Below are 56,583 nucleotides of genomic sequence, written 5' to 3'. Positions count from 1 at the left end.
GTAGGCCTCGTCCACCTCGGCGACCGTGGCAACCGGCATGGCGGCGATCCGGTCACCGCTGTAGGGATTGACGTCGATGATCTCCCAGGTACCGCTGCCGGGTCGCCACCGGCCGTCGATGAACTGCAGTGCCAGATCGGAGAAGTAGGACATGTGATCCCTTCCGCAATGCCCGCCAGGAGGCGCACGATATCTGATGATATGTCATACTATGGTTGTGTCAGGGCGCTTGGAGAAGTGACATCAGGAAGTCCCGGCTCCCTTCGGGCGACAGGCAGTCGGAGCACATCCGCGCGAACGCCTGGCCGTACTGCTCCAACTCCTCGCTCTTGTCCAGATAGAGGGCGCCGGTGAGCTGCTCCAGATAGACGACCTCGCCGAGTTCGGACTGGCTGAACCGCAGCATGGTGAAGCTGCCGCCCTCGGCCACCGGGCCGCCGTGGTCCGCCGGCATGACCTGGAGCACCACGTGGGAGCGCTCGGACAGGTCCAGCAGCCTGCGGAGCTGGTCCTGCAGCACCTCCACGCCGCCGAACGGCCGGCGTAGGACCGCTTCGTCGATCACCGCGTGGAGCCGGGGCGCCCGCTCTGCGACGAGCCGCTTCTGCCGTTCCATCCGGAAGCCGACGCGGCGCTCGACCTCGTCCTCGGCCCCGGAGTCGCGACCCAGGGCGATCACCGCCCGGGCGTACTCCTCGGTCTGGAGCAGCGGGTGCACGAACTGGACGTCGTAGCTGCGGATCATCGCGGCCGCCTCCTCCAGGCCCACGTAGGTCTGGAACCAGGCCGGCAGCACGTCGCTGTAGCTGTGCCACCAGCCGGCCACGTTGGCCTCCCTGGCCATGGCCAACAGCGTGGCGCGCTCGGTCTCGTCGGTGACGCCGTAGAGGGAGAGCAGGTCCGCGACGTCCCGCTCCTTGAAGCCCACCCGCCCGAGTTCCAGGCGGCTGATCTTCGATTCCGAGGCACGGATGTGGTAGCCGGCCTGGTCCCGCGTGAAACCCCGGGTCTCTCGCAGACGACGCAGCTGCGCGCCAAGGAGCAGGCGGCGCACCAGGGAACCGCTTCCCGGCTGAACCATGGTCATTCGTGTGAACCCATACCCCTGCACCAGGCGGTCAGCCTCTGCCGGGCGCCGCTGCCGAGAGGCCATCCTGTCATATGGACAGAAGGCTTGAGCATGACACTCCTTACTCGAACCTTCCGCCGGACGTGCGACTTTCAGCCACGGACCGGCGCGGCGGCAGTCCCAGAGCGGGCGGCCCGCAACGGCTCGGGCGATGATGGCCGAATGCGACTCGACCACGTCTCCTACGCGGTGGCACGGGACGGCTTCGTCTCCACCGTGCAAAGGCTCGGCTCCGCGCTGGGCGCGGCCTTCACCGACGGCGGGGTGCACCCGAGATTCGGCACCCGCAACTTCGTGCTGCCGCTGGCCGGAGGCACCTACGTCGAGGTCGTGACGACGCTCGACCACCCGGCCGCCGACCGCGCACCGTTCGGCCGCGCCGTCGCGCGGAGGGCGGAGGAGGGCGGTGGCTGGCTCGGCTGGGTGGTGGCCGTGGACGACATCGCTCCGGTCGAGGCTCGGCTGGGCCGGCCGGCCGCCGAGGGCCACCGGGTGCGGCCCGACGGGTTTGATCTCCGCTGGAAGCAGATCGGCCTTCTGGAGCTGATCGATGATCCTCAACTCCCCTATTTCCTGCAGTGGTTGGTCCCACCCGAGGAGATCCCCTCGGCCGATCCGCGCACCGGCAGCCGGATTGCGGGGTTGACGATCTCGGGAGACTCCCGGGTAATCTCGGACTTTCTCGGCGGCCCCGCCGACCACCCACTCGACCAGACGGACGTGGCATGGATCGAGGACGAGGAGCCCGGACTCGTCTCCGTGGACTTCGCAACCGCGCGTGGTCCGGTCACGCTTTAGTCCCCCGCTGATCCCCAGGAGGGAAGCCATGGACATCCACCCAGGTGAAGGCGACGCGCTCGAACACATCGCCGGAATCTGCTTCAAGACCGGCCCGCCCCGGCACACCGGCGTGGAGCTGGAGTGGCTGGTGTGCGACCCCGCGGACCCGACGGCGCCAGTGCCGATCGCGCAGGTCCAGCGGGTGCTGGAGGACCTGGGCGCCGGCGACGGCCTCCCGTACCGGAGCAGGATCACGCTGGAGCCCGGGGGCCAGATCGAGCTGAGTTCTCGCCCCGCCACCTCCCCGGCGCAGTGCACCGAGAACACCGCCGCCGACCTGGCAGTCCTGCGGGCGGCCCTGGATCGGGCAGGGCTGGCAGTGGCGGGCTACGGCCTGGAGCCGTACCGCAACCCCACCCGGGTGCTCGACCTCCCCCGCTATCGCGCCATGGAGGCGTTCTTTGACCGCGGCGGCGGCTGGGGCCGGATGATGATGCGGGCCACCGCCTCCGTCCAGGTCAACGTGGACGCCGGCGACGACGGGGACGGCCCGTCCGGGTTCCGCTCCCGGTGGGTGCTGGCGCACCGACTGGGGCCCGTCCTGATCGCAGCCTTCGCGAACTCACCCCTGTGGCACGGCCGCCCCACCGGCTGGGTGTCGACCCGGCAGGCCGTCTGGGCGAACATGGACCCGGGCCGCACCCGCCCGCCCGTTCCCAACGGGGATCCGCGCGCCGACTGGGCCCGCTACGCCCTCGACGCCGACCTGCTGTGCCTGCGCCGCCCGGCCCCCGAGGCCTGGAGTGCCCCGCCGGACCTCTCCTTCCGTTCCTGGCTGCGCGGCGTACTCGCCGAGCGGCCGCCCACCCTGGACGACGCCGACTACCACCTGACCACGCTGTTCCCGCCGGTGCGGCCGCGCGGCTGGCTGGAACTGCGCATGATCGACGCCCAGCACGGCGACGACTGGGTGGTACCCACCCTGCTGGTCAGCAGCCTGATGGACGACCCGGTCGCGGCCCTCGCAGCGCACCGGGCGACGGAGCCGCTCACCGAAGGCGGTGAGGTTCCGCCGTGGGCGGTGTGGTTGCATGCCGCCCGGTCCGGCCTGGCCGACCCCCGGCTGCGGGAGGCCGCGGAGGCCTGCTTCACGGCCGGCCGCGCCGCCCTCGCCCGCGCCTGCGCGCCCGCCGACCTGCAACGCGCGGTGGCCGAGTTCGCCCACCGCTACCCGGAACGGGGCCGCTGCCCCGCCGACGACCGACTGGACGCCTTGATAGGAGCATCGTGATGGGTGACCGCGCCATGCCCGCCGGCACCGAAGCCGGCACCGAAGCCGGCACCGAAGCCGGCACCGACGTCGTGCGCATATCCGAGACCGCCACGGACACCGTGGCCGCGACCGTCAGGGAGCGCGCAAGGGCGGCGCTGGAGACCGCCCGGGCCAGGACCCTGGCGCTGACCGACTGCCTCGACGACGCCGAACTGACGGCCCAGCACTCGCCGTTGATGTCCCCTCTGGTCTGGGACCTGGCCCACATCGGCAACCAGGAGGAGATCTGGCTGGTCCGCGAGGCCGGTGGCAGACCCGCACTGCGCCCCGACCTGGACCCGATCTACGACGCCTTCCAGCACCCGCGCGCCGAGCGCCTCGCGCTGCCGCTGCTGGCCCCGGACCCGGCCCGCAGCTTCGTGGCCGAGGTCCGCGAGCAGGCCCTGGACGTGCTGGCCACCGCCCCCGTGAGCGGTAGCGCACTGTTCGACGGCGGCTTCGTCTTCGGCATGCTCGCCCAGCACGAGCAGCAGCACGACGAAACCATGCTCGCGACCCACCAACTGCGCCAGGGCGCACCAGTACTGCACGCCCCCGCGCCGCCGGCCCCGGCGGACGGAACCGCTCCGGCCGGGCTCCCGGCCGAAGTCCTGGTCCCCGCAGGCCCGTTCACCATGGGCACCTCCACCGACCCCTGGGCGCTGGACAACGAGCGCCCCGCCCACACCGTCGACCTGCCCGCCTACTGGCTGGACTCGGCCCCGGTCACCAACGCCGCCTACACGGAGTTCATCGACGACGGCGGCTACACGCAACCGCGCTGGTGGTCCACGGACGGCTGGAAGCACCGGCAGCACGCCGACCTCGAGGCCCCGCTGTTCTGGCACCGCGACGGCGGCAGCTGGCTCCGGCGGCGCTTCGGCCGCACCGAGCCCGTGCCGCCGCACGAGCCGGTGCTGCACGTGAGCTGGTACGAGGCCGACGCCTACGCCCGCTGGTCGGGCCGGCGCCTGCCCACCGAGGCGGAGTGGGAGAAGGCCGCGCGGCACGACCCCTCCACCGGACGCAGCCTGCGCCACCCCTGGGGCGAGGAGGACCCCGGACCCCGGCACGCCAACCTCGGTCAGCGCCACCTGCAGCCCGCCGAGGCCGGGTCCTACCCCGACGGAGCCGCGCCCTGCGGCGCACGGCAACTCCTCGGCGACGTCTGGGAGTGGACTGCCACCGACTTCACCGGATACCCCGGCTTCACCGCCTTCCCCTACCGCGAGTACTCCGAGGTCTTCTTCGGCGGCGACTACAAGGTGCTGCGCGGCGGCTCGTTCGGCACCGACCCGGTCGCCTGCCGCTCGACCTTCCGTAACTGGGACTACCCGATCCGGCGCCAGATCTTCGCGGGCTTCCGCACCGCGTGTGACCCGGAGGATGTCTGATGTGCCGTCACCTCGCCTATCTGGGGCCGGTCGTCCCGCTGGCCGAGCTGCTCACGACGCCGCCGCACAGCCTCGTCCGGCAGTCCTGGGCGCCGCGGAGGCAGACGCACGGCACGGTCAACGCCGACGGGTTCGGCATCGGCTGGTACCTGCCCGCCTCCGACGAGGAGCCCGCCCGCTACCGGCGTGCCGTGCCGATCTGGGCCGACCCCGACCTGGCCGACCTCGCCCGCACCATCCGCAGCGGGGCCGTCCTCGCCGCCGTCCGCAACGCCACCCCCGGCACCGGCCAGGAGGCCGCAGCCGCCGCGCCCTACCGCACCGGGCAGTGGCTGTTCAGCCACAACGGCGCGATCGACGACTGGCAGCGCCTCACCGAAGACACCGGCACCGCGCTCCCCGCGCGCATCATGCTCGGACTGGAGGCACACTGTGATTCAGCCCTGCTCTGGGCCCTGGTCCACGACCGGCTCAGCGCGGGCGAACCGCCCGGCAGCGCACTGGCCGGCGTCACCCGCCTGGTCGCGGCCGTACGCCCGCAGGTCCGGCTGAACCTGCTGCTCACCGACGGGAAGTCGATCACAGCCACCCGCTGGGGCGACTCGCTGTGGTACCGAGCCACCGGAGACCGGGTGCTGGTCGCATCCGAACCCTCCGACGAGGGCGGAGACGGTGGGGACTGGGTCGAGGTGCCGGAGCACTCGCTGCTGCTGGCCACCCGATCGCAGGTCCGCACCGAGCCGCTGTCCCCCGAGAACCCCCGTCCCGCCGCCGAGAGGAGCCGTCCCCATGACCTCGGTCTTCACGCTTGAACACCGGCTGCCCGCCGACTACTTCACCGACGCGCTGCGCGCCGACGCCTTCAAGGGCCTGACCGGTCATCCCAAGGCGCTGCCACCCGTCTGGTTCTACGACGCCACCGGCAGCGACCTCTTCGAGCAGATCACCCGGTTGGAGGAGTACTACCCCACCCGTACCGAGCGCGAGATCCTGACCGCCCGCGCGCCGGAGATCGCCGCGGCCGTCGGCGCCCGCACCCTGGTCGAACTCGGCTCCGGGTCCTCCGAGAAGACCCGCATCCTGCTCGACGCCCTGCGCGCGACCGGCAGCCTGCGCGGGTACGTGCCGGTCGACGTCAGCGAGAGCGCGCTGCGGCAGGCCGCACGAGCGGTCACCGGCAGCTACCCCGAACTCGACGTGCACGCCCTGGTCGCCGACTTCCACCAGCACCTGGGCCTTGAGGCGACGCAGGGTCCCCGGCTGCTGGCCTTCCTCGGCGGGACCATCGGCAATCTGCTCCCGGAGGAGCGCGCCACCTTCTTCGAACGGGTGAGCGATGAGTTGGAGCCGGGCGACGCCCTGCTGCTCGGTACCGACCTGGTCAAGGACCCGGCGACGCTGGTCGCCGCCTACGACGACTCCGCCGGGGTCACCGCGGCGTTCAACAAGAACGTCCTGTCCGTGCTCAACCACGGGCTGAACGCGGACTTCGACCCCGACGACTTCCGGCATGTCGCCCTCTGGGACCCGGAGCAGGAGTGGATCGAGATGCGGCTGCGCGCCACCCGCCCGCTGCACGTCAAGATCCGCGACCTGGACCTGGTGATCACCTTCGAGGACGGCGAGGAACTGCGGACCGAGATCTCGGCGAAATTCCGGCCGGACCGGGTCCGCGCGGAGCTCCAGCGGGCAGGACTCACCCTCGAGCACTGGTGGAGCGACTCAGCCGGGCGGTTCGCCTTGAGCCTCGCCGTTCCGGCCCCGCGGTGAGGGGAGCGCTTACGACCTGGGGGTCGTCAGACCCCGAGCCTGCGGAACACCGGGCGGGGCAGGTGCCTCAGCCCTGACATGACGACCCGGAGCGCCCCTGGCACCCACACCGTCTCGCTGCCCCGGCGCAGCCCCGCCATGATGGCGTCGGCGACGGCGTCGGGAGTGGTGGCCATGGGCGCCTCGGTCAGTCCCTCGGTCATCCGCCCCCGGACGAACCCGGGGCGGACGACCATGACCTGCACCCCGCTGCCCTGCAGGGAGTCGCCGAGTCCCTGGGCGAAGGCGTCGAGCCCAGCCTTGCTGGAGCCGTAGATGAAGTTGGCGCTCCTGGCCCGTTCGCCGGCTACGGACGACAGCACGACCAGCGATCCGTGGCCCTGGCGCCGTAGCGCCTGCGCGCACACCAGCCCCGAGGTGACCGCGCCGACGTAGTTGACCCGGGCGACGGCCGCGGCCGCGATCGGGTCCTGCTCGTCGCGCCGCTGGTCACCGAGCACGCCGAAGGCGAGCAGGACGACGTCGATGTCGCCGTCGGCGAACACCTTGCCGAGGACCGTTTCGTGGGTCTCGACGGCCTCGGCGTCGAAGTCGTGCACGCTGACCTGAGCGCCGAGCGCGGTGAGTTCCTCGGCCGCGGCGCTGAGCGCCGGGGAGGGGCGCCCGGCGAGGTGGACCCGGCGAGTGCGGGCACGGACCAGGCGCCGGGCGGTCGCCAGGCCGATTTCCGAGGATCCGCCGAGCAGGAGCAGGGACTGGGGCTGGCCCAGGGCGTTCTTCACGGGTCACATGCCTTTCTGTGGACTTAGACCGGCCGGCAAATGGGGGGTGGGTGAAGAAGGGGGTCCCCCCGGCCGAAGGTTGGGGGAGGGTCGAGGGAGGGGGCACCCCCGGACGAAGTTTGGGGGAGAGTCTGGGCGGGGCGAAGGAAGGAGCCATTGCGGAGCACTGGCGACGGACGACAACCCGGCCAGGCGAGAGCCTCCCCCACCCTTCGGGCGGGAGGTGCCCCCTTGCCCGCGACGCCGCCCCCAATTTGCCGGCCGGTCTCAGGAGGCAGCCTCCTAGAGGCTCAGCCGGCGGGCGAGATCGGAGGCGAAGCGCCCCTGGGGGTCGATACGGGCGCGCAGCCTGCGGAAGTCGTTGACCGCGGGGTACATCCCGGCCAGGCTCGCCGCGCCCAGCCGGGAGTCCTTGGCCAGGTAGATCCGTCCACCGGCCCGCAGAACCTCCTCGTCGAGCCCGTCCAGGAGCTGTCCGAGGCCGGGCAGCGCGGCCGGGATGTCCAGGGCGAGGGTCCAGCCGGGCGCGGGGAAGGACAGCCAGCCGGGATCGCCGTCACCGAAGCGCTTGAGGACGGCGAGGAAGGCGGGGCACCGGTGCCGGCTGATCGCCTCGACGATGCGCCGGAGCGCCGGCTCCTCCCCGTAGGGGACGACGAACTGGTACTGCAGGAAGCCGCGGCGCCCGTAGATCCGGTTCCAGTCGGGAAGCCCGTCGAGCGGGTGGAAGAACGTGGAGAGCCGCTGCAGCTCGCCTCGCCGTTCGCGGGGCGCTTTTCGGTACCAGAGCTCGTTGAACGCGCCGACCGTCGTCGCGCTGAGCAGACCGCCGGGCAGGCCCCGGGGCACCGACGGCAGGCGGGAGGTGCGGAAGCCGAGGGGGTCGCGGCGCTGCCGGCCGTCGAGCTGGTCCGGGCTCGCATGGTCGCCCCGGGAGAGCACGGCGCGCCCGGTGGACGCTCCGCGCGCGAGCAGGTCGATCCAGGCCACCGAGTAGCGGTAGCGGTGGTCGGTGGCCTCCAGACGGTCCATCAGGTCGTCGAGGTCGACGGCTCGTTCGGTGTCCACGCTCATCAGTGCGGTCTGCACCGGCAGCAGCTGGATCTCGGCACTGAGGACGACCCCGGTGAGGCCCATGCCTCCGGCCGTCGCCCAGAACAGCTCGGGGTCGGTCTCGGGGGTGAGGGTGTGGGTCTCGCCGTCGGCGGTGAGCAGGTCCAGGGAGCGGACGTGACGGGTGAAACTGCCGCTGACGTGGTGGTTCTTGCCGTGGATGTCCGCCGCGATCGCCCCGCCGACGGTGACGTAGCGGGTGCCGGGGGTGACCGGGACGAACCAGCCCAGGGGCAGCAGCAGCCGCATCAGCCGATCGAGGCTGACGCCCGCCTCGCAGCTGACCAGCCCGCGCCTGGCGTCGATGGAGTGGACGGCGGTGAGCGCGGTCATGTCGAGGACGGTGCCGCCCGCGTTCTGGGCGGCGTCTCCGTAGGAGCGCCCGAGGCCGCGCGCGACGACCCCGCGAGCGCCCGCGCTGTGCACCACGTCCGCCAGCTCGGCGGTGGTCGCGGGGACGCTGACCCGGGCGACGGTGGGCGCGGTGCGACCCCAGCCCGTGAGGGCCGTCGTGCGATAGCGGCCGGCGTCTTCTCGCATGTGAGAGAACGTACCGCCTCGGCGGGCGATGGGGCCTCACATACATGCCTTCTCGGCGTATTTGCTGATTTCGGTCGATTGGTTCCCGTACGCGTCAGCGGGCGTACACGGCCACGAAGTCCTTGCTGGACTGCTCGTAGTAGCGGGTGGGTGCGCGGACGAAGTTGACCAGGTTGTGCGGGACCGGGTCGCTCGGCTGCCGGGTCCCGTCGTAGGAGATGAACGACGGCCAGCTGATGTTGATGTCCAGCATCATCGCGGTCACCGCTCCCGCCCGCTGCAGGGTGGTGGCGAGCGTCGACACGGACATGAGCCGCCCGCCGACGTAGATGATGTCGCCGTTGCGGTCGATGCCGACCCCGGAGCGTGCCACGAAGGGGAAGCCTCCGTCGGTCAGCCCCCAGACGCCCGTACCGCCGTAGTACACGGCGTCGGTCACCCGGCCCTGATCGACCAGCGGCACCAGGCACTGGCGTACCCCGACCACGTCCGCGGCCATGCCCACGTCGCGGTTCCACACGCCGATGGTGATCGAGCCGTCCCGGTGGAACACTTCGGAGGCGGCACCGCTGCGCAGCGAGCCGACCGTGTTCCCGTCGAGGTAGAAGCCGCCGTGGGAGTCTCCGTTGGACACCTTGAAGCCGCCGTTGAAGGTGGCCACCAGGCCGGTACGCCGGCCTGGCGCGATGCTGGGCGGCACCGGCCAGCTGCCGCCCGGCTCCAGGACGCCCGGATGCAGCTCGAACCGGAGCGCCGAGTGCCGCATCCACGCCACGCCGACGGGGAACCCGAGGTCCGTGGCGTCGGGACGCATGGTCGTGCTCTGGACGACCGGCTGGCCCTTGACCGTCACCAGTGTGGAGAAGACGCCCTCCCCGGGCTGCGCCGGGCTGACCAGCGGGGGCACCGGGGCATGCATCGGCAGCACCGGGACCGACGGCGGCTCGGGTCGCGTCTTGTCCCGCCCGGTGTCCGGCCGCCCGGCGCGGGAGGAGACGTCGCCCATGACGCACTGGGCAGCCTGCCCGGGCTGCGGACGTTCGATCAGGTCGGCGACGGTGTCCAGCTCGTGGCAGCGGCCCCAGTGGGCCAGCTTGACGATCGTCCCTTCGTCTCCCGGCGCGGCCAGCGCGTCGTTGACGCAGTAGCCCGCGAGGCCGAGCGCGGTCACCGCGACGAGGAGCGTCGACCAGCGGGCGAGCCCCTTGGTTCTTGGGTTTCTCGATGCCACGGGATCCCTCCCGGCCGAGTCGGGGATGGTCACGGCTGGATGGCCAGCCCGATGACGAACAGCACCAGCCACAGCAGTTCCAGGCACAGCATGGGTACGTCCCGGATCAGCAGGTCCTCGATCTGCCCGGTGGTTCCGGTCGCGGTCAGCCGGTCGAACCGGACCAGGGCCGCGACCAGCGGCACCGTGGTGGCGAGGTGCCAGTCCGCGGTCCAGGCGTCGGCCTCGGTCCAGGCCCAGGTGAAGTAGGCCGCGATCATCGCGAGCGCGACCAGCCGCTGGGCGGTGCGCAGCCCGCGCGGCGTGTAGCGGCGCAGCGAGGGACGGTGGCCTGCGGCGGGCGCGCCGAGCGAGGTGAGCTCGGTGAAGCGCTTGGCGACCACCACCAGCAGCGCGCCCAGGCTGCACACCAGGACGAACCATCCGGACGGCGGCACATGCACCGCCGCCGCACCGCCGAGCGCCCGCAGCACGAAGCCGGAGGCGACCACCGCCAGTTCGACGACCGGCACGTGCTTCAGCTTGGCGGAGTAGAGGAACGAGGTGGCCAGGTAGGCGGTGACGGCGAGGATGAGCCCGTACCCAGGCGTCACCAGGCCGACCGCCCAGGCCAGGCAGACGCAGACGCAGGCGAGCGCCAGCGCGTGCGTCTCGCTCAGATCGCCGCAGGCCACGGGCCGCAGGCACTTGCGCGGATGCTGCCGGTCGCGTTCGGCGTCCAGGGCGTCGTTGACGAAGTACACCGCGCAGGAGGCGAGGGTGAACACCACGAAGGCCAGGGTCGCGCCGCCCAGCGCGGTACTGCCGCGGCTCAGTGCGGAGCCGGTCAGCGGGGCGGCGAACACCAGCAGGTTCTTGGGCCACTGGCGGGGCCGGGCGGTGCGGACGGCGGCGACCGGCCAGCGCACCCAGGTCGGTCGGCGCGCGGGAACCAGCGGGGTGACGACGGTCGGAGGCGCGGGCTGAGCCGGCTGTTGGATGGTCATCGCGCGTACACGGCCGTGAAGTCGCGGCTGGTCGACTCGTAGTAGCGAGCGGCCGGCCGCTCCTGGTCCGGAAGCAGCTTGACCGGCGTCGGGTCGGCCGGGTCGGGCGTGGGCCGGTAGTAGACGAAGGACATCCAGGCAGGGTTGATGTCCAGCTGCATCGCCTGGACGCAGCCGGCTCGCTGCAGCAGGTCGGCCAGGGTCCGTACGGACAGGGCCGGACCGTAGACGTAGACGATCCGCCCGTCGCGGGTGACTCCGGCGCCCGAGCGCCAGACGAAGTACTTGCCGGCGATGGTGAGGCCCCAGCCGCTCTCGACGTTGGTGTCGACATCGCCCGGGACCTGGCCGTTGTCCACGATGAGCCTGAGGTTCTGGCGCACGCCGACGACGTCGGGGGTGAGCTTGACGTCGCGGCCCCAGGAGCCGACGGTCAGGTGGCCGTCGCGGTAGAAGACCAGCGACGCCGCATCGGGAGTCAGCGTTCCCTTGGTGATGCCGTTGAGGTAGAAGCCCCCGCGCGCTTCGTTGATCTTGAAGCCGCCGTTGAAGGTCGCCAGCAGTCCGGTCCGGGATCCCGCCGGAATCGAGGGCGGGACGCCCCAGTTGGCCGGCCCCGGGTCGAGCTCGCCCGGGTGGAGCGAGAAGCGGAGCACCCGGGGGTCCATCGAGACCACTCCGGCGACGTACGAGGTGTGCTCCGCGTCGGGGCGCACGTACGCGCCCATCACGGCGGGGGTTCCGCGCACAGTGCCGAGAACCTGCCAGTTGCCCTCACCGGGCAGCGCGGGCCCGGCCGGCGAGACCAGCCTGGGCAGGACGATCGCTGCCAGTGCGGGGGTGCCCGGGTCTCCCTGCGTTCCGACGCCAGTGGGCTTCAACGCCATGTCGGGCCGGCCGCCCACCTTGGGTGGGTGCGCCTTGTACTGGGCGCTCTCCAGGAAGGTCACCACCGGGCCGAGATGGTGGTCCCGCCCCCATTCGGCCACCCGAGCGGCCACGCTGTCGTCGCCGGGCGCGGTCAGCGCCCCGCCGAGCGACCAGGCCAGCCAGCCCGCGAATATCGCTGTCAGCGAGAGCATCGCCTTCGTGGTGCGCAGGGACAGCAGGCGGCGTATCCGGCCTCGCCGGGGCGCTTCGGGGCCCGGATCAGGGGTGTCGGCGTTAGGCCCGTCGGTGTTCGGCGTGTCGGTGTTCGGCGTGTCGGCCTTCGGCATATCGGGATCCGAGAGGGCGAGGTTCTCGGCTGTGGGTTCGGGCGTCGGCGACATTCGTGCACACACCTTCTTCCTGCAGCGCGACCCGGAAACGGGCAGGGAAAAGGGACGGTCGCGTCGGTTCGGTGGCCGCGGGATTCCTTGGGTCGGGCTGCTCGGTTCACGCTAGGCAGTCATCGAGCGCTCCGCCCGTCCGACTAGGCAGTTCGAGGGACGGCCCCGGATCTTCCCGAGCGTGGGAGTCTGCGTGCAGGCCAGGGCCGTGCTACAAGAGCCGGCCGGTCCCGGTCGAGCCATCCGGTCATCGCCCGCCGGACAATCTCCGCTGAGCCGAACAGCGGATCCGACAGTGCGTCAGAAAGCATTCCGCCACCGCCGGTGTTCCCATGGAACGGCGTGGCCTGATCGAGCCTCAGTTTGCGACTGGGCATCAGGCTCCGTCATTCACCTCGCCATTCAGGGGCCACCGATGGGAGTAGACCGATGCCGAAGGGCCCGCGTACGACCAGGACGGTGCTGCGCGGCGTCGGCGCAGCCCTCACCTGCGCGGTCGTGCCGTTCTGCATCGACACGGTGCCGCATCTCCCGTCCGCGTCCGCGTCCCCCTCCCATTCCGCGGCGTCAACCAGGCAGGTGCGGGCCGTCGCGACGCGACCGGCGGCGGCACACACTCCGACGACGCGAGCCGGCAGCGCGGAGCAGGTGCCGCCGCCTTCCTTCCCCGCCGCCTTCCGGGTCGGGGCCGTGTTCTCTCCCGCCGGCTCCTGGCACCACTACTGCACCGCGAGCGTGGTCGACAGCCCGCACCGCAACCTGCTGATCACCGCCGCTCATTGCGTTCACTACGGCAGCGGGAGCGGCTATCGCAGCGGCATCGCCTTCTCCCCCGGCGACGGGTCCGGCCACGGCCCGGCCGGCACCTGGCGGGTGAGCGCCGAACTGGTCGACCCCGCCTGGTCCTCCGCGTCCGACCCGGACGTGGACGTGGCCTTCGTGGTGGTGTCGCCGCTGGCGGGGCGCAACATCGAGGACGTGGTCGGCGGCAATCCGCTGGGAATCGGCCGCCGGCCGGGGCACATCGGTCTGATCGGCTACCCGGACGACTCGGACAGCTCCCACGCGTGCACGGGCACGGTCCGGCAGCGCAGCGCGTCCCAGAACCGCGTCTACTGCCCCGGCTTCACCTCCGGTACCAGCGGGAGCCCCTGGCTGGCCGGCCCGCACGCCGCCTCGGGCAGCGGCACGATCGTCGGGGTGATCGGCGGCTATCACCGCGGCGGCTCCACCCCCGACGTCTCCTACAGCAGCGCCTTCGACGACCGCGTCGCCGCGCTGTACCGACGAGCCGTGACCCTGTGACACCAAGACGAGGCCGGAGGCCCCATGCGTACACGCCCGGTGCAGTTCCCCGCCGCCCTGCTCGCGATCGGCGCCGCGCTCTGCGGCGGCGTGTGGATGATGACTGACGGCTCACGAACCTCGGCCCCGCCCCAGCCGTCGGCTGCCGACGCGTTCCACAGCACCGCCAGGCCAGGGACACCCTCCCCCTCGGCCTCGCCCACCGGCATCATCCCGCTGACGTACTCCGTTCCGGTCCGGCTCCGCATCCCCACCATCGGCGTCGACGCCCCGGTGACCGGGGAGAAGGTCGGCGCGAGCGGCCAGCTGAACGTCCCCCCGGCCGACAACCGCAACCTGGTCGGCTGGTACCAGGACGGCCCGGCGCCCGGCACGGCCGGCAACGCGATCGTGCTCGGCCATGTCGACACCAAGAAGGGCCCGGCGGTCTTCTACGGCCTGGGCACCCTGCACAAGGGCTACACCGTCAACATCGTGCGGGCGGACCGCAGCACCGCAGTGTTCACCATTGACGCCATCGAGGTGTACGCGAAGAACAACTTCCCCTCCGACCGCGTCTACGGCCCCACCGCCCGCCCCGAGCTGCGCCTGATCACCTGCGGCGGCGGCTACACCAAGGCGACCGGCTATCTCGGCAACGTGGTCGTCTACGCCCACCTCACCGGCAGGGGCTGAGCCCCGCCAGACGTCAAACTCGGCTTACGACCTGGGGGTCGTCAGGCGGCACCTACGCGCTCCTGCGTGAGGTGCGCGTACACCACCACATTGCCCAGGTAGCCCCGGCCCTTGCTGAAGCCGCCGCCACAGGTGATCACGCGCAGCTGCGGCCCGGTGGTCGGCCCGTACACCTTCTGGTCGGGGAAGGTGCTCTTGTCGTAGACCTCGATGGCGTCGATTCCGAAGACCGCCACCGTCCCGTCCCGCCGGTCGATCTCGATCGTGTTGCCCTTGTGCAGCGCCCCGAGGTCGTAGAAGACGGCGCGGCCTCGCGCGTTGTCCACGTGGCCGTCGATCAGGGCGTTCCCGACCGCTCCCGGCGTCGGACCGCCCCGGTACCAGCCGGCGAGGTTCCTGTCGTTCTCCGGCGGAACCTGGAGATGGCCCGTGGAGTCGAGGCCCAGCTGCGCCAGAGGGGCGTTCACGCCGATCGTCGGGATCCTGATCCGGAGCGGCACGGAAGGGGCCAGCGGAGGCGGAGGAGGGGGCGCCGGGCTGCGTTCGGCGGAGGGCGACCACGGGTCCCCCTCGGTGTACGGCGCGCCCTGGAACGCGTCGGCGCCGCTCGGCTGCGGCGGCATGACGGTGTGGGTGCCGTCGACGAGCAGCCAGCTGCCGACGGCCAGCGCGGCGATCACGGACAGAGCGGTCAGCCCGCTCGCTTTCGGCCGGTTCTCGGTCATGGCCCTCTTGTTCGCTTCATGGGTCTGTCCGCACAGCCAAGCCCGAACCAGGAACAGACGCATCGTCAAAGGCCACCGAGAGAAGTACAGCTGGCCGAGGAACAACGCCGGTGCCGGCGAGAAGACGCAGGCCAGGACGGTGCTCCGGAGGATTGGCCGCCAGCTCGGCGTGCTGCGCCGAACGAGTGAGAGCGGCGGCCTTCTCAGCTTCTCGGGAGGCCGCTGATCAGGCTCTTGAGGCGGCCCGACACTCCCGGACGCTGGGCGCGCCTGACCGCCCTGGCGTACTTGGGAGAGTCCGGGGAGTAGAACCAGCGGAACCACGGCGAGCCGGGGCGGGCCAGCCGCAGCCCGCCGACCAGCGAGAGGAAGGGGACCAGCAGACCGCCGATGCCCAGCACCAGACGCCCCTTCAGCACCGCCGTCAGCGCCAGTCCGAGCTGAAGCGCCAGGACACCGGCGAAGTACAGCGCGCTTTCGCCCTGGCGCCGGGCGAACGGGTTGGTCGCCACCAGGCCCAGCACGCCGAGGCAGGCGACCCCGACCACCGCGTCCACCGACTTGCGGCCTTCCTGCTCCCAGTAGACATCCGTGAGGTGCAGCCACAGGGCGAACTCGTCCAGGGTGAGCGCGGCGCCGACTCCGAACAGCGCGGCCAGCAGATCGCGCGGGGTGCCGTGCGGTTCGAGCACGAACTCCAGCGGGGCGGCGACCAGTATCACGAAGATCCCCGGCACCAGGTGGTGGATGTGGACGCCGTCCATCTCCACATTCCCGAAAGGCCCTCGTCCGGAGCGGATCAGCCGAACGACCAGCCGCGTCACCATGAACGTGACCACGAAGGCGAGCAGCATGAACACCAGTGCCGAGCGCCCGCTCCCGACGGAGAGGTACAGGTGCACCGGGCCTCCCTCGGGGCGTCGACGGATCGTGGCGCCTTTAGAAATTACCTCTTTCCCTGCTGAATTCGTCCTTTCGGCCAGGGCGAGTCGAGCCGAACAGCGAGCCGTTCGGCCGGGCTTCGGGAACGTCGGGGAGGGGATTGGCTATCCTGGTGCCCTCGACGGCGGAGGGGCTCGCCGTACAACCGCGACCGCTTGTCCGGTCGCCAACGGTCCCTACCTGGCGGTCGTCGCACCCGGCGACCCGGACTCTCAGGTGGGAGACAGATGACCCGGTCACCGCAACGGCAGTGGGACGTCCTCGCCGTCATCGCCCTCGGCGGCGGCCTGGGCAGCGTCGCCCGCTACGGGCTCGCGCAGGCCTGGCCCACTCCGGCCGGGGGCTTCCCCTGGGCCACGTTCAGCACCAATATCCTCGGCAGCCTCGCCCTGGGCGCGCTGATGGTCTACGTGCTGGAGGTCTGGCCGCCCTCCCGCTACCGCCGCCCCTTCATCGGCGTCGGTGTCATCGGCGGCTTCACCACGTTCTCGACCTATATGGCGGAGACCCGCAGTCTGATCGCGGCCGGGCGGCTCTCGGTGGCCGATGCCTATGCCCTGACCAGCCTGATCGCGGGCCTGGCCGCGGTGTGGACCGGGATCGTGCTCGCGCGCCGCGCCGCCGGGCTGCCGGTACGGCGCGGACCGCGCCGCCGCTCCCGGCCGTTCCCGGCCGCCCCGCCGGTCCCACCGGCCCCACCCGGGGCGCCCACCCCGTCCGCCGCGCCTGCCGCCCCCTCCGTCGAAGCCGAAGGACGTCCGCGATGAGCCCGAGCCTGCACCGGCACCGACCCGAGGAAGCGGCGCCAGCGCGTGAACCCCGCGAGCCGCTGCAGGGCCGGGCCCTTCGCCTGACCGCCTACCTCGGCGACGGCGACCAGTACCGGCACCGGCCGCTGTACACCGAGATCGTCCACCGCGCGCACCGGGCCGGTCTGGCCGGGGCGAGCGTCTTCCGCGGCATGGAGGGCTTCGGGGCAGGCTCCCGGATCCACACCAGCCGGTTGCTCGACCTGGCCGAGAACCTGCCGGTGGCGGTGGTCCTGATCGACACCCCCGAGCGCGTCCGCGCCTTCCTTCCCGAGCTGCGGGAGCTGGTCGGCGACGCGCTGGTCACCCTGGACGAGGTCGAGATCCTGCAACCGGAACCGGAGCCCAGCTGATGCCCGTGCTGCTGGTGTTCCTCGGCGGCATGGTCGGCGCCCCCCTGCGCTATCTCGCCGACCGCACCGTGCAGGCCCGGCACGACGGTGTCTTCCCGTGGGGCACCTTCGCGGTCAACGTCGCCGGCTCGTTCGTGCTGGGCGCACTCGGCGCGGCCACCGCGCACCACCACCTGCCGGCGGATGTGGGTCTGCTCCTCGGCACCGGCCTGTGCGGGGGGCTGACCACCTTCTCGACCTTCACCTTCGAGACGATCCGCCTGTTGGAGGACGGCTCGCTGGCCGAAGCCGGGCTCAACGCCGTCGGCAGTCTCGCCGTCGGCCTGACCGCGGCGGCGCTGGGCTACGGGCTGCTCACCTGGCTGTGACGTCCAGAGAGAATTCGAGCGGTGACTCCCGGGGACGGCGGGCGGCGTGAGGCCATATCGGTCCCCTGTGTTATGTCCTACTATGAAGAGCTATGGTGCCCTGCTGTCTTTCCCTTTCGGAAGGGGTGCACTGTGCGACGTCAGAACTGGACTCCCGGCTGGATAGACCTCGACACGCCCAACGCCGCCCGGATGTACGACTATTACCTCGGCGGTTCGCACAACTTCGCGGCCGATCGCGAGACGGCCCGCAAGGCGATCGCACTCTGGCCGGAACTCCCGATGATCATGCGCGCGAACCGGGCCTTTCTGCGGCGCTCCGTCCACTACCTGGCGGGCGAGGGAATCACCCGTTTCCTGGACATCGGCTCCGGCATCCCAACGCTCGGCCCGGTGCACGAGGTCGCCAGGGAGGTCCACCCCGAGGCCCGGGTGGTCTACGTGGACCGGGATCCGGTGGCCGTCGCGCACAGCCGGCTGCTGATCGAGGACGACCCGCAGAGCCAGGTGGTCGAGGCGGACCTGACCGACCCCGGGGACCTGCTCTCCCAGCCCGAGGTGCAGGAGCTGCTGCGTCCCGGCGATCCCGTGGGCGTCCTGCTGGTGGCGGTGCTGCACTTCGTCACCGACGCCCAGGATCCGCACAAGATCGTTGCGGTGCTGCGGGACGCGCTGCCGCCGGGCAGCGCCCTGGTGCTCTGCCATGCGGCCCTTGAAGGCCGTCCCGACCAGGCAGGACCGCACCAGGAGATCTACTCGCGCACCGCCACCCCGCTGACCATGCGTACCCAGGAGCAGATCACTGCGTTCTTCGACGGCTTCGAGCTAGTCGAGCCCGGCGTCGTGTGGTTGCCGCAGTGGCGTCCTGACAGTCAGAGGTCCGTCGGTTCCCATCCTGAGCGGATGACCGGCCTGGTCGGGGTGGGGCGTCGTCCGTGACTGCTGCGCCGGTCACAGCACGCGGCTCGGCCGCGGACTTCCACGAGGCCTGGGAGGAACTGCTGCACGGGCAGGGCATGGCCATGCACCCCCGGACGCTGCGCCGGATCGCCGCGAGCACCTCCGGGCTGCTGCACCGGGCCAGGGACGAGACGCCGTTCGACCCGGCACTGGCCGAGGAGGCCGCCGCGGTACTGGTGAACGCGCAGTTCACCGATCCGCAACTGCTCGCCGAGGCGGTGGAACTGCTGCAGACGCAGCTGGTGCCGGACGAGCGCGGGCCCGACATCTGCCAGCCCGCCCTGGCCGGCGCGTTCGCGGCCGGCTGGGCGGCGGCGCTGCGCGACCGGACCCTGCGCGACCAGGAGTCGATCCGGGTGGCGGCCGACTCCGCCCGCCGGGAGGCCGAGCAGGCACTGCACGCCTCGGAGGCCCGGTTCCGGGCGCTGTTCGAGAACGCGGCGATCGGTATCGGGGTCGGCGACGTGGAGGGCAACATCCTGGCCGCCAACCGGGCCCTGCTGGAGATGTTCGGAGCCCGCCTGGAGGATCTGCAGGGCCGCAAGGTGAACGATCTGGTGCATCCGGAGGACTCCCCCGACGTCTGGGGCGCGTACGACGAGCTGATCGGCGGCAGGCGCGAGTGCTTCCAGTGCGACAAGCCGTACTACCGGGGCGACGGCGAGGTGGTCTGGACGCATCTGACCGTCTCGCTGATCAGGGACGAGGACGGATCCCCGTGCTACCAGGTCGCGATGCTGGAGGACATCACGGACCGCTACCGGCTGCAGGAGCGGCTGCGCCACCAGGCCACGCACGACCCGCTGACCGGGCTGCCCAACCGTGCGGCCTTCTTCGAGCACCTGGAGGAGCTGTTCGACAAGGCCGGTCCGCACACCCGGTTCGGGCTCTGCTACGTCGACCTGGACGGCTTCAAGGTGGTCAACGACAGCCTCGGCCACGACAGCGGGGACCAGCTGCTGGTCGAGGTGGCCGCGCGGCTCAAGGCCGCGCTGACACCGATGGGGCACCTGGTGGCGCGGCTGGGCGGCGACGAGTTCGTGGTGCTGCTGGAGGACAGCGGCGGAGAGCACGAAGCGGTCGCCGTGGCGAGGACCGTGCTGACCGCGCTGGACGATCCGGTGCTGATCGGGGGCCACCGCCTCGCGGTCGGGGCCAGTATCGGCGTGCTGGAGCGCCCGGTGGCCACCACCACCCCGGACGCGGCCGTCCGGGCCGCTGACCTCACCCTGTACCGCGCCAAGGAGGCCGGTCGCGGGCGGTGGACGCTCTTCGACGCGCAGAGCAACGCCCGCGCGGTCAGCAGGTACACGGTGTCCGTGCGGATGCCCGTGGCGCTGGAACGCGGCGAGTTCTTCATCGACTACCAGCCGCTGCGCTCGCTGGCCGACGGATCGCTGGTGGCGGTCGAGGCGCTGGTCCGCTGGCGGCACCCGCTGCTGGGCGTGCTCGGCCCGGACGAGTTCATCGCCACGGCGGAGGACACCGGGCTGATCCTGCCCCTGGGCCGCTGGGTGCTGGAGCAGGCCTGCGCCCAGGCGGCGGGCTGGGTGCACAGGTTCGGCTCCGCCGCTCCCCAGCTCAACGTCAACATAACGGCCCATCAGGCACGGAACCGGGGCCTCGTGATCGACGTCGACCGGGTCCTCCAGGCGACCGGTCTCGACCCGGCGCTGCTGCAGCTGGAGATCACCGAGAGCACGGCGGTGGGACCGCAGGACGAGTCGCTCGGCGTGCTGCAGGAACTGGTGGAGCTGGGGCTCTCGCTGTCCGTGGACGACTTCGGCACCGGCTGGTCCAATCTGGCCTATCTGCGGGACCTGCCGGTGTCGGCGCTGAAGCTGTCGGGTTCGTTCGTCGGAGACCTGAACGAGTCGGAGCAGCCGACCGAGGCGGAGTGCGTGGGCTGGCGGATCGTCAGCGGCATGGTGTCGCTGGCGCACACCCTCGGGCTCACCCTGACCGCCGAGGGCGTGGAGACCGAGGCCGCTGCCGACCGACTGCGGATGCTGGGCTGCGACTGGGGCCAGGGCTGGCACTTCGGCCGACCGGTACAGCCGGACCAGATCGACCGTCTGATCGCCGCTGCTCACATAGTGTAGTCAAACTGGGTTCTTTGACCGAAAAGTGACGAAAATCCAAGAAATCTCTTGACTCTGCGTGAGGGAAGTCGCGATGATGAGTGCCTGGCACCGCGACAGCGCGGACAGTACATATGCCAGTTTGGTGGTCGACGCTTCGGCGTCCGAGATCGACCGGTAGCCCGGGGGAACGGCTACCAAGGGGCCTGGGAACGGCTTCGAGCCACGTCACCGCTCCGTCGATCGTCCAGTCGTACACCGGGGCTGCCCTGCGCCTCGACCTCCCAGGGCGCACCCGGTGAAGCACGGTGGTGCCGCCGATGCGACCTGCCGTCATCCCGTGCGGAGAGGCTGTCTCCGATGAGCACCACCCTGCCCAGAACAACCACGCCCGCAACCGCTTTGCCCTCAGCCGGCGGGGGCTCGACCGCCCTGCGTGGCAGCAGCTCCGGCCGCCGAAAGAGCGATCTGGCCGCGAACCGGCCGCCGATGCGGCGCCGCGCGACCGACCTCCCGCAGATCCGACACACCGTCAGCCTGGTCGTCCCCGCGCACAACGAGGCCCGCAACATCCCCTGGGTCTTCGAGCAGATCCCGCGCTGCGTCGACGAGGTCCTCCTCGTGGACGGCTCCTCCAGCGACGCGACGCTGCGGATGGCGGCCCTGTGCCTGCCGACCGTGCGGATCGTGCAGCAGCAGGGCCCCGGCAAGGGCAACGCCCTGCGCACCGGCTTCCTCGCCGCCACCAGTGACTACGTGGTGATGATGGACGCCGACGGCAGCATGTGGCCCGGTGAGATCCCGCACTACCTGCACTTCCTGGAGCACGGCTATGACTTCGTCAAGGGCTCCCGGTTCGTCGCGGGCGGGGGCTCGCTGGACATCACCCGATTCCGCTCGCTCGGCAACCGCGTCCTGCTCGCCGTGGTCAACCTGCTCTACGACGCCGCGCTGACCGATCTCTGCTACGGCTTCTGCGCCTTCCGCCGGAGCCTCCTGGACGAGCTGGACCTGTCCGCGTCCGGCTTCGAGATCGAGGCCGAGATGATCGCGCACGCCCTCCGCTCGGGACTCCGGATCGCCGAAGTGCCGAGCCTCGAACTTCCCCGCCGCAGCGGGCGCTCGCACCTGCACGCCGTCTCCGACGGCCGCCGGGTGCTGCGCACCCTTGTCGCCGAGCGCCCCGGCGCCCGGTCCATGGCACCCGCGGCGGCGGGGGAGAAATGATGAACGGCACCGACCGGTGCACCGCTGCGGCCTGCCCCTGCCTCGCCGCCCGCGAATCGCCATACACACCCGTACGTGTCGCGCTGTGCTCGCCGGGCGGACTCGGGCCGATCGACGGGGACGGGTACGTGTTGGCGTTGGTGCGGCCGTATGGACACCCGCTCGGACTGGTCACCGCCACCGGCACACCCGGCGAGCCCGCCGGACTGCGCCGGGCGCCGGCCGGTGCCGCCGCTCGCGAGCACACGTCAGGGATGCCGCATCGAACTGGGGAGCTGAGCCCGCCATGTCCGCGCCCGGAACCACCCTCTCCGTGGTCATCTGCGCCTACACCACGGATCGTTGGGACGACCTGTCCGCAGCGATCGAATCCGTCCAGGCCCAGCGCGAGCCCGTCGACGAGCTGCTGCTCGTGGTGGACCACTGCCCCGAGCTCGCCGCCCGGGCCAGGGCCGAGATGTGCGGGGTGCGCATCGTCACCAACCGGGAGCGCCAGGGCCTCTCCGGGGCCCGCAACAGCGGGGTGGACGTCGCCTGCGGCGACGTCGTCGCCTTCCTGGACGACGACGCGGTCGCCGACCCGGACTGGTCCGGCCGGCTGCTCTCCGGCTACCGCGATCCGCGGGTGCTCGGCGTCGGCGGCCTGGTGCGCCCGTGGTGGGAGACCGGCCGACCGGCCTGGTTCCCGCCCGAGTTCGACTGGGTGGTCGGCTGCTCCTACCGGGGGTTGCCGCAACACCGTTCCGCCGTCCGGAACTTCATCGGCGCGAACATGTCCTTCCGCCGCTCCGAACTGCTGGCAGTCGGCGGTTTCCGTACCGACCTGGGACGGGTCGGCAGCCGACCGCTGGGCTGCGAGGAGACCGAACTGTGCCTGCGGGTCAGCGCCCACAACCCCGATGGCGTACTGCTCTACGAGCCGACCGCAGCCGTCCGCCACCACGTTCCCCGGGCCCGCACCAGCTGGGCCTACTTCCGCTCGCGCTGCTTCGCGGAGGGCCTCTCCAAGGCCGCGGTGGCACGCCACGCAGGCGCCGGCCCGGCCCTCGCCAGCGAGCGGACCTACCTGCGCTCGACCATCCCGCATGCCCTCGCGCGCGGACTGCGGTCCCGTGCGGGCACGCACCGCAGTACGGTCGTGGCTCTGGCGACCGGGGTCGGAGCCACCCTGCTCGGCTACGGCACCGGCCGGCTGCGCGGCACCCCGCGCGACGGTCGCCGCGACCGCGCGGGCCCGGCGGCCAGAGGTGCGCCATGAGCGCCGTACCGGTCTTCATGAGCGCCGTACCGGTCTTCCTGTACCACTCGGTCGCGGAGGATCCACCGGCCTGGATCGCTCCGTACACGGTGACGCCGCGCGCCTTCGTCGAGCAGCTGGACCGGATCGCGGACGGCGGACTCACCGTCGTCCCGCTGCGCCGCCTGGTCTCCGCGCAGCGCGGCGGGCCGCCGCTGCCGCCGCACGCCGCAGTGCTCACCTTCGACGACGGATACGCGGACTTCTACTGGACCGTCGCCCCGCTGCTCTCCGGCCGCGAGCTGCCGGCCACGCTCTACATCACGACGGGGGCGATCCACCCTCCCGGCGGAAGACCCACCGGCAGTCTGCTGCCCCCCGCCGCGATGCTGAACTGGCGTCAGGTCTCCGGCCTCGACGCCTACGGGATCGAGATCGGCGGCCACTCGCGGACGCACCCTCAGCTGGACACCCTGCCCGGACGGCGGCTGTGCGAGGAGATCGTGCTCTGCAAGCGCGAACTGGAGGACGCGGTGGGCCACGGGGTGTCCTCCTTCGCCTACCCGCACGGCTACTCCAGCCAGGCAGTACGCCGCAAGGCACGGAAAGCCGGCTGGACCTCGGCCTGCGCCGTCGGCCACGCCTTCAGCTCGCCGGGCGACTCCCCGATGCGGATCGCCCGTCTGATGGTCGGCGCCGACACCACGCCGGAACTCTTCCAGATCTGGGTGGAGGGACGCGGCGCCCCGGTGGCACCGATCCCGGAGCGGCTACGGACCAAGGGGTGGCGCGCCTACCGACGCATCCGCGCGGGTCTGGGCCACCCGGTCGCCGGCTAGAGCCTGTCCCAGCACCGCCAGCCACCGTCACGAGACATGAAGGCCTCCCAGATGTGAGGGAAGGAGTGTGATCCGGGTGTGCACTGCGGCAGGCGCGGTCTTCCTCGCCCAGCATCTGGGCGCGCGGGACGTCGGCGGCCGTCGGGTGGTCGAGGTCGGCTCCCGCGACGCGCGGGGTGCGGTCCGTTCCATCGTGATGCCGCTGCGCCCGGCCGAGTACGTCGGCGTCGACATGGCTTCCGGTCCGGGTGTCGATGTCCTGTGCCCTGCCGAGCAGTTGATCGGCCGCTTCGGGGAGTCCTCGTTCGACGTGGTGATCAGCACCGAAATGCTCGAACACGTGAGGGACTGGCAGGCGGTGGTCCACAACCTGAAGGGGGTCCTGCGCGACCGGGGACTACTGCTCATCACCACCCGCTCCCGCGGCTTCGAGTACCACCCGTACCCGTTGGACTTCTGGCGCTTCGAGGTGACCGACCTGGCCGCGATTTTCGGAGACCTCGGAATCGAGGTGCTGAGGCGGGACGAGGAGTTCCCAGGTGCGTTCCTTCGCGCCCGTCGACACAACCCGTTGGTCGAGCGGGATATGTCCGCCTATCCCGCCTATTCGATCGTCAGGCGGCACCAGGCCCGCACCATCACCCCGCTCGATGTCGCCGCAGCGCGCCTGCTGAGCGCAGGGAAGGCCGCTACCGGACACATGTTCCCGCTCGCCGCCAGAACGGCGACCAGACGGGTCATCAATCGCCTGGCCACCAGATGGGAACCGTCGGGATGAATGCACCGGCAGGACGGGTCTTCTTCCGCACCACCGCCGTGCGGCGCTCGCCCACGGCCGTGCTGCTGACGGCCGTCCGCCAGTACGACCCCCTGCTGCGCAACGGACACCTGCTGACGGTCAGCTCACTGCTGACTGCCGGAGTCGGAGCCGCCTACTGGGCACTCGCCGCCCACCTGTTCGGGCCCGGGTCGGTCGGCCGCGGCTACGCCGCCGTGTCCGCGATGATGTTCCTCGGCGGGATCGGGCAGCTCAACCTGGTCAACACGATGATCCGGTTCGTCGCGCCCGCGGGGGCCCGCACCGGCCGACTGGTCGCCGGGGCCTACCTCGCGGCGGTGACCTGTGCGCTGCTCCTCGGCGCCGGATTCGTCCTGCTGATCCCGCGGTTGGCCTCAGGTCTGTCCTTCCTGCACACCCCGCTCGTCGGCGCCGGGTTCGCCGCCGCCACCGCCGGCTACGCACTCTTCGTCCTCCAGGACGGGGTACTGACCGGGCTGCGCCGGGCGGACTGGGTGGTCGCCGAGAACGCCCTCTTCGCAACGGTGAAGGTGCTGCTGCTGGCACTGTTCGCGGCGGCCGGTCCGCTGAGCGCGATCCTCGGGTCCTGGGGAGTCGGTCTGGTCGTCTCCCTCGTCTTCACCAACACCTTTCTCTTCGTCCAGGCGATCCCCCGGCACCTGCGGCGGGCCCCGGCCGAGCGTTCCGCACCGGCCGTGCCCACCGTGCGGTATCTGGCCGCCGACTGGACCGCCTCGATGTGCTGGCTGGCCGCCACCACTCTTCCCCCGATCATCGTGCTGGACCGCCTGGGCGCCGCCAGGAGCGCCTACTTCTCGATCGCCTGGCTGGTGGCCTACGCGCTGTACCAGTTCGCGATCAACATGTGCGCCTCGCTCATCGTCGAGGCGACCGGCTCTCCCGGCGAGCTGCGGCGCCACTGCCTGCACGTGCTGCGCCACTCGGGCTCGCTGCTGGCGCTCGGGACGCTGCTGGTCGCGGTCGCGGCCCCCTGGCTGCTGGCCGTCTTCGGCCCCGCCTACGCAAGTGGCGGAGTGGTGGCGCTACGACTCCTCGCCCTGTCGGCCCTCCCCAACCTGGTGGTGTGCGTCGCGGTCGCGGTCTGCCGGGTGCGGCGCCGGATGCGGGTCGTCGTCGCGTCGCTGGCCGTGCAGGCGATCCTGGTGCTGGGTCTGACCGTGGTGCTGCTGCGACCGATGGGCGTCGCCGGCGCCGGGATCGCCTGGCTCGTGGCGCAGTGCGTGGTGGCGGGCGGCCTGCTGTGGCGGCGCTCGTGGTGGCTGCCGGAGCCCGCCGCCGAGGGATCGGCCCGCGAAAGCGCCACCTCGCCGGTAGCGGTCCGCCGGACAGGGCCTGGTTGGATGCCGCTGCGCGGCCTGCTGCCCATCCGCCGGCCGGGACTGATCTACCGGCCCGCCGCCCGGCTGACCGCCCGCCGGCTCGCCCTGCGGATCGACCCGGTCGACGCTCCCTCCCTGCACCGATCCCCGCAGGGGCGCTCGGACGTCCTGGTGTTCCGCCTGGAGGATGCCGGGGCGCCGGCCCTCGCCGTCAAGCACCCGAGGAACTCGCGGGCCTCGGCGACCCTCGCCCGCGAATGGGACGTGCTGCGACAACTGGAGGCGGACCCACGGCTGGGTGAGTGGCGGCGTCTGCTGCCCCTGCCCGTCTCCAGGCAGCTGGACGAACAGCTGCCGATGGTCACCCAGTGCTGGCTGCCCGGCGTCAGCGCGGAGGACTACCTCAGGAAGTTCCCCCGGCACACCCGGCAGGTGGCGGCCGCCTCGCTCACCGCCGTGCACGGGCTGCACCGGGCGACCGGGCGCGCGGAGCGCGTCAACGGCCGGATCGACGAGTGGGTCGGGCCCCGCCGGGCCGTCCTGTCCGACCAGATCGAATGGTGCCGGGCGGGCCCGGGAGCGGCTGGGCTGGACGCGCTCAGCGACCGGGTGCACGAGGAACTGGCGGGCCGGCCGATGACGATCGCCTGGATCCACGGGGACTTCGCGCCCGGCAACGTCCTGCTGGCCGAGAACGGCAACCGGGTCACCGGCCTGCTCGACTGGGGCGGTGCCGGCGCGGACGCCCCGGCCGGCATCGACGCGCACACCTTTGTCCTCGCGCTCCGCTGCCGGCTGGCCAACCGGTCCTGGGGCAGCCTGGTCACCGAAGTCCTCCGCGCGGGCTCGCTGCCGTCCGAGGACCGCGCACTGCTCGACGCCGCCGGAGTCGACGATGCCCTCGGACGCACCGCGCTGCCCCTGCTCGCCTGGCTCTGGCACGTGTCGTCGAACCTGGACAAGTCGCCCCGCTACGGGCGCAGTCGTTGGTGGGTGGTGGCCAACGTCGTCCCCGTCCTCTCGGAGGTGGCGCGATGGCCGGAACGCTGAGGTCGCCGCCGGTGGACACAGCCGGGGCGCCGCGACCCGAATCGGCGCCACCCGAACGGGCCGACGAAGCACGCCGGCGCCACGTCCGGACGAAGTCGAGCCGCTCGACGACGGCCCGCACGATCGTGAGCCGCGCCGTGCCGCCGGTGGCGATCCTGCTCTGGTTCCTGTCGCTGCGCCGGGTGCACCTGGAGCGGATGGGCGACCTCGGCCTGCTGGAGGTGCTGCCGGTACTGTTCTGGATCGCGCTGGGCCTGCTCACCCTCGGCTTCGTGGTCACCCTGCGCGCCGAGCGGGTCGGCCGCGTCTGGCCGGCGGTGTACGTGGTAGCGCTGATCGCCATCCTCCACGCGACCCCCAGCGTGCTGTACCCCACCCTGCGCTACTCGTGGGCCTGGAAGCACGTCGACGTGGTCGACGCCCTGCTGCGCAACGGTGGGGCGGTGCCCCATCCCGGCTGGCTGGACATCTACAACCAGTGGCCGGGCTTCTTCGTGGCGAACGGACTCGTCCTTCGCTTCACCGGCCTGCACTCGGCGATGGGCTACGCGCACTGGGCCACGCCGGTCGCCAATGTGCTGCTGATCGGTCCGCTGCTGCTGCTGTACCGGACGATCACCCATGACCGGAAGCTGATCTGGGGCGCGGTCTGGATCTTCTTCTCCTGCTCGTGGATCGGCCAGGACTACTTCGCCCCGCAGACCTTCGGCTTCCTGCTGTTCGTCACCGTGATCGCGCTGGTCCTGAAGCAACTGCCGACCCAGGGGCCACCGGGCGCGCATCCCGTGCACGCCTGGGTGGCGCCGCATCGGCCTGCTCGCGGGAGCTCGGGTGGCGGCTGGCGGCCGGGCCTGTTCGTCATGGTGGTGCTGATGGAGGCCGTGCTCGTCTCCTCGCACCAGCTCACCCCGCTGATGCTGATCGCCACCCTGACCGTGCTCTCGCTCCCGCGCCGCAACCGGGGGACCGTGCTGCCCGTCCTGGCCTGCGCGGTGCTGCTCCAGGCCGTCTGGTTCTGCACCGTGGCGCGCCCGTACATCACGGCGAATCTCGGGAACTTCATCAAGGCGGTCACCTCGCCCGACTCCAATGCCCCGACCTGGCTGACCGGGCTCGGCACCCCCGCACCGGGCCAGATCCTGCTGGCCTGGGTCGACCGCAGCCTGTCGGCCGCGGTGATCCTGCTGGCCGTGATCGCGCTGTTCCGCCGACCTTGGACCCGCCGCACCGCGCTCCCGCTGCTCGCGGTCGCGCCGTTGCCGATGCCCGCCCTGAACAGCTACGGCGGCGAGATGATCTTCCGCGCGTTCCTGTTCTCGCTGCCCGCCACCGCGATGCTGATCGCCGCCCTGGTCATGCGCGCCAGGCCGCCGATCCGGCTGAGAGCGGTGGCGTCGTTCGTCCTGCTGCTGTGCTTCCTCGGCGGCCTGGTGTTCGGCTACTACGGCAAGGAGCAGATGGAGTACTTCACCGCCAGGGAAGCCGCAGCGACCGCCTATCTGGACCGGGTGGCACCGACCGGATCCACGATCGTCTCGGTCACCAACAACATCCCCAACATCGACAACGACTACGACCTGCACAACCGGGTGGTCATCGCCTGGAACTCGACGCAGAACCGGCGCTTGCTGCTCCGCGACCCACTGGCCGGCCTGGAGGAGGCCGTGGCCCTCGACGCGCCGCCGGGCCCGGTGTACCTCATCCTCAACCGAGGCCAGACCGCGGAGTGCTACATCACCGGCGTGCTGCCGGCCAACACGGTCAGCAGGCTGGAGGCCGCGGTCGACCGGTCGCGGATCTTCGCCCCGGTCTTCCGCAACGCCGACGCGGTGGTCTACGTGCTCGTGGACCGCACCGCCCCCGCGCTGCAGCCACGTCCTCAGCAGGCGAAGCAGTCCCAGCAGTCCCAGCAGTCACAGCAGCAAGGAGGAGGACGCTGATGTCCTGGATCCTCGCCCGGTACGGGCTCGTTCTGTCCGGCTGGTTGGCGCTCGCCGCTACCACCCTGCCCGCCGGGCTGATGCCCCTGCGGGCCGTGGTCACGGCCGCCTTCCTCCTCGTCTGCCCCGGGGCGGCAGCCCTGCGGCTGACCCATCCGACCCATCACGGGCACGGGCTGGAGCGGCTCGAGTTCGTGGTCCTCAGCGTGGCGTTCAGCATCACGATCGACACGCTGGTCGCCGAGGCGTTCTTCTTCAGCCACTCGATCAGCACCATGCGCGCCATCGGCGCCCTTGCCGTCCTGACCTCGCTGATGGCGCTGTATCCGGTGCGCGACCTGTGGCTGCACGCCAGAGCTGCGGCGGCCGACGGACGGCGGGAACGGAGACTGGGGCCATGAGGAAGGTGCACCCCTCCCGCGCCGCGCGGCGCAGCGGCCGAGGCCGGGGACCAGGCCGGGGCCGGGGCCGGGGCCGCGTCGCCCGGGCTGTCGGGGCCGGCCTGCTGGCTCTGGTCGCCGCCGCCGCCGGTTGCTCGAGCGGCGGCCCGGGCCCCCAGCCGGACGCGGCCGGTTCCTGGCATCTGGTCTTCAAGGACGACTTCACCGGCTCCACCCTCGACACCTCCCGCTGGGCCAAGTGCTACGACTGGAACAACCACGGATGCACCAATGCCGGGAACCACGAGTCGGAGTGGTACCTCCCCGGACAGGTGTCGGTCGGAGGTGGCGCCGCCACGCTCAGCGCCACCCGCACGGCCACCACCGGGTCCGACCGGCGCACGTACGGGTGGGCCTCGGGAATGATCTCCACCGGGCGGGACAGCTGGGACGGCACGCCGAAGTTCACCTTCACCCACGGCTACGTCGCGGCGGGAGTCCAGGTACCCGCGCAGCAGGGCATGTTCCCGGCGTTCTGGCTGATGCCCGCCTCGCGGGTCGCCCCGCCGGAGCTCGACGTGGCGGAGTTCCTCAGCACCTCGCACAACGTCCAGATGACGGTGCACTGGAAGGGCGCGAGCGGCAAGGACCAGTTCCAGGCCGGGACCTTCGGGCCGCAGGACTTCCCTTCCGGGTACCACGTCTTCGCACTCGACTGGGAGGCGGACTCGCTCACCTGGCTCGTCGACGGGGTGGCCCGGTACTGGGTGACCGACCCGTCGAAGATCCCGAACGTCCCGATGGAGATCCTGTTCGACCTCGCCGTGGGCGTCCCCATCCAACCGCCGGCCTCGGTGAACTCGGCACAGATGAAGGTGGACTGGGTACGCGTCTGGCAACACTGACGGGACATCCGACAGCCTGGGCCGGCAACGCGGCAAGCGGAGGTGCCGGGCGGTGGGCGCCCGAACCCTATCGCCCCCCAGGCCGTAAGCCGGACAGGTCGTAAGCTCGTGTGCTCGTCCCGGCGGACGTGGCGCAGCGCGCGCAGGTAGCCCACGGGCCCGTAGAGCAGGCCCAGCAGCTCGGTCGCGGAGAGCCGCCACGACCAGTCGGCGTCCAGGCTCGGCCGGGCGCGTGCGCGGTCGGCGGCGAAGGCGACGCCGCGTGGGAGCCTGCGCAGCAGCGCGGGCACCATCTGCGGCTCGCGGGCGACGGAGGCGGCGAGGTAGGCCCCGAAGCCGGCGCCGTAGCCGAACGCCTGCGTGGCCAGCGCGTCGTCGGTTCGGCGGTTGCGGTGCCAGACCACGGCGTCCGGCGCGTAGGCGACCGTGCGCCCGTCGGCCAGCACCCGGAAGAAGGTCAGCAGGTCCTCGCCGCCCCGGGCCCGGGTGCCGGGGCCAGTGGCCAGGTCGAAGCCGCCCAGGTCCCGCAGCAGGTCGGTCCGCACGGCCATGTTGGCGCCGGAGCCGAACCGTCCGGCGGTGAACGGGAAGAGCGGGTCGGCGGGCGGGTCGTCCAGCGACCACCGCTTGGGGGCGAAGCCCTTGCCGAAGTCGCCGTGCCGCGCCAGAGCGGCCTGGGCGGCGGTCTCCAACTCGGCGGCCAGGATGAGCCCGGTCACGCAGCCGATCGCCGCCGACTCCGCGAAGGTCTCCGCAGTCGCGGCCAGCCAGGCCGGATCGACCAGGGTGTCGTCGTCGGCGAAGGCGATGATCCGCCCGCCGGCCGCCGCCAGGGCCCGGTTGCGCGCGCGGGACAGGCCGGCGATCGGTTCGCGCAGGTAGCGAACCCGGCCCGGATACCGCTCGCGCACCATGCGCGCCGAGTCCTCGCTGTGCGGGGCGTTGTCCACGACGATGACCTCGAAGTCCGGATACTCCACCCGGAGGATCGAGTCCAGGCAGTCGCGCAGCATCATCGGCCGGTCGTGGGTGCCGACGACGACGCTGATCGGCGTCGCGTCGCGGAGGACCTCCGCGCGGGCCGCGAGGCAGCGGTGGCCGGGACCGCCGTCGAGTGCCTGCTCCCGGTCGGCCGTCAGGTGGCGGTCGATCGCGCCGGCGAGCTCGCGCTGAGCGGTTTCGAGCACCTCGCGGCGCAGCACCTCGGCGTCCTCGGCGACGACGTTGACCAGACCGAGCGGATGCCCGTGCAGCCGGACCAGGACCAGCGCCGGTCCGTAAGGGGGGACAGCCGCAGCGCCGGTGGGCTGCAGCGGCGCTCGTTGTTCGGCGAGTTCCATGTCGAGCACGCGGACCGGGCGGTAACGCTCAACCACCGTGGCGTGCGTACCGTTCAGCGTGGCACCGGGAGACCTACGACCTGGGGAGCGATAGGGCTCGGGCGCACGCCGCCCGGCACCTCCGCTTGCCGCGTTGCCGACACGCCCGAGAAGCGCCGCTACGAGGGCGCCCCGGCGCCTTGCCATCGAAGGCAGCAGACGGCGAGCGCTGACCCGAGCCCTATTGCTCCCCGGGTCGTCTCCCAGGTCGTCAGTACCGGTCATCACTCCTCCGCCCGGACGGGGCCCTCCAACCAGGGTGCACCGCGCGAGGCCTTGGGGCATATTCTCCGTTCGCCAACGAACCGATGTCTCCGGGGCGGGGCGTCAGCCGCTCCGCCAGCGCGCCGCCTCCTCCAGGACGGGGGCCACGTTGCGGGCCACCCACCAGCGGCTGCGGGCGTAGCGGGGGGACTTGGCCACGTTCGCCCAGACGTGCCACAGCCAGGTCAGCAACGGCAGTTCGAGGCCGGTCCAGGCCTCCGTGCGTCCCGCGGCCTGATCCCTGTCCGCACGGCTGTCGGCGATCATGCGCAGCTCGGCGGGTTCCAGGGAGCCGGCCCGCAGCACGCTCCTGACCGCGCTCCCGAGCTCCTGACCGCCGAGCAGGCAGCGGAGCGTCAGCACAAAGGTGCACGCGTCGATCTCCGAGGGCCCGTCCGCCCGCGCGCCGCCCCAGTCGACCACCCCGGTGACCCGGGTGCGGTCCTCGCTCAGCAGGATGTTGCCGGGAGCGAAGTCACCGTGGGTCCATGCGACGTTCATCGTGCGGCCGGTGAGGCCCCGGCGCAGCCGCTCGCCCAGTGCTGCCAGCCCGGCTGCGCCGGGGCCGGTCCTGCACCACCCGATCTCCTGCGCGAGGAGTTCCAGCGGCTGGTCCACCCATTCGCCGATGCGACCGTCGGCGCACTCCGGCCGTCCGGTCGCCCGGTGCAGCTCGGCGATCGCGTCCAGCGACAACGCGGTCACCTCGCGTCTGGCGTGGGGGCACCGCCTGAGCTGCGAACCTGCGTCCACGCCCGGGAGCCAGACCTGGGTGATCAGCGGCAGCGGATCCTCGAGCCGGCGGGACACTGCGGTCGGCACCAGTCGGCGCCACTCCCCCAGCCGGTCGTCGTCCGCCAGTTGCCGCAGCACGTCCCACTCCTGGGAGAGGGCGTCCACGGCGCGGGCGTTCCTGGCGTGCTTGACGGCGAGCGACGGTGTCGCCGCCTCGTCCAGGCGAAGCACCAGGACATCCGCGACGCCCGCTGCGCTGCGGCGTAGGACCGGGACGTCATCGGGGCGGACCTGCCGGGCGATCCGACGGGTCGTCAGCCGGTCCACCGGCCCTGACAGCGGCCACGGCCGGCGTATCGGCTGCAGCCCCCGGATCAGCGTCAGCGCGGGCAACGCGGCGCGGGCGGCCCGCTCCGGGGAGCGGCCTGATGCGGCGGGCCGTGCGGGTTCGGCCGGTTCTGCCGGCGCAGCGGGTTCCACGGGCACAGCGGGTTCCACGGGCACAGCGGGTTCGGCCGGTTCTGCGGGCGCCACGGGTATCGCGGCTTCTGCGGGTGCAGCCGGTTCTGCCGACGCAGCCGGTTCTGCCGGCGCAGCCGGTGGCAGCCACCACGCGTGGCGCCAGAGCAGCACGCCCGCGACCGTGCACTGGGCGATGAGCCAGGCCAGTCCCCCGCCTGTGATCCCCATCGTGGGCAGCAGCACCAGGGTGAGCCCCAGCACCAGGACGGCCAGCGCGACGAGGACGCCGACGACGACGCGCATCCGCCGGCGCACCCGGGACACCGCGATCACGACGGTGACCAGGAGGTTCGGGATCGCCGAGAGCGCCAGCAGCCGCAGGACCACGGTGCCGCCCCGGGCGTAGGCGTGGCCGAAGAGGTCCAGCAGCCAGGGGGCCACGACCACGGTCAGCAGTACCGCCGCGCCGAGCAGTCGGCCGACGTGCCGCAGCACCTGGAGGCTGTGCCGCCGCAGTCGGGCGGGGTCGTCCGCCGCCTCGACGACCAGGGACGCGCACATGTTGATGGCGAAGAGGTACAGCGCATAGGCCACCAACCAGGCGACGGAGTAGTACGCGCTGTCGGCCGCGCCGAGGCGGTTGAGCACGATGACCGGCGGCAGCGTGATGCAGGCCAGCCAGCACAGGGAGCCGATCCAGTCGGCGGCCAGGTAGCCGGGGGTGGGTGCGGACGGATCGGCGCGTTCCCCGGCGGCCTGCCGCTGGTGCCTGGGGATCGCGCGCCCGAAGACGAAGGTGTTGGTGAGGACGAGGGCGACGGCGAGCCCCACCGCCCAGGAGCCGAGGATCCCGGTCGTCGCACCGGCCACCGCGAACACGCCCAGGCAGACCAGCTTCACCACCGAGAAGGCGGCGTTCTCCAGCACCACCCAGTCGGCCCGGCGTAACCCGGTCAGCACGCCGTCCTGCAGCACGAAGATCGCGTATCCGGCCGTGCCGACAGCGAAGCCGGCTCCGAGCAGCGGCGTGCGCAGCAGGCCGAGAGCCGGTGCGAGCCGGGGGATCAGCAGGACGAACCCGGCGCCGAGGAGGAGGCCCGCAGTGGCCGCCGCCAGATAGGCGCGGACCACCAGCCGGCCCGTCCGACGCCCGGCCGTCGCGACGAAGCGAACCATGGTGTTGGCCAGGTTGAGCTGCCCGACCCCGGCCAGGAACATCAGCGCGGAGATCGCCGAGTAGGTGCGGCCGACCCCGGCCGCACCGAAGAGGCGGGCGGCGAAGACCCAGTACACGGCGCCGATCCCGGAGGTCACCATCGAACTGGCGGTCAGCAGATGGCCGTTGCGCAGCACCGGGTCGTACCTGCGGGCGAGTGCCAGCAGGGCCCCGATTCCTGATCGCCTCGGCTCGGGGTGCTGAGCCGAGGCCTGTCCCACCGGTAGGTTCACGGGGCCGGCTCCCCGTCGCCGCGGGCCGCCGGGGCCGTCCGGACCAGTGCCAGGTCCGCGGACGCCAGGCGGGCGATCCTGGCAGGCAGACCGGCCCGCCCGGCCTCCGGCACCGCGAGCAGGGCCAGCAGGGCCCGGGTGCCGGGCGAGTGCCGCGGAGGTCGGCAGAGCGGGCAGCCGCCGGGCCGGTGACCGATCAGCTGCCCCACCACCTGCGCGAGCCCGGCCTGGTAGCTGCGGCGGGCCACCGGCACTCCGGCGGCCACGACCTCGGCCGCGGCATTGCCGGGGGCGGCGCCGTGCCGGGCCCAGCGCAGGAGTGCGATGTCGGCGACACCGTCGCCCACGGCGAGCAGCGGAGCCGACGAGTCGTCACCGAACTGCCCGAGCAGGGCCCGCACCCCGCCCACCTTGTCGACGCCGCGCGGCACGAAGTCCGTCTGCGCGTCGCCTGGCACGACGTCGAAGAGGGCACCGAATTGGTGCTCGTCGAGCAGCGCCGCGACCGTCCGCGCGGGCAGCCCGGTGCGGCGGGTTCCGTCCTGGACGGAGGCACGGACGCACCACCGGGAGAGCGGATCCACCCGGACCGAGGGCAGCTCGGAGAGCCGCGCGCGCAGGCCACCGTCGTCGGCCTGCTCCCGCTCGGGCGGCAGTACCACCTGCGTGGTGCCGGTCGCGGCGTCGAAGCAGACGGCTCCGTACTCGGCCACGCCACCCGCCAACCGGTAGGCGGCGCACCGGTCCTGGACCTCGGGCAGCGAACGGCCGGTGGCGACCATGGTCCGGTAGCCGTGGGCCCGCAGTGCGCGGAGCACGAGCATGCCCTGCGGCGACGAGGCCGGAAAGCCCATGACGTCCGACTCCAGCACGCCGTCGACGTCGAGTACGCACCACGGCCCCTGCGGGTCGCTCTCCAGGTCGGCGAGGAACGCCCCGGCGAGGAAGCGTTGCACCGCGCGGGCCTGGGCCCGCCGCACGTCCGCAGGCCGGCTGAGGTTTCGGGCCTGCACGACCCGGAGCAGGCACCAGCGCGCCGCGGAGATCCGGCGGCCGGTCAGCTTCCGGTAGTCGGCCAGCAGTTGCTCCTCACCGCCGATGCCGCCGTCGGCGAGGTCCGCCGCACCGGCCAGGTCGTAGGCGGCGTCGTAGCTGGCGAGGTTGAGGTTGCTGAAGGCACCCTCCGCGAAGTCCGTCTTCGCCCAGCCCCCGGCCGCGTCGGCGACCCAGCGCTCGGGCGCCGTCCGGCCGTCCACCAGGCACGGCTGCTCGGCCGTGAGCAGCGACTTGACCAGCGGATGGACCAGGGCCGGTCGCAGGACGACGTGCGCACGGCCGAAGACCGGGGCCAGCACACGCGCCGCCACCTCCCACACCGGTTCGCGCCCGGCGAGCCGCAGGCTCCGGTCCTCCGGTACGGCGAACCGCTCCTGACGGGCCGCCACATATCGGGCCACCTCCATCGTCTCGACGCTCGGGGCGGCGACGCCCGGCGCGCCGACTCCCGCGTCGGCGGCCCCACCGTCCTCCCCCGGCAGCCGTTCCCTCAGCAGGACGCCGTCGGCGAAGCCGTACACCTTGGGGACCAGATCCGTCAGGGTCGTGGCGAGGGTGACGGCGTGGCGTCCGAGGTAGCCCACTCCTGACCACTGGGCGACCATCGGCAGCGAACGCCTTCCGGCTGAGGGCGATTCGACCTGCACGGTCACCGGAACCGCGAGATGCGCCTTGCGGGAGAGCCTGCTCGGCTCGCCGACCTCGATGCCGGTGACCTCCTGCCCGGAGGCGAGCATGCCCGGCAGCAGACTGCGGAGCGCGTCGGCGCGCAGCCTCCCGTGGACGTGCCAGGCGGGCCCAGGCAGGACCACGCTGCGGTACCGGTCCAGTACCGGCGGCAGCGTTGCGCCGTCGTCGAAGGTGGCGAACAGGGGGACGACCGCGTCGGCCGGGAAGCCGTCGCGTTCGGCACGTGCGGCCACCGCGGCAAGCGAGCCGCCGCTCGCCGGCGGATCGTCGACCACCAGGACCATGCCGCCACGGCGGAGGACCTCCCTGGCCACCGCCGCGCGGCCGGGGAGCAGCGCCAGGCCCGGACGGGTCGTGCCGACGGCCACTCGGCGATGGCCCAGCTGCCGCAGGGCCGCGCCGACGAGCGGAGCGAGGTAGCTACCGGAGGTGCGCACCCCGACCACCAGCAGCGGGCGTTCACGATCCGGATGCTCGGTGGCGAAGCGCCGGGCGAGTTCCACGAGGTCCTGCGGGTGCTGGTCGAAGCTGCAGAAGGAGGCCGGTGGCCGGAGCAGCGAGTCGCCGAGCAGACGGGCGCCGGCAGGTGCCTCCGTGAGCAGCCCGCCCGCTCGGTGCACGCTGCGGCGGACCGCCTCCTCCTGCGCGCGGTGCTCTGCTGCGCTCTTCTCCGCTGTGTCTTTCTCCGCCGCGCCGTTCTCCACTGCGGCACCGACCACGAGCCCCGCCAGCGCGTCGGTGATCTCCGACATCCCCCTGCTCCAGGCGTGCAGCCCGCGCACCGGAGGAACGGCCAGGAACGCCTCCGTGGTCGCGTCGAGGACCTGCCCGGCCGAGCGGAGCGTCGTCCCCGAGATCCGCCCCCCGGCTGCTCCGTCGAGGTGCTTCACCAGTCGGCGCGGGGGCCAGGAGGTGCCCTGGAGCAGGTCGTCGACCACCTGGACGATCCCGGCTGCGAGCAGGAAGGCGTCGAGCCACTGGCCGCCGTCGGCGGCGGCGAGCAACCGGGCCATGAGCTCGTCGACGTCGGCGTGCAGATCCGCCGGGACGGGGCCCGTCACGTGCGCCTCCGGCAGCGAGGCCCGCTGCCGAGCAGAGCGCGGACACGACGTTGAACCTGCATCAGCATCCTCCCGCACGGGCTTCCTTCATCCAGGGTGCACCGTGCAGGGCCGGGCAGCATATCCTCTGTTCATTCTCCGTTCATTTTTGCCCCGTTCGTCTCGGTATCGGGGATCAACTCAGCTTCCGTACACCGGCTGCGGGGGCTCGGCCTCGGCGAGGAGCTTCGCCACGGCGTCCCCGGCCTCGGCCGGGGTCCAGCGGGCCCCCTTGTCGGCGGTGGGGCCGGGGCGCCAGCCCTCCATCACGGTGATCCGGCCGCCCTCGGCCTCGAAGACGCGTCCGGTGACGGTGGCGGCGGCCGAACCGAGCCAGACCACCAGCGGGGACACGTTGTCCGGGGCCATGGCGTCGAAGTCCCCCGCGCCGGGCGCGGCCATGGCAGCGGCGAACGCCTGTTCCGTCATACGGGTGCGGGCGGCCGGAGCGAGGGCATTCACCAGGACGCCGTAACGGGCCAGTTCCGCGGCGGCGACCAGGGTCAGGCCGAGTATTCCTGCCTTCGCCGCTGAGTAGTTGCCCTGGCCGACGCTGCCCAGCAGGCCCGCCCCCGAACTGGTGTTGACGACCCGGGCGTCGGGCGCGCGACCGGCCTTGGCCTCGGCGCGCCAGTGCGCGGCCGCGTGCCGCAGCGGCAGGAAGTGCCCCCTGAGGTGGACCCGGATCACCGCGTCCCAGTCGTCCTCGTCCAGGTTCACCAGCATCCGGTCGCGCAGGAAGCCGGCGTTGTTGACGAGGGTGTCGAGGCGGCCGAACGAGCCGAGCGCGGTGGCGACGAGGGCGCGGGCTCCCTCGGCGGTGGCGACGTCGTCGCCGCTGGCGACGGCCTCGCCGCCCAGGGCCCGGATCTCCTCGGCCACCTGCTCGGCGGGACCGGCCGAAGTCCCCGCACCGTCGACGGCGACGCCGAGGTCGTTGACGACCACCCGGGCGCCCTCGGCGGCGAACGCGAGCGCGTGCGCACGGCCGAGGCCGCGTCCCGCGCCGGTCACCACGACGACGCGTCCGCTGCACAGTCCGGTCATGAGACTCCTCCCGAGTGGTTGGTCATCGAGTGGTCGGCGGTGGCCGCGTCGAGGAAGGCGGGGCGCTCCCCGCCCCCGTGGACGTGCAGGCTCGCACCGGTGACGTACCTGGCCAGGTCCGAGGCGAGGAACAGGCAGGCGTCGCCGATCTCGGCGGGCTCCGCGAGACGGCCCAGCGGCACGGTGCGGCCCACGGCGGCGACGCCGTCCTCGTCGCCGTAGTGCAGATGCGCGAGCTCGGTCCTGACCATGCCGAGGACCAGGGTGTTCACCCGCACCAGCGGCGCCCACTCGACGGCCAGGGACGCGGCGAGGTTCGCCAGCCCGGCCTTGGCCGCTCCGTAGGCGGCGGTGCCCGGCGAGGGCCGGGTGCCGCTGACGCTGCTGATCATGACGATCGCTCCGCCGCCCCGCTGACGGCTCATCATCTCGTGGGCGGCGAGCGACGCCGTCATCGGCGCGACCAGGTTGAGCTCCACGGTCCGGACCGCGGCGCGCCTGGAGTCGACCCCGGTGAGCGGCTGGAACGGGGTCCCCCCGGCGTTGTTCACCAGCAGGTCCAGCCGCCCGTACGTGGCACCGACCTGCGCGAAGAACGCGCTGACCGCATCGGGGTCGCGCAGGTCGACCGGGTAGAAGCCGGCAGTGCCGCCGCCCGCCTCGACGGGCGCACCGGGGGGCCTTCGGGCACAGGTCACGACCTGCGCGCCGGCTTCCAGGAGCCTGCGGACGATCCCCGCGCCGACTCCCCTGGTGCCGCCGGTCACGACGGCCACCTGTCCGGTGAGATCGATGGTGACGGCCAACTCGCACCTCCCGCAGCGGGCGAACCGCTGCTACCTTTCCCCTAACAAACGTTTGGTGGAAAGGTAGCTGATCCGCTGATGGGTGTCTCCACCTCCGCCCCCGACCACTCCGGGGAGAACACGGGCATCGCCGTCGTCACCGTGGACTACCCCCCGGTCAACGCCCTTCCCGTGCAGGGCTGGCACGACCTCGCCGACGCCGTGCGCGCGGCGGGCCGCGACCCGGACGTGCGCTGCGTGGTGCTCGCCGCCGCCGGGCGCGGATTCAACGCCGGAGTGGACCTCAAGGAGATGCAGCGCACGCCCGGCCACCAGGCCCTGATCGGCGCCAACCACGGCTGCGCCGCCGCCTTCGCCGCCGTGTACGAGTGCGAGGTCCCGGTGGTCGCCGCCGTCCACGGCTTCTGCCTCGGCGGCGGTATCGGCCTGGTCGGCAACGCGGACGCCGTCGTCGCCGCCGAGGACGCCACGTTCGGTCTGCCCGAGCTGGACCGGGGCGCGCTCGGCGCGGCCACCCACCTCGCCCGGCTCGTCCCGCAGCACCTGATGCGGACCCTCTACTACACCTCACGCACCGTCACCGCCCAGGAGCTGCACGGGCACGGCTCGGTCTGGCGCGTCGTCCCGCGCGAGCGGCTGCTCGAAGCGGCGCTGGAACTGGCCCGCGAGATCGCCGCCAAGGACGGCTCGCTGCTCCGGCTCGCCAAGGCCGCCATCAACGGCATCGACCCGGTCGACGTACGCCGCAGCTACCGCTTCGAGCAGGGCTTCACCTTCGAGGCCAACCTCAGCGGCGTAGCCGACCGGCACCGGGACGCCTTCGTCTCGTCGTACGGGACATCGAACCGGACCTCGAACGGGACCTCGAATATGACGGGGGAACAGCGTTGAGCGACAAGACCATGACCGCCGACGAGGTCGTCCGGCGGCTCGCGAACGGAATGACGATCGGCATCGGCGGCTGGGGCTCCCGGCGCAAGCCGATGGCTCTGGTCCGCGCACTGTTGCGGTCCGAGGTCACCGATCTGACCGTGGTCTCCTACGGCGGACCCGACGTGGGGCTGCTGGCGGCGGCCGGTCGGATCCGCAGGCTGGTCGCGGCGTTCGTGACGCTGGACTCCGTTCCGCTGGAGCCGCACTACCGCACCGCCCGGCAGACGGGAGCGTTGGAGCTGACGGAGCTGGACGAGGCGATGTTCATGTGGGGACTGACCGCCGCCGCGAACCGACTGCCGTTCATGCCGGTCAGGGCCGGGCTCGGCTCGGACCTGCTGCGGATCAACCCGGGGCTGCGGACCGTCACCTCTCCGTACCAGGACGGCGAGGAACTGGTCGCCGCCCCCGCGCTGCGGCTCGACGCCGCACTGGTGCACCTGAACCGCGCCGACGCCCTCGGCAACGGCCAGTACCTGGGCCCCGACCCCTACTTCGACGACCTGTTCTGCGAGGCCGCCGACGCCGCCTATGTGAGCTGCGAGCGGATCGTCGACACCGCCGAACTGCTCAAGGAGGGCGGACCGCAGACCCTGCTGCTCAAGCGCGCCCACGTCACCGGCGTGGTGGAGACCCCCAACGGTGCGCACTTCACCTCCTGCACGCCCGACTACGAGCGTGACGAACCGTTCCAGCGGGCCTACGCACGGGCCGCCGCCGACCCCGCGACCTGGCGGGTCTTCAGCGAACGGTTCCTGTCCGGGGACGAGGACGCCTACCAGGCCGCTGTGTCGGCCTTCCGGCAGGAGGAGCAGGTGTGAGCGGCAGCGGTGTGACCAGGGCCGAGTACTGCGTGCTGGCCTGCGCCGAGGCTTGGCGGGGCGACGGCGAGATCCTCGCCAGCGCCATGGCCACGGTGTCCGTCCTCGGGGCCCGGCTGGCCCGACTGACCTTCGCCCCGGACCTGCTGCTCACCGACGGCGAGGCGCTGCTAATGGGCGACGTCCCGGCGATGGGGTCCGGGTCGCGGCTGACGGAGGGCTGGCTGCCGTACCGACAGCACCTCGCCATGGTCGCGACCGGGAAGCGGCACGTGATGATGGGCGCCAGCCAGATCGACCGGCACGGCAACCAGAACATCTCCTGCATCGGCGACTGGGAACGGCCGACCCGGCAGCTCCTCGGCATGCGCGGGGCACCCGCCAACACCCTCAACAACCCGACCAGCTACTGGATCCCCCGACACTCGGCGAAGGTCTTCGTCGAGCGGGTCGACCTGGTCTGCGGCGTGGGCTACGACCGCGCGGCGGCGGCCGGGCCCTCGGCGAGCCGCTTCCACGAGCTCCGCCGGGTCGTCAGCGACCTCGGCGCCTTTGACTTCTCGACCCCGGACCGCGGCATGCGGCTGCGGTCGCTGCACCCCGGCGTGACGGTCGACCAGGTCGCCGGGGCGACCGGCTTCGCGCTCGCCGTGCCGGACGAGGTGCCGTACACGCGGGAGCCCACGGACGAGGAACTGCGGCTGATCCGCACCGTGCTCGACCCGCGGAACCTGCGCGACCGCGAGGTGCGGGCATGACCGCGCCCGCCCTGGAAACCCCGCTCACCAAGCTGGTCGGGGTACGCCACCCCATCGTGCAGACCGGTATGGGCTGGGTCGCCGGCCCACGCCTGGTCTCGGCCACCGCGAACGCGGGGGCCCTGGGCATCCTGGCCTCCGCGACCATGACGGTGGGACAGCTCCGCTCGGCCGTACGGGAGGTGAAGGCGCGCACCGACGCGCCCTTCGGGGTCAACCTGCGCGCGGACGCCGCCGACGCGCCCGAACGGGTGCGGATCATCGTCGACGAGGGCGTGCGGGTCGCCTCGTTCGCCCTCGCCCCCTCCCGGGAGCTGATCGCCCGGCTCAAGGACGCCGGCGTCGTGGTCATCCCCTCGATCGGCGCGCGGCGGCACGCCGAGAAGGTCGCCGCCTGGGGCGCGGACGCGGTGCTGGTCCAGGGCGGCGAGGGCGGCGGCCACACCGGGAGCGTCGCCAGCACCGTGCTGCTCCCCCAGGTCGTGGACGCCGTGGAGATCCCGGTCATCGCCGCCGGCGGCTTCTTCGACGGGCGCGGACTGGTCGCCGCGCTCGCCTACGGCGCGGCCGGAATCGCCATGGGCACCCGCTTCCTGCTGACGTCCGACAGCACCGTCCCCGACGCCGTCAAGGCCAGATACCTGCTGGCCTCGGTCGCCGACGTCACCGTCACCACCAAGGTGGACGGGCTGCCGCACCGGATGCTGCGCAGCGAGCTGGTCGACGCGCTGGAACGCTCCGGACGGGCCGCGGCCCTGGGCCGGGCGCTGCGCCACGCGGCGGCGTTCCGGCGCGACTCCGGCCTGAGCTGGGCGCAGATGGTCCGCGACGGCATATCGATGAAGCACGGCAGGGAGCTGAGCTGGAGTCAGGTCCTGCTGGCGGCGAACACGCCCATGCTGCTGAAGGCCTCCATGGTGGACGGCCGCACCGACCTGGGCGTGATGGCCTCGGGCCAGGTCGCCGGGCTCATCGACGACCTGCCGTCGTGCGCGGAGCTGGTCGACCGGATCATGTCGGAGGCCGCCGAGGTCCTGTCCCGACTGCCCCGGTGCTGACCCGTGCGCCTGAGACGGACCCTTACGACCTCGGGAGCGACCCGCGCTCGTCGATGATGCGGCGGATCTTGCCGACCGACCGCTCCAGGGTCTCCGGGTCGACGATCTCCACCCGGACGGTCACGCCCACGCCGTCCTTGACGCCCCTGGCGATCGCGGCGGCTGCGGCCCCGCGCTGCTCGGCATCCGCTCCCTGCCGTGCCTCGGCACGGACCGTCATCTCGTCCATCCGGCCGCGCTGGGTGAGCCGCACCTGGAAGTGCGGGGCGACGCCCGGGGTCCGCAGCACGATCTCCTCGATCTGGCTGGGGAAGACGTTCACCCCGCGCAGGATGATCATGTCGTCGCAGCGCCCGGTGATCTTCTCGATCCGCCGGAACGCGGGGCGGGCGGTGCCGGGAAGCAGCCGGGTCAGGTCGCGGGTGCGGTAGCGGACGATCGGCAGCGCCTCCTTGGTCAGCGAGGTGAAGACCAGTTCGCCGCCCTGCCCCTCGGCCATCACGGCGTCGGTGAGCGGGTCCACGACCTCCGGGTAGAAGTGGTCCTCCCAGACGTGCAGCCCGTCCTTGGTCTCCACGCACTCCTGGGCCACGCCCGGGCCGATGACCTCGGAGAGGCCGTATATGTCCACGGCGTGGATGTCGAGGCGCTCCTCGATCTCGCGGCGCATCTCCTCGGTCCACGGCTCCGCGCCGAAGATGCCGACCTGCAGCGAGGTCGTGCGAGGGTCGATGCCCTGGCGCTCGAACTCGTCGAGAAGGGTCAGCATGTAGGAGGGGGTGACCATGATGATCTCGGGTCGGAAGTCCTGGATGATCTGGACCTGGCGGGCGGTCATTCCACCGGAGGCCGGGATGACCGTGCACCCGGCGCGCTCGGCGCCGTAGTGCGCGCCCAGGCCGCCGGTGAACAGCCCGTAGCCGTAGGAGACGTGCACCTTGTGGCCGGGGCGCCCGCCCGCTGCGCGGATCGAGCGGGCGACCACCTCGGCCCACATCGACAGGTCGTTCTCGGTGTAGCCGACCACGGTGGGGCGGCCGGTGGTCCCGCTGGAGGCGTGGATCCGGCGGACGTCCGCCATCGGGACGGCGAACATACCGAAGGGATAGGTGTCCCGCAGGTCGGCCTTGGTGGTGAAGGGGAAGCGGCCCAGGTCCTCGAGCGTCCGGCAGTCGTCGGGGGTGACACCGGCGGCGTCGAACTTCTTGCGGTACAGCTCGACGTGGTCGTACGCGTGGCGCAGGGTCTGCTGGAGCAGCGTGAGCTGATGCGCCCTCAGCTCCTCGGCGCCCATCCGCTCGCCGGCGTCCAGCAGTCCGCGCGGCAACGGCTCGCCCAGCTTCACCGGCGTGGTCCGGGTCATGCCTTCACCACCTCGATAGCCCGACCGAACATTCGGTCTGTAGATCGGCGGGACCTAGTAATCCAGGATCCCACCGGCCTGTCAAGGGGTGACACGCATGCCCGGCAGCACCACGCCGACCGTGATCATCCGGCCCTGATCAGAGGTGTTCGACAGTTCAGAGGCGTTCGATGACGGTGACGTTGGCCTGCCCACCGCCCTCGCACATGGTCTGCAGCCCGTAGCGGCCGCCGGTGCGCTCCAGCTCGTGCAGCAGGGTCGTCATCAGCTTCGTGCCGGTGGCGCCCAGCGGGTGGCCGAGCGCGATGGCGCCGCCGTTGACGTTGACCCGGGCCGGGTCGGCGCCGGTCTCCTTCAGCCAGGCAAGCACGACGGGTGCGAACGCCTCGTTGATCTCCACCAGGTCGATGTCCTGGATCGACATCCCGGCCTTCTTCAGCGCGTACGCGGTGGCGGGGATCGGCGCGGACAGCATCCGGATCGGGTCCTCGCCGCGCACCGACAGGTGGTGCACTCGGGCGCGCGGCGTCAGCCCGTGCTCCCGTACCGCGCGCTCGGAGGCGATCAGCATGGCCGAGGCTCCGTCGGAGACCTGCGAGGAGACGGCGGCGGTCAACCGGCCGCCCTCGACCAGCGTCCTCAGCCCGGCCATCTTCTCCAGCGTGGTGTCGCGGCGCGGGCCCTCGTCGGCAGTGACCTCTCCGAAGGGGACCGTCTCGCGGTCGAACCGGCCCTCGTCGATGGCCCGGGTGGCCCGCTGGTGCGAGAGCAGCGCGAACTCCTCCATGTCCCTGCGGGAGATGTCCCACTTCCGCGCGATCAGTTCCGCGCCGTTGAACTGGTCGACCGGCTGGTCGCCGTACCGGGCCCGCCAGCCCTCGGACCCGGCGAACGGCCCGTCGGTCAGCCCGAGCGGCTCGGTGGCCCGGGGGCTGGCGGCGTAGGCGATCGGGATCTGCGACATGTTCTGCACGCCGCCGGCGACGACCAGGTCGGACGTCCCGGACATGACGGCCTGCGCGGCGAAGTGCACCGCCTGCTGCGAGGACCCGCACTGCCGGTCGATGGTCACGCCCGGCACCTCCTCCGGCAGCCCTGCCGCCAGCCAGCTGGTCCGGGCGATGTCGCCGGCCTGCGGGCCGACCGTGTCGAGGCAGCCGAAGACCACGTCCTCCACCGCCGCCGGGTCCACCCCGGAGCGCTGCATCAGCGCCTTGAGGATGTGCGCGCCGAGATCGGCCGGGTGGACGGCGGACAGGCCGCCGCCGCGCCGGCCGACCGGGGTGCGTACCGCTTCGACGATGTACGCCTCAGTCATTGAGACTCCTTCGTGTGCTCTGCTGGGTGCGCTGGAGATTGTTGATATGTCTCTATGTCAACTCTGGACGGCGATTCCGTCCAGCAGCATGGAGAGGTACTGCCGGGCGATCTCCTCCGGACTGTGCTGCCCGCCCGGTCGGTACCAGGAGGCGGCGACCCACACGGTGTCGCGGACGAACCGGTAGGTGAGCCGCAGGTCGAGATCCGCTCGGAACGCCCCGGTGGAGGCGCCGCGTTCGAGGGTGCCCAGCCAGAGCCGCTCGAACCGCTTCTGCGAGTCCGCCAGGTAGCCGAAACGCGGCAGCCCGGACAGGTGCTGGGCCTCCTTCTGGTAGATCGCCACCGCCGCGTGGTGCCGGTCGATCTCCCGGAAGGACTCGACGACCAGGGCCTCGATGGTCGCCCTGGGCCCGAGGTCGGCCGCGAGCACTGCGTCGTAGCCGGCCCACAGCTCGTCGAGGAAGGTCGAGAGGATCTCGTCGAGCATCGACTCCTTGGAGTCGAAGTGGTAGTACAGGCTGCCGGCGAGCATCCCGGCCTCGTCCGCGATCCGGCGCACGGTGGTGGCGTTGTATCCCTGCGCGGCGAACACCTCGGCCGCCAGGGCCAGGAGCTCCGCCCTGCGCTCCGGGGACGCGCTCACCGCCCGGTCCTTCTGGCTCTTCGGGGGATTCGGGTTCTTCGGGTTCTGCGGGTTCTTCTGGTTCGTCTGAGTTGCAGACACGTTCTTCGGCACACGCTCATTGTGGCCTCACGCGTGCCGGCTGCTGACGGGGACGATCTCCCCGGTCATGTACGACGAGTAGCCGGAGGCCAGAAAGACGATGACGTTCGCGACCTCCCAGGGTTCGGCGTGCCGGCCGAACGCCTCGCGCGCGGTCAGCTGCTGCAGCAGTTCGGGCGTGGTGACCTTGACCAGGTGCGGGTGCATCGCCAGGCTCGGCGCCACCGCGTTCACCCGCACCCCGTAGGCCGCCGCCTCCACCGCGGCGCAGCGGGTCAGCGCCATCACCCCGGCCTTGGCTGCGGCGTAGTGCGCCTGTCCGGCCTGGGCTCGCCAGCCGACCACCGAGGCGTTGTTGACGACCACCCCGCCGCCGCCCGCGGCCTTCATCCGGCGCAGCGCGGCCCTGGTGCAGCGGAAGGTGCCGTTCAGGGTGACGTCGAGGACCCGGCCCCACTGCTCGTCCGTCATCTCGGTGAGCTCCGCGGTGCCGCCGAGGCCCGCGTTGTTGACCACGATGTCGAGGCGGCCGTGGCGCTGCTCGGCGAGCTCGAACAGTGCGGCGACCTGGGCCTCGTCGGTGACGTCGCAGGGAAGTCCGGCGACCCGGTCCGGGCCGAACTCGGCGGCCAGCCGCTCCTCCGACTCCTTGAGTCGCCGGGCGTGGGCGTCACCGATCACGATCCGCGCCCCCTCCTCCAGCAGCCGTCGCGCGGTCGCGCCGCCGATGCCCGCGCCCGCTGCGGCGGTGACCACGGCGCTGCGTCCGGCCAGCAGGTCGTGGCCCGGGACGTAGACGGGCGCGGTGCTGTCCATGCGGGGGCTCCCAACGACTCTCGGCGGCTCCTGACGACTCTCGACGGCCGACCTGCCGTACGTTAACCTACCAAACACTTGTTAGGGAAGGAGCCGCGGATGTCCGCCGCCAGCAAGGAACCGGTGCGATACGAGCGACAGGGCCCGGTCGCCGTGGTCACCCTGGACCGGCCCGAGTACCGCAACGCCCAGAACTCCGCCATGACCTACGCCCTCGACCGGGCCTTCTACCGCGCGGCCGACGACGACGAGGTCCGCGTCGTGGTGCTCGCCGGGGCGGGCAAGCACTTCTCCGCGGGCCACGACATCGGCACCCCGGATCGGGACGCGCACCTGCCCTTCGAGCGCACCGCGTCGCTGTGGTGGGACCACTCGGACAAGGCGGGCGCGGAGAGCCGCTACGCCCGCGAGTCCGAGGTCTATCTCGGCATGTGCCGCCGCTGGCGGGAGCTGCCCAAGCCGATGATCGCCTCGGTGCAGGGCGCCTGCGTCGCCGGCGGCCTGATGCTGGCCTGGGTCTGCGACCTGATCGTCGCCTCCGATGACGCCTTCTTCGCCGACCCGGTGGTCCGGATGGGCATCCCCGGGGTCGAGTACTTCGCCCACCCCTGGGTGATGCCGCCGCGGATCGCCAAGGAGTTCCTCTTCACCGGCGACCGGATGCCCGCGCAGCGCGCCTACGAGGTCGGCATGGTGAACCGCGTCGTCCCCCGGGCCGAACTCGCGGAGCAGTCCCTCGCGCTGGCGGCACGGATCGCCGAGATGCCGCGGATGGGCCTCGCCCTGACCAAGCGGGCGGTCAACCAGGCCGAGGATCTGCAGGGCATGCACACCGGCATGGACTCCGTCTTCGGCCTGCACCATCTCGCCCACGCCCACAACGCCGAGACCGCCGCCGACTCCCTCGGCGGCATCACCATCGGATCGCTGAAGGAAGCCGCGGCGCAGAAAGCCGTCCAGTAATGGACCTGGACTTCACCCGGGAGGACGAGGCCCTGCGGCAGCAGGCCCGGGCCTGGCTCACCGCGCACGTCCCGGCCACTCCCCTGCCCTCGCTGGAGACGGCCGAGGGCTTCGCCGCGCATCGCGCCTGGGAGCGGGAACTGTCGGCCGACCGCTGGTCGGTGGTCTCCTGGCCGGAGGAGTACGGCGGGCGGTCCGCCTCGATCCTGCAGTGGCTGGTCTTCGAGGAGGAGTACTACGCCGCCGGTGCGCCCGGCCGGGTCAGCCAGAACGGCATCAACCTGCTCGCCCCCACCCTGTTCGAGTACGGCACCGCCGAGCAGCGGGCCCGCGTCCTGCCGGCCATGGCGAGCGGCGAGGTGATCTGGGCGCAGGCCTGGTCCGAGCCGGAGGCCGGCTCGGACCTGGCGTCGCTGCGCTCCACCGCGACCCGGACCGACGGCGGCTGGCTGCTGAGCGGCCAGAAGGCCTGGTCGTCGCGGGCCGCCTTCGCCGACCGGGCCTTCGGCCTGTTCCGCAGCCACCCGCAGACGGAGCGACCGCACCAGGGCCTGACCTACCTGATGTTCCCGCTCGACGCGGAGGGCGTCACGATCCGCCCGATCGGCCGCCTCGACGGCAAACCCGCCTTCGCGGAGCTGTTCCTCGACCACGTTCTCGTTCCCGACCGGGACGTCATCGGCGAACCCGGCCAGGGTTGGCGGGTCGCGATGAGCACGGCGGGCAACGAGCGCGGGCTGACCCTGCGCAGCCCGGGCCGGTTCACCGCAGCCGCCGACCGCCTGGTGGCGCTGTGGCGCGAGCGGACGGTGTCCGGCGGCGCTCCCGGCGGCGCCCCAGCTGACACGGCGTCACACGACCGGGTCGCCGACGCGGTCATCGGCGCCCGCGCCTACCAGCTGTTCACCTACGCCAACGCCTCCCGACTGGCCGCCGGGGCGTCCCTCGGCGCCGAGTCGAGCCTCAACAAGGTCTTCTGGTCCGAACTCGACATCGCCCTGCACGAGACCGCCCTCGACCTGCTCGGCCCGTACGGCGAGCTCGCCGACGCCGCCGTCGACGCACCCGACCACGGCGCCTGGTCGGAGGGCTGGACCTTCTCCCTGGCCGGGCCGATCTACGCGGGCACCAACGAGATCCAGCGCGACATCATCGCCGAGCGACTGCTCGGCCTGCCGAAGGGACGCCGCTGATGAGGTTCCTCCTCGACGAGGAGCAGCACGCGTTCGGTGCGACCCTGGACCGGATGCTGGGCACGGCCGGAACCCCGTCGGCCGTGCGGGCCTGGGCGGCAGGGGACCACGGTCCCGGCCGGGCCCTGTGGACCCGGCTCGCGGCGGCGGGCGTCTTCGCCCTCGCCGTGCCGGAGCAGCACGAGGGCGTCGGGCCGCTGCCCGTCGAACTCACCGTCGCCTTCACCGAGCTGGGCCGGCACGCCGTGCCCGGCCCCGTGGTGGAGACCGTCGCGGCGGCAGCGCTGCTGGACCGGCTGGACGACAAGGCGGCCGCGGCGGAGTGGCTGCCGCGGGTCGCGGGCGGCGAGGCACTGCTGTCCCTGGTGCTCGACCAGCCGGCCACTCGCTACGCCCTGGACCCCGACGCCGCCGACGCGGTACTGGTCGTGGACGGCGACCAGCTCCGCCTCAGCACCGTCTGGGGCCCGCTCCAGCCCTCGATCGATCCGGCCCGCCGCCTCGCCCGACCGGTCGGCGGCGAGCTGCTGGCCCAGGGTCCGGCCGTGCGGGAGGCAGCCCGGCACGCGGCCGAGGTCGCGGCGCTGCTCACGGCGGCCCAGGCGCTCGGGGCCGGACGGCACCTGCTGGCCGAGACCGTGGCATACGCCAAGCAGCGCACCCAGTTCGGCGTCGCGGTCGGCTCGTTCCAGGCGGTCAAGCACCGGCTCGCCGACACCCTGATCGGCCTGGAGTTCGCCCAGCCGCTGCTGCACGCCGCAGCGCTGGCCCTGGCCGCCGGCGACTTGTCGGCCGAGCGGGAGATCGCCGCCGCCAAGGTCTCCGCCTGCGAGGCCGCGTACGCCGCTGCCCGCACCGCGCTCCAACTGCACGGCGCGGTCGGCTACACGGACGAACTGGACCTGTCGCTGTGGATCCGCAAGGCCCGCGCCCTGCGCAGTGCCTGGGGCACGCCCGCGGCCTGCCGCGCCCAGGTCCTGGCACCCCGGGCCGGCCCGGTCAGCCGATGAAGGTGCCGCTCTTCACGGCGACCCATGCGCCGTGTTTCACGGTGTACATGGTGAGTTCCTCGTTGGTGGCGTCGCCGTAGGCGTCGAAGGAGACGGGGCCGGTGACGCCGGCGAAGGAGACCCACGACACTGCCGCCTCGACCTGCTGGCGCGCGTCGGAGGGCAGGCCGCTGTTCATGGCCGCGATGGCCTTGACGCCCTCGATGACGGCCCAGGCACTGTCGTAGGCGTAGCCGCCGTAGGCGGCGTAGGGCTCCTGGTAGCCACCGGCCTGGTAGTCCGCGACGTAGGTCTTCGCGGAGGCCAGCGCCGCCACCGGAGCGCCCACGCAGGTGGCGAAGTCGCCCTCGGCGTGCTGGCCGGCCAGTTGGATGTAGGCGGGGTCAAAGATGCCGTCGCCGCCGATCAGCGGTATTCGCACACCGGCCTGCTTCAGTGCGGCGCTCAGCGGCCCCGCGTCCGGGTAGACGCCGCCGTAGTAGACGAAGTCCGCGTGCGACGCCTTCACCTCGGCGACCAGGTCGGCGAAGGTCTTGGTGCCGGAGGTGATCTGCTTCTGCCCCACGACCGCGCCGCCGTGGTGCAGGAACTGGCTCTGGAACGTGGCGACCAGGCCCGATCCGTACAGTGTCTCGTCGTTGACCAGGAACGCCTTGGACTTCCCCAGCACCTCGGCCGCGTACTGGGCGGCGAACGGACCCTGTACGGCGTCCGTGGTGGAGGTCCGGAAGTAGGCGTGGTACGGCCGTTCCTTGAGGCCGTTCGCCCAGTTCGGCCCCTGGCTGAGTGCGGGGTTGGTGTTCGCCGGCGAGACCTCGGTCAGGTGGGCGTCGTCGAAGGTCTTCTGCATGGTCTGCGCGACACCGGAGTTCAGCGGTCCTACGACACCCAGGACGGTGGGGTCCGCGACGAAGGACGCCGCGTTGGATGCGCCGAGGGACGGCTGCGCCTGGTCGTCGCGCGTCTCCACGCGGAAGGTGATTCCCGGAACCTCGTGCGTGCGGTTGGCCACCTTGACGGCCAGGTCGACAGAGTTGGCGATGCCCTTTCCGAGGGAGGCGAGCGATCCGGTGAGCGGGGCGTCCACGCCGATCACGACGGTGGTGCCGGAGAAGCCCGCCCCGGTGGCGGTTGGGGCGCTCCCCGAGGACGCGCAGGCGCAGAGACTCAGGCAGCCCGTGGCGAGCAGGGCCACCCTTATACGTTGAGAACGGTGATGCACGATAGGACCTTTCGTGGAAAGGGCGTGCTACCGCACGATCGCCCGGCTCGGCCGGGCGCGGCGGGTGCGGAGTCCGGGCGACTCTAGAGCCCTCCATGACCGGCAAGGTAGTGCCCAAGCGCTCCCGTGCCCCTTTTGTTATGCCACGGCCAACGCCCCCGGAACAGCGTGAGGCCCCGGGCGGGAGCAACTCCGCCCGGGGCCCTGGCCCGCCGTCGACCTGCGGCTACGGCTGGGTGCGGACCCGGTCGGGAGTGATGACGGGGCCGCCGTCGGCCTGCGCGGTCGCGTCGGGCGTGGTGACCGCCGTCTCGACGGAGACGGTCCCGTCGGCGGTGGCGACCACGACGGTCTCTGTGGTCTCGGCGGTGGTGTCGAGCGCGGGGGTGTCATCCGGGGACGAGGTCATACCGGTTCTCCTCATACATCGTCAGGCTCAGGTGTTGCGTGCTCTGCGCGCATTCTCCAGGACGCGGATCAACGGCGGATCAACGGCCTGCCCGACTCGGCGCTGGGGCCCCAACAGCAGCAGTGCTACCGTCCCGGGTGACGCACACGGGCAGCTCTTCGTGTCCACGGGGAGAACACGCATGAAAAGTGACCAGGACCAGGCCCAGCCTGTCCTGCGGTTCCAGCTGCTGGGCGCGGTACGGGCGCAACGGCACGGCCACCCGCTCGAGCTCGGCTCGCCGCAGCAGCTGGCGGTGCTGGCGCGGCTGCTGCTCAACGCCGGGCGGTCCGTGTCGGTCCCCGATCTGGTGGACGGCATCTGGGGTGACGAACCGCCACCGCGCGCTGTGGGGACGGTGCGCACCTACGTGTCGCGTCTACGCGCGTCCATGGAACCGGACCGGCCCACCCGGTCGCCCGCCAGGGTTCTGCTCTCGACCGGCGACGGCTACACCCTGCGGGTGCACCCGGACGCGCTGGACCTGCACGTGTTCGAGCGGCACCTCGCGGAGGCCGAGCGGCAGCGGGCCGACGGCGACAGCCCCCGGGCCCTGGAGTCGCTCACCAGCGCGCTGGCGCTGTGGGACGGCGGCGTCCTCGCGGGCGTGCCCGGCGGTTACGCGGCCGGGCAGCGCCGACGCCTCGGCGAGCTTCGGCTGTCCGCCGTGGAGGCCAGCCTCTCGGTGGAGCTGGAGTTGGGGCTGCTTGCCCCGGCGATAGCCACGTTGGGCCCGCTCACCGCGGAGTTCCCGCTCCGGGAGGAGCTGCGCGGTCTGCTGATGCTCGCGCTCTACCGGAGCGGCCGGCAGGCCGAGGCGCTCGGCGTCTACGCGGACACCCGCCGGCTGCTGGTCGACGAGCTGGGCGTCGAGCCGGGGCCACGACTGGCCTCGCTGCACCACGGCATCCTCGCCGCGGACCCGGCGCTGTCGCCGCCCGCCGTGGCGCAGACAGCCGCCACCGGGCCTCCGGGCCATCCCGGGCCTCCCGGGCTTCGCGTCCCGACCCAGCTTCCGCCGGACATCCTGGACTTCAGCGGGCGCGACAAGCTGGTCGCGGAGATCGCCGACGCGCTTCGCGCCGCCACCGGCCACGCCGTGGCGATCTGCGCACTCTCCGGGATCGGCGGCGTCGGCAAGACCACGCTCGCCGTCCACAGCGCCCATGAGGTGCGCGGCGCCTTCCCGGACGGCCAGCTGTACATGGACCTGTGCGGCGCCGGCCCCAGCCCGCTCGACCCCGCGGCGGTACTCGCCGAGTTCCTGCAGATCCTGGGAACCCCGCCGGAGCAGCTCCCGGAGACGACGGAGCAGCGGACCGCCCTCTTCCGTTCCCTGCTCGCCGACCGGCGGGTGCTCGTGCTGCTCGACAACATCCGCGACGCCGCCCAGGTACGCCCGTTGCTGCCGAGCACCGGCGGCAGCAGCGTCCTGGTCACCAGCCGGTCGCGGCTGGCCAGCCTGCCCGGAGCGCAACTGGTCGACGTCGAGGCGTTCAGCGAGGACGAGGCGGTCGACCTGTTCGCCGCCATCGCCGGAGCCGAACGGGTCGGTGCCGAGGAGCGGACGGCCCGTGATGTCGTCCGCGCCTGCACCCTGCTGCCCCTCGCCGTGCGCATCGTCGCCTCCCGGCTCGCCTCCCGTCCGGCCTGGACGATGGCCTCGCTGGCACGGCGCCTGGACGACCAGCGCAGACGCCTGGACGAGCTACAGGTCGGCGACCTGGCGGTGGAGGCCACCTTCCAACTCGGCTACCTGCAGCTCAACGAGCAGCAAGCTCGCGCCTTCCGCCTGCTGGCGCTGCCGGAGGGGCCGGTGATCTCGCTCGCCGCAGCGGCGGTGCTGCTGGAACTCCCGGAGCCCGACGCCGAGGCGGTGGTCGAGTCGCTGGTCGACGCCGGACTGCTGGAGGCGGACGAGCCGGGGCGCTACCGCTACCACGACCTGCTCAGGATCTTCGCCCGCAGACGCAGCGAGGAGATCGACCCGGACCCGGTGCGACAGCAGGCCCTGCTGAGACTGCTCGACCACTTCCTCGCCTCCGTGTGCAACGCCTCGCGCACCCTGGAGTCGGACGACACACTCAGCTGGCGCCTGCACACCCCGATCGGTGCCGGGGAGCCGCTGGCCGACCCGGACAGTGCGTGGTCCTGGCTGACCAGCGAGCGTCCGCAACTGCTGGCCGTGGTGGAGCAGGTGGTGCGCACCGCCCCGAGCGCGCTCCGGGCGGTGACGGACCTGCTGCTCGGCTGGATCTGGCTGGTCGAGGGGCAGGCTCGGGTGGAGGACTTCCTCTCGGTGCTGCGACCGGCGGTCGACCTCGCCGCCGCACGCGGCGACACCAGGAGCGAGGCCCGGCTGCGCTACCTGGTGGGTCTGCTGCACGGAATCGTCGGGAACGGCTCGCTGGCCGAGGACGCACTCAGGCGCTCCCTGGCCCTGGTCGACGCCGAGGAGAGCCTGGAGATCCACTACACCGTGGCGAGCGAGCTCGCGGTCCTGCTCAACGGCGCGGGACGGTCGGAGGAGGCGCTGCCCTATCTGGAACTGGCCCAGCGCCTGTGCGCCGAGCTGGGCCACCAGGCCGACGGCGCCCGCCTGCTGGCCAACATCGCCCGCGCCCATCTCAGCAGCGGGCGGAGGCCGGAGGCGGTCGCCGCCGCCCGGGAGGCGGTGAGCACGGCCGGTGTCGCGCGCAACCCGACGAGTCTCGCCGACGCCCTGTACCAGCTGGGCACCGTTCTGCACGGGTGCGAGCAGCACGCGGAGGCGGCACAACGGCTCGGCGAGGCACTCGACCTGTTCGCGGGACAGCAGCGGCCGTCCATGGAGGCGTACGCCCTGGCTCGGCTGGCCGAGTGCCACATCGACCTGGGAAATCCCGGCGAGGCGGTCAGCAGCGCGGAGAAGGCCCTGGAGCTCGGCCGCGAGGTCGGCGCCAGGTACGGGCAGGGCCTGGCGCAGGCCGCGCTGGGTCGAGCACTGGTGGCCCTGGGTCAGAGCGAGCGCGGCCGAAGGTGCCTGACTGAGGCTCAGCGCCTCTTCGACGAGCTGGAGGTGGCCGAGGCCGCTGCGGTCAGGACGCTCCTCCGGTGCCTGCCCGAGGTCGCCAGCGCCTGATGCCACCACAGGTCCCGTCCCGGCACCCAGCCCACGGGACGCGCCGTCCGGTGCACCACCAGGACCGTGCCGACCTGCGGACAGCTCCGAAGTGCGCGGTCGACCATCGACTTCAGCGCCGTCGGAACACCGTCCACGTCGGCGTAGTCCGCCGTCACCACGACCCTGGCGCCGTCCGCGAGCACCCGATCGCGCAGGGACCACTCGCTGAAGCCCTCGGGCGCCGTCACCGCGCGGGCGCCCAGGCGCTCGCAGGCGAGTGCGACGACGACGGACTCCGGGCCTGTCGGGAGGAAGACCTCGACCGGATCGCCCTCGCCCACGCCCGCCGCCACCAGCGCCTGGGCGGCCCGCCCGGTGAGTTCCTGGAGCCGCAGCATGGTGTAGAGCTCGGCCTCGCCGTTCTCCCCGACCCAGTGCAGGGCGACCTGGTCGTCCTGTGCGGCGATGAATCTGGCGCGGTCCGTACGGGTGCTGGTCGTCATGGGGTGCGCTGCTCTCTCGACTGCTCGATCAATTCTCGACGGACTGGGGACGTCAGCCCTCGGGACCAGGTCGTCCTCGGGACTGGGGCCATCGTGCACAGTTCCGATCAACAGCCGGTCAACGACGGGCAGGGGCGGGGCCGCGCGTGCGGACCCCGCCCCTGCCCCGGCTCACCTGTCGTCTGTCGTCAGGAGACGTTGAGCGCGGTGTCGTCGAGCACGAAGCTGGTCTGCAGGCTGGAGTTCTCGGTCCCGGTGAACTTCAGGGTGACGGTCTTGCCGATGTAGGGGGCGAGGTTGAGGGTCTGCTGGGTGTAGCCGCTCGCTGCGTTCAGGTTGGAGTAGGAGGCCAGGGTGGTGGACGTGGAGCCGGTGGTCGCCTGGGCACTGAGGGTGTCGTGGGCGGTGCTGCCGGTGTCGTCGGTGTCGATGTGCAGCCAGTAGGTGAACGTGGCGTTGGCGCAGCCGGCGGGGATGGTCACGGTCTGGGCCAGGGTGTCGGTGTGGGTGCTGCCGTAGCCGTCCAGCCAGGCGTCCCAGCTGCCGGAGTGGGCGGGCTCGCTGCTGGTGTCACTGTTGATGACGCCGGAGGTGGCCGTCCACGGGCTGGCGCTGCCGGTCTCGAACCCCGGGTTGCCGAGCAGCTGCGCGGCGGTGCATCCACCGCTCTGCGGGGCGATCGTCCAGGTGAAGGTGGCGCTGGCGCTGGGGCCGGTGCTGTCGGTGGCGGTCACCGTGACGCTGGAGCTACCGGCGGTGGTCGGCGTACCGCTGATCAGCCCGGTCGAGGAATTGACGGACAGTCCGGCAGGCAGACCCGACGCGCCGTAACTGAGCGTCCCACCCGCCGTGTCGGTCGCACTCAGCTGCAACGAAGCGGCCGTACCCACCGTGCCGCTCTGGTTGGCCGGGCCGGCGAGGGTGACGCCGCCCTGGGCCGCGATCGTCCAGGTGAAGGTGGCGCTGGCGCTGGGGCCGGTGCTGTCGGTGGCGGTCACCGTGACGCTGGAACTACCGGCGGCGGTCGGCGTACCGCTGATCAGCCCGGTCGAGGAATTGACGGACAGTCCGGCAGGCAGACCCGACGCGCCGTAACTGAGCGTCCCACCCGCCGTGT

The 56,583-nt window shown here is 72.2% G+C and carries 50 protein-coding genes and 1 pseudogene (1 of these 51 only partly in view); 28 read left to right on the top strand and 23 right to left on the bottom strand.

The window, feature by feature from the left end; all coding sequences use genetic code 11:
• Both ABIA33_RS29820 and ABIA33_RS29815 read right to left on the bottom strand, forming a co-directional pair.
• Window positions 1-153: the 5' portion of an aldehyde dehydrogenase family protein gene (locus tag ABIA33_RS29820; protein WP_370085778.1), read on the bottom strand. 1,305 nt of this gene lie to the left of the window's left edge; only the first 153 of its 1,458 coding nucleotides appear in the window; its start codon is at window positions 151-153; its stop codon lies off the left edge, out of view.
• A 67-nt stretch (window positions 154-220) separates the two neighbouring features.
• Entirely contained in the window at window positions 221-1,087 is an 867-nt protein-coding gene (locus ABIA33_RS29815) for a helix-turn-helix domain-containing protein (protein ID WP_370085777.1), read from the bottom strand.
• Between the two features lie 204 nt (window positions 1,088-1,291).
• Here ABIA33_RS29815 and ABIA33_RS29810 point away from each other — a divergent pair, with 204 nt between their 5' ends.
• From ABIA33_RS29810 to egtD, 5 genes are read left to right on the top strand one after another with little or no spacing between them, the layout of a single operon-like run.
• The gene (locus tag ABIA33_RS29810) at window positions 1,292-1,927 is read left to right on the top strand and encodes a VOC family protein (protein ID WP_370085776.1); all 636 of its coding nucleotides are present in this window, start codon (window positions 1,292-1,294) and stop codon (window positions 1,925-1,927) included.
• A gap of 28 nt (window positions 1,928-1,955) precedes the next feature.
• Window positions 1,956-3,200: an ergothioneine biosynthesis glutamate--cysteine ligase EgtA gene (egtA, locus tag ABIA33_RS29805; protein ID WP_370085775.1), complete on the top strand. Its 1,245-nt coding sequence runs from the start codon at window positions 1,956-1,958 to the stop codon at window positions 3,198-3,200.
• Window positions 3,200-4,615, top strand: coding sequence for an ergothioneine biosynthesis protein EgtB (egtB, locus tag ABIA33_RS29800; RefSeq protein ID WP_370085774.1), 1,416 nt, complete (start codon window positions 3,200-3,202; stop codon window positions 4,613-4,615). Before egtA ends, egtB begins: the two co-directional genes overlap by 1 nt.
• On the top strand, window positions 4,615-5,427 hold the full coding sequence (egtC, locus tag ABIA33_RS29795) for an ergothioneine biosynthesis protein EgtC (protein ID WP_370085773.1): 813 nt from the start codon (window positions 4,615-4,617) through the stop codon (window positions 5,425-5,427). The genes egtB and egtC overlap by 1 nt, the downstream gene beginning before the upstream one ends.
• On the top strand, window positions 5,405-6,385 hold the full coding sequence (gene egtD, locus ABIA33_RS29790) for an L-histidine N(alpha)-methyltransferase (protein WP_370085772.1): 981 nt from the start codon (window positions 5,405-5,407) through the stop codon (window positions 6,383-6,385). Before egtC ends, egtD begins: the two co-directional genes overlap by 23 nt.
• A 26-nt stretch (window positions 6,386-6,411) precedes the next feature.
• Here egtD and ABIA33_RS29785 read toward each other — a convergent pair whose 3' ends face one another.
• The 5 genes from ABIA33_RS29785 to ABIA33_RS29765 form a co-directional block, all read right to left on the bottom strand.
• Window positions 6,412-7,167: a decaprenylphospho-beta-D-erythro-pentofuranosid-2-ulose 2-reductase gene (locus ABIA33_RS29785; RefSeq protein WP_370085771.1), complete on the bottom strand. Its 756-nt coding sequence runs from the start codon at window positions 7,165-7,167 to the stop codon at window positions 6,412-6,414.
• A 282-nt stretch (window positions 7,168-7,449) separates the two neighbouring features.
• Window positions 7,450-8,820: an FAD-binding protein gene (locus ABIA33_RS29780; RefSeq protein WP_370085770.1), complete on the bottom strand. Its 1,371-nt coding sequence runs from the start codon at window positions 8,818-8,820 to the stop codon at window positions 7,450-7,452.
• A gap of 94 nt (window positions 8,821-8,914) precedes the next feature.
• Window positions 8,915-10,051, bottom strand: a complete 1,137-nt coding sequence (locus ABIA33_RS29775; RefSeq protein ID WP_370085769.1) for a phosphodiester glycosidase family protein — start codon at window positions 10,049-10,051, stop codon at window positions 8,915-8,917.
• 29 nt (window positions 10,052-10,080) lie between these two features.
• Complete coding sequence (locus ABIA33_RS29770) at window positions 10,081-11,037, bottom strand: decaprenyl-phosphate phosphoribosyltransferase (protein WP_370085768.1); 957 nt, start codon at window positions 11,035-11,037, stop codon at window positions 10,081-10,083.
• Entirely contained in the window at window positions 11,034-12,308 is a 1,275-nt protein-coding gene (locus tag ABIA33_RS29765; protein ID WP_370085767.1) for a phosphodiester glycosidase family protein, read from the bottom strand. Before ABIA33_RS29765 ends, ABIA33_RS29770 begins: the two co-directional genes overlap by 4 nt.
• Window positions 12,309-12,737: 429 nt before the next feature.
• Between ABIA33_RS29765 and ABIA33_RS29760 the strand changes: the two genes are divergently transcribed.
• Window positions 12,738-13,613 (top strand): serine protease, encoded by an 876-nt coding sequence (locus ABIA33_RS29760; RefSeq protein ID WP_370085766.1) that lies wholly within the window; start codon window positions 12,738-12,740, stop codon window positions 13,611-13,613.
• 24 nt (window positions 13,614-13,637) lie between these two features.
• Window positions 13,638-14,288, top strand: a complete 651-nt coding sequence (locus ABIA33_RS29755; protein WP_370085765.1) for a class F sortase — start codon at window positions 13,638-13,640, stop codon at window positions 14,286-14,288.
• A 41-nt stretch (window positions 14,289-14,329) separates the two neighbouring features.
• Here ABIA33_RS29755 and ABIA33_RS29750 read toward each other — a convergent pair whose 3' ends face one another.
• Together ABIA33_RS29750 and ABIA33_RS29745 are read right to left on the bottom strand one after the other, a co-directional pair.
• Complete coding sequence (locus tag ABIA33_RS29750) at window positions 14,330-15,013, bottom strand: class F sortase (RefSeq protein ID WP_370085764.1); 684 nt, start codon at window positions 15,011-15,013, stop codon at window positions 14,330-14,332.
• 203 nt (window positions 15,014-15,216) lie between these two features.
• Entirely contained in the window at window positions 15,217-15,915 is a 699-nt protein-coding gene (locus ABIA33_RS29745) for a hypothetical protein (RefSeq protein WP_370085763.1), read from the bottom strand.
• 267 nt (window positions 15,916-16,182) lie between these two features.
• Here ABIA33_RS29745 and crcB (ABIA33_RS29740) point away from each other — a divergent pair, with 267 nt between their 5' ends.
• From crcB (ABIA33_RS29740) to ABIA33_RS29685, 12 genes are all read left to right on the top strand, one after another.
• Window positions 16,183-16,722 carry a fluoride efflux transporter CrcB gene (gene crcB, locus ABIA33_RS29740; protein WP_370085762.1) on the top strand — a complete coding sequence of 180 codons (540 nt, stop codon included), beginning with the start codon at window positions 16,183-16,185 and terminating at the stop codon, window positions 16,720-16,722.
• On the top strand, window positions 16,719-17,117 hold the full coding sequence (locus ABIA33_RS29735; protein ID WP_370085761.1) for a DUF190 domain-containing protein: 399 nt from the start codon (window positions 16,719-16,721) through the stop codon (window positions 17,115-17,117). Before crcB (ABIA33_RS29740) ends, ABIA33_RS29735 begins: the two co-directional genes overlap by 4 nt.
• Window positions 17,117-17,485 carry a fluoride efflux transporter CrcB gene (crcB, locus tag ABIA33_RS29730; RefSeq protein WP_370085760.1) on the top strand — a complete coding sequence of 123 codons (369 nt, stop codon included), beginning with the start codon at window positions 17,117-17,119 and terminating at the stop codon, window positions 17,483-17,485. The genes ABIA33_RS29735 and crcB (ABIA33_RS29730) overlap by 1 nt, the downstream gene beginning before the upstream one ends.
• A gap of 132 nt (window positions 17,486-17,617) precedes the next feature.
• Window positions 17,618-18,424: an SAM-dependent methyltransferase gene (locus ABIA33_RS29725; RefSeq protein WP_370085759.1), complete on the top strand. Its 807-nt coding sequence runs from the start codon at window positions 17,618-17,620 to the stop codon at window positions 18,422-18,424.
• On the top strand, window positions 18,421-20,547 hold the full coding sequence (locus ABIA33_RS29720) for a putative bifunctional diguanylate cyclase/phosphodiesterase (protein ID WP_370085758.1): 2,127 nt from the start codon (window positions 18,421-18,423) through the stop codon (window positions 20,545-20,547). The genes ABIA33_RS29725 and ABIA33_RS29720 overlap by 4 nt, the downstream gene beginning before the upstream one ends.
• A 339-nt stretch (window positions 20,548-20,886) precedes the next feature.
• Complete coding sequence (locus tag ABIA33_RS29715; protein WP_370085757.1) at window positions 20,887-21,753, top strand: glycosyltransferase family 2 protein; 867 nt, start codon at window positions 20,887-20,889, stop codon at window positions 21,751-21,753.
• 286 nt (window positions 21,754-22,039) lie between these two features.
• The gene (locus ABIA33_RS29710; RefSeq protein WP_370085756.1) at window positions 22,040-23,011 is read left to right on the top strand and encodes a glycosyltransferase family 2 protein; all 972 of its coding nucleotides are present in this window, start codon (window positions 22,040-22,042) and stop codon (window positions 23,009-23,011) included.
• Window positions 23,008-23,829, top strand: a complete 822-nt coding sequence (locus ABIA33_RS29705) for a polysaccharide deacetylase family protein (protein WP_370085755.1) — start codon at window positions 23,008-23,010, stop codon at window positions 23,827-23,829. Before ABIA33_RS29710 ends, ABIA33_RS29705 begins: the two co-directional genes overlap by 4 nt.
• 76 nt (window positions 23,830-23,905) lie before the next feature.
• Window positions 23,906-24,607, top strand: a complete 702-nt coding sequence (locus tag ABIA33_RS29700; RefSeq protein ID WP_370085754.1) for a class I SAM-dependent methyltransferase — start codon at window positions 23,906-23,908, stop codon at window positions 24,605-24,607.
• A complete protein-coding gene (locus ABIA33_RS29695; protein WP_370085753.1) occupies window positions 24,604-27,018 on the top strand; it encodes a phosphotransferase in 2,415 nt (804 codons plus the stop codon). Before ABIA33_RS29700 ends, ABIA33_RS29695 begins: the two co-directional genes overlap by 4 nt.
• A 125-nt stretch (window positions 27,019-27,143) precedes the next feature.
• Window positions 27,144-28,958, top strand: a complete 1,815-nt coding sequence (locus ABIA33_RS29690) for a glycosyltransferase (protein ID WP_370085752.1) — start codon at window positions 27,144-27,146, stop codon at window positions 28,956-28,958.
• Window positions 28,958-29,359, top strand: a complete 402-nt coding sequence (locus ABIA33_RS29685; RefSeq protein ID WP_370085751.1) for a hypothetical protein — start codon at window positions 28,958-28,960, stop codon at window positions 29,357-29,359. Before ABIA33_RS29690 ends, ABIA33_RS29685 begins: the two co-directional genes overlap by 1 nt.
• 241 nt (window positions 29,360-29,600) lie before the next feature.
• On the opposite strand, the gene ABIA33_RS29680 is transcribed toward ABIA33_RS29685, so the two are convergent.
• Window positions 29,601-29,795: a hypothetical protein gene (locus tag ABIA33_RS29680; RefSeq protein WP_370085837.1), complete on the bottom strand. Its 195-nt coding sequence runs from the start codon at window positions 29,793-29,795 to the stop codon at window positions 29,601-29,603.
• On the opposite strand from ABIA33_RS29680, the gene ABIA33_RS29675 reads away from it, so the two are divergent.
• Window positions 29,761-30,243 (top strand): family 16 glycosylhydrolase, encoded by a 483-nt coding sequence (locus tag ABIA33_RS29675; protein WP_370085836.1) that lies wholly within the window; start codon window positions 29,761-29,763, stop codon window positions 30,241-30,243. The two genes, ABIA33_RS29680 and ABIA33_RS29675, sit on opposite strands and share 35 nt — an antisense overlap.
• A gap of 368 nt (window positions 30,244-30,611) precedes the next feature.
• On the opposite strand, the pseudogene ABIA33_RS29670 reads toward ABIA33_RS29675, so the two are convergent.
• From ABIA33_RS29670 to ABIA33_RS29650, 5 genes and pseudogenes are all read right to left on the bottom strand, one after another.
• Window positions 30,612-31,583: pseudogene (locus tag ABIA33_RS29670) on the bottom strand (glycosyltransferase family 2 protein); the annotation flags it as partial.
• A 366-nt stretch (window positions 31,584-31,949) separates the two neighbouring features.
• Window positions 31,950-34,532, bottom strand: a complete 2,583-nt coding sequence (locus ABIA33_RS29665; RefSeq protein WP_370085750.1) for a hypothetical protein — start codon at window positions 34,530-34,532, stop codon at window positions 31,950-31,952.
• Window positions 34,529-37,339 carry an HAD family hydrolase gene (locus ABIA33_RS29660; RefSeq protein ID WP_370085749.1) on the bottom strand — a complete coding sequence of 937 codons (2,811 nt, stop codon included), beginning with the start codon at window positions 37,337-37,339 and terminating at the stop codon, window positions 34,529-34,531. Before ABIA33_RS29660 ends, ABIA33_RS29665 begins: the two co-directional genes overlap by 4 nt.
• A gap of 180 nt (window positions 37,340-37,519) precedes the next feature.
• Window positions 37,520-38,425, bottom strand: coding sequence for an SDR family oxidoreductase (locus tag ABIA33_RS29655; RefSeq protein WP_370085748.1), 906 nt, complete (start codon window positions 38,423-38,425; stop codon window positions 37,520-37,522).
• A complete protein-coding gene (locus tag ABIA33_RS29650) occupies window positions 38,422-39,231 on the bottom strand; it encodes an SDR family oxidoreductase (protein WP_370085747.1) in 810 nt (269 codons plus the stop codon). Before ABIA33_RS29650 ends, ABIA33_RS29655 begins: the two co-directional genes overlap by 4 nt.
• 78 nt (window positions 39,232-39,309) lie before the next feature.
• Between ABIA33_RS29650 and ABIA33_RS29645 the strand changes: the two genes are divergently transcribed.
• Genes ABIA33_RS29645 through ABIA33_RS29630 form a run of 4 tightly spaced genes read left to right on the top strand, consistent with a single transcriptional unit; the run spans window position 39,310 to window position 42,801 of the window.
• Window positions 39,310-40,122: an enoyl-CoA hydratase family protein gene (locus ABIA33_RS29645; RefSeq protein WP_370085746.1), complete on the top strand. Its 813-nt coding sequence runs from the start codon at window positions 39,310-39,312 to the stop codon at window positions 40,120-40,122.
• An 11-nt stretch (window positions 40,123-40,133) separates the two neighbouring features.
• Window positions 40,134-40,985: a CoA transferase subunit A gene (locus ABIA33_RS29640; protein WP_370085835.1), complete on the top strand. Its 852-nt coding sequence runs from the start codon at window positions 40,134-40,136 to the stop codon at window positions 40,983-40,985.
• Window positions 40,982-41,743 carry a CoA-transferase subunit beta gene (locus ABIA33_RS29635; protein WP_370085745.1) on the top strand — a complete coding sequence of 254 codons (762 nt, stop codon included), beginning with the start codon at window positions 40,982-40,984 and terminating at the stop codon, window positions 41,741-41,743. Before ABIA33_RS29640 ends, ABIA33_RS29635 begins: the two co-directional genes overlap by 4 nt.
• A complete protein-coding gene (locus tag ABIA33_RS29630) occupies window positions 41,740-42,801 on the top strand; it encodes an NAD(P)H-dependent flavin oxidoreductase (RefSeq protein WP_370085744.1) in 1,062 nt (353 codons plus the stop codon). The genes ABIA33_RS29635 and ABIA33_RS29630 overlap by 4 nt, the downstream gene beginning before the upstream one ends.
• 22 nt (window positions 42,802-42,823) lie before the next feature.
• Here the strand turns inward: ABIA33_RS29630 and paaK are convergent, their stop codons facing one another.
• From paaK to ABIA33_RS29610, 4 genes are all read right to left on the bottom strand, one after another.
• Entirely contained in the window at window positions 42,824-44,164 is a 1,341-nt protein-coding gene (gene paaK / locus ABIA33_RS29625) for a phenylacetate--CoA ligase PaaK (RefSeq protein WP_370085743.1), read from the bottom strand.
• A gap of 157 nt (window positions 44,165-44,321) precedes the next feature.
• Window positions 44,322-45,482 carry an acetyl-CoA C-acetyltransferase gene (locus tag ABIA33_RS29620; protein ID WP_370085742.1) on the bottom strand — a complete coding sequence of 387 codons (1,161 nt, stop codon included), beginning with the start codon at window positions 45,480-45,482 and terminating at the stop codon, window positions 44,322-44,324.
• A 57-nt stretch (window positions 45,483-45,539) separates the two neighbouring features.
• Entirely contained in the window at window positions 45,540-46,127 is a 588-nt protein-coding gene (locus ABIA33_RS29615) for a TetR/AcrR family transcriptional regulator (RefSeq protein WP_370085834.1), read from the bottom strand.
• Window positions 46,128-46,235: 108 nt separating this feature from the next.
• Window positions 46,236-47,024 carry an SDR family oxidoreductase gene (locus ABIA33_RS29610; protein ID WP_370085741.1) on the bottom strand — a complete coding sequence of 263 codons (789 nt, stop codon included), beginning with the start codon at window positions 47,022-47,024 and terminating at the stop codon, window positions 46,236-46,238.
• Window positions 47,025-47,123: 99 nt separating this feature from the next.
• Between ABIA33_RS29610 and ABIA33_RS29605 the strand changes: the two genes are divergently transcribed.
• Genes ABIA33_RS29605 through ABIA33_RS29595 form a run of 3 tightly spaced genes read left to right on the top strand, consistent with a single transcriptional unit; the run spans window position 47,124 to window position 50,190 of the window.
• The gene (locus tag ABIA33_RS29605; RefSeq protein WP_370085740.1) at window positions 47,124-47,987 is read left to right on the top strand and encodes an enoyl-CoA hydratase; all 864 of its coding nucleotides are present in this window, start codon (window positions 47,124-47,126) and stop codon (window positions 47,985-47,987) included.
• Window positions 47,987-49,180: an acyl-CoA dehydrogenase family protein gene (locus ABIA33_RS29600; protein WP_370085739.1), complete on the top strand. Its 1,194-nt coding sequence runs from the start codon at window positions 47,987-47,989 to the stop codon at window positions 49,178-49,180. Before ABIA33_RS29605 ends, ABIA33_RS29600 begins: the two co-directional genes overlap by 1 nt.
• Window positions 49,180-50,190, top strand: coding sequence for an acyl-CoA dehydrogenase family protein (locus ABIA33_RS29595; RefSeq protein ID WP_370085738.1), 1,011 nt, complete (start codon window positions 49,180-49,182; stop codon window positions 50,188-50,190). Before ABIA33_RS29600 ends, ABIA33_RS29595 begins: the two co-directional genes overlap by 1 nt.
• Here the strand turns inward: ABIA33_RS29595 and ABIA33_RS29590 are convergent.
• On the bottom strand, window positions 50,180-51,412 hold the full coding sequence (locus ABIA33_RS29590; protein WP_370085737.1) for a branched-chain amino acid ABC transporter substrate-binding protein: 1,233 nt from the start codon (window positions 51,410-51,412) through the stop codon (window positions 50,180-50,182). The two genes, ABIA33_RS29595 and ABIA33_RS29590, sit on opposite strands and share 11 nt — an antisense overlap.
• Before the next feature lie 226 nt (window positions 51,413-51,638).
• Window positions 51,639-51,821: a hypothetical protein gene (locus ABIA33_RS29585; protein ID WP_370085736.1), complete on the bottom strand. Its 183-nt coding sequence runs from the start codon at window positions 51,819-51,821 to the stop codon at window positions 51,639-51,641.
• Between the two features lie 181 nt (window positions 51,822-52,002).
• On the opposite strand from ABIA33_RS29585, the gene ABIA33_RS29580 reads away from it, so the two are divergent.
• A complete protein-coding gene (locus ABIA33_RS29580) occupies window positions 52,003-54,981 on the top strand; it encodes a BTAD domain-containing putative transcriptional regulator (RefSeq protein ID WP_370085735.1) in 2,979 nt (992 codons plus the stop codon).
• Here the strand turns inward: ABIA33_RS29580 and ABIA33_RS29575 are convergent.
• Together ABIA33_RS29575 and ABIA33_RS29570 are read right to left on the bottom strand one after the other, a co-directional pair.
• Complete coding sequence (locus tag ABIA33_RS29575) at window positions 54,894-55,466, bottom strand: AMP-binding protein (protein WP_370085734.1); 573 nt, start codon at window positions 55,464-55,466, stop codon at window positions 54,894-54,896. The two genes, ABIA33_RS29580 and ABIA33_RS29575, sit on opposite strands and share 88 nt — an antisense overlap.
• Before the next feature lie 188 nt (window positions 55,467-55,654).
• On the bottom strand, window positions 55,655-56,583 hold a 929-nt coding region (locus tag ABIA33_RS29570; RefSeq protein ID WP_370085733.1), incomplete at its 5' end, for a putative Ig domain-containing protein.

Source organism: Streptacidiphilus sp. MAP12-16, assembly GCF_041262165.1.
GTDB lineage: Bacteria > Actinomycetota > Actinomycetes > Streptomycetales > Streptomycetaceae > Streptacidiphilus.
This window is presented reverse-complemented; position numbering and strand designations above follow the sequence as displayed.

What these genes read in the sequence shown, in the direction of transcription:
- ABIA33_RS29705 (WP_370085755.1), top strand. Translation starts at nt 23,008, where the DNA reads ATGAGCGCCGTACCGGTCTTCATGAGCGCCGTACCGGTCTTCCTGTAC.
- ABIA33_RS29715 (WP_370085757.1), top strand. Translation starts at nt 20,887, where the DNA reads ATGAGCACCACCCTGCCCAGAACAACCACGCCCGCAACCGCTTTGCCC.
- ABIA33_RS29815 (WP_370085777.1), bottom strand. Translation starts at nt 1,087, where the DNA reads ATGACCATGGTTCAGCCGGGAAGCGGTTCCCTGGTGCGCCGCCTGCTC.
- paaK (WP_370085743.1), bottom strand. Translation starts at nt 44,164, where the DNA reads ATGACCCGGACCACGCCGGTGAAGCTGGGCGAGCCGTTGCCGCGCGGA.
- ABIA33_RS29765 (WP_370085767.1), bottom strand. Translation starts at nt 12,308, where the DNA reads ATGTCGCCGACGCCCGAACCCACAGCCGAGAACCTCGCCCTCTCGGAT.
- ABIA33_RS29780 (WP_370085770.1), bottom strand. Translation starts at nt 8,820, where the DNA reads ATGCGAGAAGACGCCGGCCGCTATCGCACGACGGCCCTCACGGGCTGG.
- ABIA33_RS29695 (WP_370085753.1), top strand. Translation starts at nt 24,604, where the DNA reads ATGAATGCACCGGCAGGACGGGTCTTCTTCCGCACCACCGCCGTGCGG.
- crcB (WP_370085762.1), top strand. Translation starts at nt 16,183, where the DNA reads ATGACCCGGTCACCGCAACGGCAGTGGGACGTCCTCGCCGTCATCGCC.
- ABIA33_RS29685 (WP_370085751.1), top strand. Translation starts at nt 28,958, where the DNA reads ATGTCCTGGATCCTCGCCCGGTACGGGCTCGTTCTGTCCGGCTGGTTG.
- ABIA33_RS29585 (WP_370085736.1), bottom strand. Translation starts at nt 51,821, where the DNA reads ATGACCTCGTCCCCGGATGACACCCCCGCGCTCGACACCACCGCCGAG.
- ABIA33_RS29655 (WP_370085748.1), bottom strand. Translation starts at nt 38,425, where the DNA reads ATGACCGGACTGTGCAGCGGACGCGTCGTCGTGGTGACCGGCGCGGGA.
- ABIA33_RS29750 (WP_370085764.1), bottom strand. Translation starts at nt 15,013, where the DNA reads ATGACCGAGAACCGGCCGAAAGCGAGCGGGCTGACCGCTCTGTCCGTG.
- ABIA33_RS29735 (WP_370085761.1), top strand. Translation starts at nt 16,719, where the DNA reads ATGAGCCCGAGCCTGCACCGGCACCGACCCGAGGAAGCGGCGCCAGCG.
- egtD (WP_370085772.1), top strand. Translation starts at nt 5,405, where the DNA reads ATGACCTCGGTCTTCACGCTTGAACACCGGCTGCCCGCCGACTACTTC.
- egtB (WP_370085774.1), top strand. Translation starts at nt 3,200, where the DNA reads ATGGGTGACCGCGCCATGCCCGCCGGCACCGAAGCCGGCACCGAAGCC.
- ABIA33_RS29580 (WP_370085735.1), top strand. Translation starts at nt 52,003, where the DNA reads ATGAAAAGTGACCAGGACCAGGCCCAGCCTGTCCTGCGGTTCCAGCTG.
- ABIA33_RS29755 (WP_370085765.1), top strand. Translation starts at nt 13,638, where the DNA reads ATGCGTACACGCCCGGTGCAGTTCCCCGCCGCCCTGCTCGCGATCGGC.
- ABIA33_RS29575 (WP_370085734.1), bottom strand. Translation starts at nt 55,466, where the DNA reads ATGACGACCAGCACCCGTACGGACCGCGCCAGATTCATCGCCGCACAG.
- crcB (WP_370085760.1), top strand. Translation starts at nt 17,117, where the DNA reads ATGCCCGTGCTGCTGGTGTTCCTCGGCGGCATGGTCGGCGCCCCCCTG.
- ABIA33_RS29810 (WP_370085776.1), top strand. Translation starts at nt 1,292, where the DNA reads ATGCGACTCGACCACGTCTCCTACGCGGTGGCACGGGACGGCTTCGTC.
- ABIA33_RS29600 (WP_370085739.1), top strand. Translation starts at nt 47,987, where the DNA reads ATGGACCTGGACTTCACCCGGGAGGACGAGGCCCTGCGGCAGCAGGCC.
- ABIA33_RS29760 (WP_370085766.1), top strand. Translation starts at nt 12,738, where the DNA reads ATGCCGAAGGGCCCGCGTACGACCAGGACGGTGCTGCGCGGCGTCGGC.
- ABIA33_RS29770 (WP_370085768.1), bottom strand. Translation starts at nt 11,037, where the DNA reads ATGACCATCCAACAGCCGGCTCAGCCCGCGCCTCCGACCGTCGTCACC.
- ABIA33_RS29610 (WP_370085741.1), bottom strand. Translation starts at nt 47,024, where the DNA reads ATGGACAGCACCGCGCCCGTCTACGTCCCGGGCCACGACCTGCTGGCC.
- ABIA33_RS29620 (WP_370085742.1), bottom strand. Translation starts at nt 45,482, where the DNA reads ATGACTGAGGCGTACATCGTCGAAGCGGTACGCACCCCGGTCGGCCGG.
- egtA (WP_370085775.1), top strand. Translation starts at nt 1,956, where the DNA reads ATGGACATCCACCCAGGTGAAGGCGACGCGCTCGAACACATCGCCGGA.
- ABIA33_RS29640 (WP_370085835.1), top strand. Translation starts at nt 40,134, where the DNA reads ATGACCGCCGACGAGGTCGTCCGGCGGCTCGCGAACGGAATGACGATC.
- egtC (WP_370085773.1), top strand. Translation starts at nt 4,615, where the DNA reads ATGTGCCGTCACCTCGCCTATCTGGGGCCGGTCGTCCCGCTGGCCGAG.
- ABIA33_RS29605 (WP_370085740.1), top strand. Translation starts at nt 47,124, where the DNA reads ATGTCCGCCGCCAGCAAGGAACCGGTGCGATACGAGCGACAGGGCCCG.
- ABIA33_RS29645 (WP_370085746.1), top strand. Translation starts at nt 39,310, where the DNA reads ATGGGTGTCTCCACCTCCGCCCCCGACCACTCCGGGGAGAACACGGGC.
- ABIA33_RS29675 (WP_370085836.1), top strand. Translation starts at nt 29,761, where the DNA reads ATGATCTCCACCGGGCGGGACAGCTGGGACGGCACGCCGAAGTTCACC.
- ABIA33_RS29710 (WP_370085756.1), top strand. Translation starts at nt 22,040, where the DNA reads ATGTCCGCGCCCGGAACCACCCTCTCCGTGGTCATCTGCGCCTACACC.
- ABIA33_RS29595 (WP_370085738.1), top strand. Translation starts at nt 49,180, where the DNA reads ATGAGGTTCCTCCTCGACGAGGAGCAGCACGCGTTCGGTGCGACCCTG.
- ABIA33_RS29630 (WP_370085744.1), top strand. Translation starts at nt 41,740, where the DNA reads ATGACCGCGCCCGCCCTGGAAACCCCGCTCACCAAGCTGGTCGGGGTA.